The organism is Acidimicrobiales bacterium, from assembly GCA_036270875.1.
Lineage (GTDB): Bacteria > Actinomycetota > Acidimicrobiia > Acidimicrobiales > AC-9 > AC-9.
This window is the reverse complement of record DATBBR010000075.1, coordinates 1-46,177: the sequence shown is the minus strand read 5'-3', so window position 1 is coordinate 46,177 and position 46,177 is coordinate 1. Positions and strand designations below refer to the sequence as shown.

At 71.9% G+C, this 46,177-nt stretch carries 45 protein-coding genes and 1 pseudogene; 6 read left to right on the top strand and 40 right to left on the bottom strand.

Translation table 11 applies throughout. From position 1 onward, the window contains the following. The 19 genes from VH112_09065 to VH112_08975 all read right to left on the bottom strand — a co-directional run. On the bottom strand, nt 1–393 hold a 393-nt coding region (locus tag VH112_09065), incomplete at its 3' end, for a hypothetical protein (GenBank protein ID HEX4540384.1). Continuing rightward, on the bottom strand, nt 381–1,055 hold the full coding sequence (locus VH112_09060) for a polyphenol oxidase family protein (protein HEX4540383.1): 675 nt from the start codon (nt 1,053–1,055) through the stop codon (nt 381–383). The genes VH112_09065 and VH112_09060, both read right to left, overlap by 13 nt. A gap of 25 nt (nt 1,056–1,080) precedes the next feature. Further along, nucleotides 1,081–2,181, bottom strand: coding sequence for a cell division protein FtsZ (gene ftsZ, locus VH112_09055; GenBank protein HEX4540382.1), 1,101 nt, complete (start codon nt 2,179–2,181; stop codon nt 1,081–1,083). A gap of 373 nt (nt 2,182–2,554) precedes the next feature. Next, on the bottom strand, nt 2,555–3,328 hold the full coding sequence (locus tag VH112_09050; GenBank protein ID HEX4540381.1) for an FtsQ-type POTRA domain-containing protein: 774 nt from the start codon (nt 3,326–3,328) through the stop codon (nt 2,555–2,557). Between the two features lie 211 nt (nt 3,329–3,539). Further along, nucleotides 3,540–4,484, bottom strand: coding sequence for a UDP-N-acetylmuramate dehydrogenase (gene murB / locus VH112_09045; GenBank protein ID HEX4540380.1), 945 nt, complete (start codon nt 4,482–4,484; stop codon nt 3,540–3,542). Further along, nucleotides 4,478–5,860, bottom strand: a complete 1,383-nt coding sequence (gene murC / locus VH112_09040; GenBank protein HEX4540379.1) for a UDP-N-acetylmuramate--L-alanine ligase — start codon at nt 5,858–5,860, stop codon at nt 4,478–4,480. Before murC ends, murB begins: the two co-directional genes overlap by 7 nt. Next, nucleotides 5,857–7,047, bottom strand: coding sequence for an undecaprenyldiphospho-muramoylpentapeptide beta-N-acetylglucosaminyltransferase (gene murG / locus VH112_09035; protein HEX4540378.1), 1,191 nt, complete (start codon nt 7,045–7,047; stop codon nt 5,857–5,859). The genes murC and murG overlap by 4 nt, the downstream gene beginning before the upstream one ends. Beyond that, a complete protein-coding gene (gene ftsW / locus VH112_09030) occupies nt 7,044–8,297 on the bottom strand; it encodes a putative lipid II flippase FtsW (protein ID HEX4540377.1) in 1,254 nt (417 codons plus the stop codon). The genes murG and ftsW overlap by 4 nt, the downstream gene beginning before the upstream one ends. Nucleotides 8,298–8,410: 113 nt before the next feature. Beyond that, nucleotides 8,411–9,760, bottom strand: coding sequence for a UDP-N-acetylmuramoyl-L-alanine--D-glutamate ligase (murD, locus tag VH112_09025; GenBank protein ID HEX4540376.1), 1,350 nt, complete (start codon nt 9,758–9,760; stop codon nt 8,411–8,413). Then, nucleotides 9,760–10,794 carry a phospho-N-acetylmuramoyl-pentapeptide-transferase gene (gene mraY / locus VH112_09020; protein ID HEX4540375.1) on the bottom strand — a complete coding sequence of 345 codons (1,035 nt, stop codon included), beginning with the start codon at nt 10,792–10,794 and terminating at the stop codon, nt 9,760–9,762. The genes murD and mraY overlap by 1 nt, the downstream gene beginning before the upstream one ends. Further along, a complete protein-coding gene (locus tag VH112_09015) occupies nt 10,791–12,209 on the bottom strand; it encodes a UDP-N-acetylmuramoyl-L-alanyl-D-glutamate--2,6-diaminopimelate ligase (GenBank protein ID HEX4540374.1) in 1,419 nt (472 codons plus the stop codon). The genes mraY and VH112_09015 overlap by 4 nt, the downstream gene beginning before the upstream one ends. Before the next feature lie 22 nt (nt 12,210–12,231). After that, entirely contained in the window at nt 12,232–13,977 is a 1,746-nt protein-coding gene (locus VH112_09010) for a penicillin-binding protein 2 (protein HEX4540373.1), read from the bottom strand. A 209-nt stretch (nt 13,978–14,186) separates the two neighbouring features. Further along, the gene (locus VH112_09005; protein HEX4540372.1) at nt 14,187–14,801 is read right to left on the bottom strand and encodes a hypothetical protein; all 615 of its coding nucleotides are present in this window, start codon (nt 14,799–14,801) and stop codon (nt 14,187–14,189) included. Then, a complete protein-coding gene (gene rsmH, locus VH112_09000; GenBank protein ID HEX4540371.1) occupies nt 14,798–15,748 on the bottom strand; it encodes a 16S rRNA (cytosine(1402)-N(4))-methyltransferase RsmH in 951 nt (316 codons plus the stop codon). The genes VH112_09005 and rsmH overlap by 4 nt, the downstream gene beginning before the upstream one ends. A gap of 191 nt (nt 15,749–15,939) precedes the next feature. Beyond that, nucleotides 15,940–16,371 (bottom strand): division/cell wall cluster transcriptional repressor MraZ, encoded by a 432-nt coding sequence (locus tag VH112_08995; protein HEX4540370.1) that lies wholly within the window; start codon nt 16,369–16,371, stop codon nt 15,940–15,942. A gap of 396 nt (nt 16,372–16,767) precedes the next feature. Further along, nucleotides 16,768–17,457, bottom strand: a complete 690-nt coding sequence (locus VH112_08990; protein ID HEX4540369.1) for a hypothetical protein — start codon at nt 17,455–17,457, stop codon at nt 16,768–16,770. Between the two features lie 16 nt (nt 17,458–17,473). Then, nucleotides 17,474–17,986, bottom strand: coding sequence for an HNH endonuclease (locus tag VH112_08985; GenBank protein ID HEX4540368.1), 513 nt, complete (start codon nt 17,984–17,986; stop codon nt 17,474–17,476). Between the two features lie 108 nt (nt 17,987–18,094). Continuing rightward, nucleotides 18,095–18,343, bottom strand: a complete 249-nt coding sequence (locus VH112_08980) for a hypothetical protein (GenBank protein HEX4540367.1) — start codon at nt 18,341–18,343, stop codon at nt 18,095–18,097. Further along, nucleotides 18,340–19,233 carry an ROK family protein gene (locus tag VH112_08975; GenBank protein HEX4540366.1) on the bottom strand — a complete coding sequence of 298 codons (894 nt, stop codon included), beginning with the start codon at nt 19,231–19,233 and terminating at the stop codon, nt 18,340–18,342. The genes VH112_08980 and VH112_08975 overlap by 4 nt, the downstream gene beginning before the upstream one ends. A gap of 92 nt (nt 19,234–19,325) precedes the next feature. Here VH112_08975 and VH112_08970 point away from each other — a divergent pair, with 92 nt between their 5' ends. The 3 genes from VH112_08970 to VH112_08960 all read left to right on the top strand — a co-directional run bounded on the left by VH112_08970 (nt 19,326) and on the right by VH112_08960 (nt 23,989). Next, nucleotides 19,326–20,309: a MoxR family ATPase gene (locus VH112_08970; protein ID HEX4540365.1), complete on the top strand. Its 984-nt coding sequence runs from the start codon at nt 19,326–19,328 to the stop codon at nt 20,307–20,309. Nucleotides 20,310–20,327: 18 nt separating this feature from the next. Then, entirely contained in the window at nt 20,328–21,551 is a 1,224-nt protein-coding gene (locus VH112_08965; protein HEX4540364.1) for a DUF58 domain-containing protein, read from the top strand. 77 nt (nt 21,552–21,628) lie between these two features. Then, the gene (locus tag VH112_08960; protein HEX4540363.1) at nt 21,629–23,989 is read left to right on the top strand and encodes a DUF3488 and transglutaminase-like domain-containing protein; all 2,361 of its coding nucleotides are present in this window, start codon (nt 21,629–21,631) and stop codon (nt 23,987–23,989) included. 58 nt (nt 23,990–24,047) lie between these two features. Here VH112_08960 and VH112_08955 read toward each other — a convergent pair whose 3' ends face one another. The 5 genes from VH112_08955 to VH112_08935 form a co-directional block, all read right to left on the bottom strand. Further along, complete coding sequence (locus VH112_08955; GenBank protein ID HEX4540362.1) at nt 24,048–24,422, bottom strand: DUF3040 domain-containing protein; 375 nt, start codon at nt 24,420–24,422, stop codon at nt 24,048–24,050. Between the two features lie 156 nt (nt 24,423–24,578). Continuing rightward, nucleotides 24,579–25,886 carry a DNA polymerase IV gene (gene dinB / locus VH112_08950; protein ID HEX4540361.1) on the bottom strand — a complete coding sequence of 436 codons (1,308 nt, stop codon included), beginning with the start codon at nt 25,884–25,886 and terminating at the stop codon, nt 24,579–24,581. Next, nucleotides 25,883–26,404: an NUDIX hydrolase gene (locus VH112_08945; GenBank protein ID HEX4540360.1), complete on the bottom strand. Its 522-nt coding sequence runs from the start codon at nt 26,402–26,404 to the stop codon at nt 25,883–25,885. Before VH112_08945 ends, dinB begins: the two co-directional genes overlap by 4 nt. Nucleotides 26,405–26,481: 77 nt before the next feature. Next, entirely contained in the window at nt 26,482–27,192 is a 711-nt protein-coding gene (locus VH112_08940; protein HEX4540359.1) for a PIG-L deacetylase family protein, read from the bottom strand. A gap of 86 nt (nt 27,193–27,278) precedes the next feature. Beyond that, on the bottom strand, nt 27,279–28,298 hold the full coding sequence (locus tag VH112_08935; GenBank protein ID HEX4540358.1) for a GntG family PLP-dependent aldolase: 1,020 nt from the start codon (nt 28,296–28,298) through the stop codon (nt 27,279–27,281). 96 nt (nt 28,299–28,394) lie between these two features. Between VH112_08935 and VH112_08930 the strand changes: the two genes are divergently transcribed. After that, on the top strand, nt 28,395–29,270 hold the full coding sequence (locus VH112_08930) for an inositol monophosphatase family protein (GenBank protein HEX4540357.1): 876 nt from the start codon (nt 28,395–28,397) through the stop codon (nt 29,268–29,270). Between the two features lie 14 nt (nt 29,271–29,284). On the opposite strand, the gene VH112_08925 is transcribed toward VH112_08930, so the two are convergent. The 3 genes from VH112_08925 to VH112_08915 form a co-directional block, all read right to left on the bottom strand. Then, complete coding sequence (locus VH112_08925) at nt 29,285–30,316, bottom strand: 6-phosphofructokinase (protein ID HEX4540356.1); 1,032 nt, start codon at nt 30,314–30,316, stop codon at nt 29,285–29,287. A 12-nt stretch (nt 30,317–30,328) separates the two neighbouring features. Then, nucleotides 30,329–30,787 carry a transcriptional regulator NrdR gene (gene nrdR / locus VH112_08920; GenBank protein ID HEX4540355.1) on the bottom strand — a complete coding sequence of 153 codons (459 nt, stop codon included), beginning with the start codon at nt 30,785–30,787 and terminating at the stop codon, nt 30,329–30,331. Nucleotides 30,788–30,890: 103 nt separating this feature from the next. Further along, nucleotides 30,891–31,322: a LysM domain-containing protein gene (locus tag VH112_08915; GenBank protein ID HEX4540354.1), complete on the bottom strand. Its 432-nt coding sequence runs from the start codon at nt 31,320–31,322 to the stop codon at nt 30,891–30,893. Between the two features lie 291 nt (nt 31,323–31,613). On the opposite strand from VH112_08915, the gene lexA reads away from it, so the two are divergent. Next, a complete protein-coding gene (gene lexA / locus VH112_08910) occupies nt 31,614–32,246 on the top strand; it encodes a transcriptional repressor LexA (GenBank protein ID HEX4540353.1) in 633 nt (210 codons plus the stop codon). A gap of 53 nt (nt 32,247–32,299) precedes the next feature. Here lexA and VH112_08905 read toward each other — a convergent pair whose 3' ends face one another. Genes VH112_08905 through miaA form a run of 7 tightly spaced genes read right to left on the bottom strand, consistent with a single transcriptional unit; the run spans nt 32,300 to nt 38,957 of the window. Next, nucleotides 32,300–32,761, bottom strand: a complete 462-nt coding sequence (locus VH112_08905; protein ID HEX4540352.1) for a peroxiredoxin — start codon at nt 32,759–32,761, stop codon at nt 32,300–32,302. Between the two features lie 35 nt (nt 32,762–32,796). Next, nucleotides 32,797–33,867: a succinyl-diaminopimelate desuccinylase gene (dapE, locus tag VH112_08900; protein HEX4540351.1), complete on the bottom strand. Its 1,071-nt coding sequence runs from the start codon at nt 33,865–33,867 to the stop codon at nt 32,797–32,799. 40 nt (nt 33,868–33,907) lie between these two features. Next, the gene (locus tag VH112_08895; protein HEX4540350.1) at nt 33,908–34,732 is read right to left on the bottom strand and encodes a 2,3,4,5-tetrahydropyridine-2,6-dicarboxylate N-succinyltransferase; all 825 of its coding nucleotides are present in this window, start codon (nt 34,730–34,732) and stop codon (nt 33,908–33,910) included. A 43-nt stretch (nt 34,733–34,775) separates the two neighbouring features. Beyond that, entirely contained in the window at nt 34,776–35,903 is a 1,128-nt protein-coding gene (gene dapC, locus VH112_08890) for a succinyldiaminopimelate transaminase (protein ID HEX4540349.1), read from the bottom strand. Beyond that, nucleotides 35,900–37,183 (bottom strand): GTPase HflX, encoded by a 1,284-nt coding sequence (gene hflX, locus VH112_08885; protein ID HEX4540348.1) that lies wholly within the window; start codon nt 37,181–37,183, stop codon nt 35,900–35,902. Before hflX ends, dapC begins: the two co-directional genes overlap by 4 nt. Beyond that, a complete protein-coding gene (gene dapF, locus VH112_08880; GenBank protein HEX4540347.1) occupies nt 37,180–38,007 on the bottom strand; it encodes a diaminopimelate epimerase in 828 nt (275 codons plus the stop codon). Before dapF ends, hflX begins: the two co-directional genes overlap by 4 nt. After that, a complete protein-coding gene (miaA, locus tag VH112_08875) occupies nt 37,989–38,957 on the bottom strand; it encodes a tRNA (adenosine(37)-N6)-dimethylallyltransferase MiaA (protein ID HEX4540346.1) in 969 nt (322 codons plus the stop codon). Before miaA ends, dapF begins: the two co-directional genes overlap by 19 nt. A gap of 74 nt (nt 38,958–39,031) precedes the next feature. Between miaA and VH112_08870 the strand changes: the two genes are divergently transcribed. Next, nucleotides 39,032–40,585 carry an aldehyde dehydrogenase family protein gene (locus VH112_08870; protein ID HEX4540345.1) on the top strand — a complete coding sequence of 518 codons (1,554 nt, stop codon included), beginning with the start codon at nt 39,032–39,034 and terminating at the stop codon, nt 40,583–40,585. A 21-nt stretch (nt 40,586–40,606) separates the two neighbouring features. On the opposite strand, the gene VH112_08865 is transcribed toward VH112_08870, so the two are convergent. The 6 genes and pseudogenes from VH112_08865 to VH112_08840 form a co-directional block, all read right to left on the bottom strand. Continuing rightward, nucleotides 40,607–42,127 carry a radical SAM protein gene (locus tag VH112_08865; GenBank protein ID HEX4540344.1) on the bottom strand — a complete coding sequence of 507 codons (1,521 nt, stop codon included), beginning with the start codon at nt 42,125–42,127 and terminating at the stop codon, nt 40,607–40,609. A gap of 111 nt (nt 42,128–42,238) precedes the next feature. Further along, nucleotides 42,239–42,496 (bottom strand): annotated as a pseudogene (locus VH112_08860) (stage V sporulation protein S). Nucleotides 42,497–42,691: 195 nt separating this feature from the next. Beyond that, entirely contained in the window at nt 42,692–43,741 is a 1,050-nt protein-coding gene (gene recA, locus VH112_08855) for a recombinase RecA (GenBank protein HEX4540343.1), read from the bottom strand. Between the two features lie 131 nt (nt 43,742–43,872). Further along, nucleotides 43,873–44,388 (bottom strand): RNA 2',3'-cyclic phosphodiesterase, encoded by a 516-nt coding sequence (gene thpR / locus VH112_08850; protein HEX4540342.1) that lies wholly within the window; start codon nt 44,386–44,388, stop codon nt 43,873–43,875. Between the two features lie 3 nt (nt 44,389–44,391). Then, nucleotides 44,392–45,276 (bottom strand): hypothetical protein, encoded by an 885-nt coding sequence (locus VH112_08845; GenBank protein HEX4540341.1) that lies wholly within the window; start codon nt 45,274–45,276, stop codon nt 44,392–44,394. A 14-nt stretch (nt 45,277–45,290) separates the two neighbouring features. Beyond that, nucleotides 45,291–46,177 (bottom strand): nicotinamide-nucleotide amidohydrolase family protein (locus VH112_08840; protein HEX4540340.1); only part of this gene is annotated, 887 nt, incomplete at its 5' end.

Sequence of the window (46,177 nt, the reverse complement as noted above, 5' to 3'; positions counted from 1 at the left end):
CACCGCCGCGCCAGGAGACCAGCGTGCGATCTCTGCGCCCTCGCTGGCGCGCGCGACCCCGTGCCAGAGGTGCACAAGCGGCGCTAGCGACCGAACCTTGTTGCGCTGGATGGCCCCGATGAAGTGCCAGCGGGGGGCGAGACCCTCCGCCGCGGCGGCGGCCGCCTTGCCCAGAAGCTCCCCCGCGTAGCTCTCACCGAGGTCGCGCAGGCCGGCTGCCACCGCCGCTCGCACCACCTCCGGGCCGAACGTCTTCGTCACCCCGACGATCGTCACCCCGGTCGGATCCCCGCCCGCCTCGGAGATGCGGCGGCGGAGCGCGTCCAGGCGATCCTTCACCTGCGCGGCGACACCGGCCGTGCGGTCGGGACTGCCCTCGGCTAAGCCGGCCATACCACGAGCGCCATGCGCTGGCGCTCCCCTCGGGCCCGGTAGGAGAAGTGCGCCGGAGAGCAGGCCGTGCAGACGTCCTCGTCGGTTACCAGCTCGACGCCGGCCGCCCGCAGGGATGCCCGGACAGCTTCGGGAAGGTCGAGCGCGGGCCGACCCGTGGCCGTGCGGGCCTGCACCGCGGGGCCGAGCTGGGCAGCCACCAGGTCCAGGTCGCCGGGCGAGAACTCGTAGCACTCCGCGTGGATGCACGGCCCGAGGGCGGCCTCGATCCGGGTGGCGCCGAGGGCGCGCATGGCCCCAGCGGCGCTGCCGACGACCCCGGCCGTCAGGCCCCGCCAGCCGCCGTGAACAGCGCCGACCACGCCTTCCGGGCTGGCCAGGGCGATCGGGGCGCAGTCGGCGGTGAACACGGCCAGGCAGGCCCCGGGGTGATCGCTCACGAGGGCATCGCCCTGGGCGCCTCCCCGGTGATCGGGATCGCGCACCACCACGACATCGGCGCCGTGCACCTGGGTGACCCAGCTCCACGGCCGGTCGACCAGTGCCCGGCGGCGCCGCTCGAGCGCGGTCCCACCCGCCCTGTCGCCAGCGGGGACCGGTCCGAGATCGCCGTCGGGCCGCCCCGTCCATCGAGCTATGACCGGGGCGGCGGTGAACCTCACCGCGTCGCTCAGGGCCGTGTCTTGCTCACTTGAGGAAGGACGGCACGTCGAAGTCGTCGTCCTCCAGTCTCAGCCCCTCGTCGGATTCGCCGAGCTCGCCCACGGCCAGCCCGTCCTCCCCGCTGCGGTCGAGCCCGAGCCCGCGGGCAGGCTCCTCGCGGATAGGAGCGCCCTCGTCCCATCGCTCGAAGCCGGCGGCGATCACGGTCACCCGCACTTCTTCGCCCATGGCGTCGTCGACGACGCTGCCGAAGATGATGTTGGCGTCGGGGTGGGCCACACCGTGGATGATCTCGGCCGCCTCGTTGACCTCGAACAGACCGAGATCGGGGCCGCCGGCGATCTGGAGCAGGATGCCACGGGCGCCTTCGATCGACGCCTCCAGCAGGGGGCTGGTGATGGCGCCGCGCGCCGCGTTCACGGCGCGCCCGTCTCCGGTGGCGTTGCCGATGCCCATGATCGCGGTGCCGGCGTTGCGCATGATCATCTTCACATCGGCGAAGTCGGTGTTGATCAGGCCTGGCGTGGTGATCAGGTCGGTGATCCCTTGCACCCCTTGAAGGAGCACCTCGTCCGCCATCTTGAAGGCGTTGACCATCGACGTCTTGTCATTCGAGACCGTGAGCAGGCGGTCGTTGGGGATGATGATCAGCGTGTCGACCTTCTCCTTCAACCGCTGGATGCCCTGCTCGGCCTGGACCGCCCGCCGCCGCCCCTCGAACGAGAAGGGTCGCGTGACAACCCCTATCGTCAACGCGCCGACACCCTTGGCGATCTCGGCCACGACCGGGGCACCGCCGGTCCCGGTGCCCCCGCCCTTGCCGGCCGTGATGAACACCATGTCGGCGCCCTTGAGCACCTCCTCGATCTCCTCGGCGTGCTCCTCGGCGGCCTCGTGGCCGATCTCGGGATCGCTGCCTGCGCCCAGGCCCCTCGTCAGCTGCCGTCCGATGTCCAGCTTGACGTCGGCGTCGCTCATGAGGAGCGCCTGGGCGTCGGTGTTGACGGCGATGAACTCGACACCCTTCAGACCGGCGTCGATCATGCGGTTCACCGCGTTCACGCCGCCGCCGCCGATGCCGACAACCTTGATCACGGCAATGTAGTTCTGCGCTGGCCCCGCCATAGGCTGTTCGCCTCCCGTGAGTGTGCACTGCGCGGAATGCGCCGTGTCGTCGCTGTTCACTATCCAGCCTCCCCCGACGGGGATGGGGCTGGGGTCGACTGACGCCTCACTCGTGCACAGCACGCCCGCCCACCAGGGCTCGAGCGCATGTTCCCGACCGTGCGATTGCCGCCCGCCTCGACCTCATCCTCTACCTCGACGGCAGCTCGAGACTCCCGTGTGAAATCCCAAGCCGGCAGAGACGATACGGCCGGCATCAGTGCGCGGTCAAGACATCTTTTGGGTAATCGTCAGGCGCGGCGCGCGCATCCGTCAGGGTGAGGATGAGGCACAGGGCGACACCGTCGGCGCGGCTCCCATCCGTCGACGCCGGTCATCCATGCGTGAGGGCCGGTGCCTCGGGCACGCGCACGTCGATCGTTCGCAGGCTCGCCGGCCTCACCTGGGACAACAGGGCCAGGGTCGCCATCAGCTTCTGCTGAAGCTGCTCGGCATCGCCCAGCTGCACGACGACGCCGGGCATCAAGGTGAGGGCGACCTCTCCGTCAGGAAGGACGTCGACAGAGCTGACCTGGCCCACCAGCGGACGCTGGAGGGCGGTCAACACCCTGAGCGCTGGGTCCGCCGGCGCGGGCAGCGTGGCTCCCAGCGCCGGAAGCTGCGCGACCCCGTGCAGCGTTGGCAGCGCGGTGCCGAGCGCCGGAGGGGGAGACGGCGCCGCCCCGGTCGCGCGGGCGAGGACCCGGCCGGCGCCGTCGGTGACCGCCCAGTCGCCGTTCGCCGCGGTCACCAGGGCAGCCGGGACGCGCTCGTGCAACGAGATGCCGACCGTGGAAGGCCAGTTGCGGGCCACAGTCGCCCGCGCCACCCAGGGCAGCGCGTCCAGGCGCCGGGCCAGCCGGCCCGTGTCGACGTCGACCATCAGCCGATGGCGATCGAGCCCGGTGGCGCGCAGCACCGCTTGACGGCTGGTGTGACGATCGCCGGACACGCTCACGTGACCCACGCTCAACAGGGGCGAGTGCAGGACGCCGAGGGCCGCGCCCGTCACCGCCGTGCAGACGAGCACGGCGAGCACGATCCGCAGCCGGCGCTGGCCCTCCAGCCGCCTTACGGCGGACCGGCGCTGGCGGATGCGGGGATCCATGCGGGGCCTCGGCAGGGAGCTGACAGGCCTGGAGCGCAGCCCGGTCACGCCCGCCACCCTCTCACGCCGCCCGACCGCTGGCCGGGATCCCATCCGCGTGGTTCCCATCCGCTCAGGGTCGAGCCTGCCGAGGGCCCGACCTTCGACGTCACCGTCAGGTGGAGGTCGACGGCGGACGGTTCGGGCTGGGAGCTCTGGCTCTGGCTCAAGCTCAGGTTGACGTTGAGGTTGAGGGTCGGAAGCCGATCAACCTGAGCTCGGTCTCCAGCCGCACGCCGAGGCGTTCGGCGACGACACGACGAACCTCGTCGACCAGGGCCCTTACGTCATCGGCGGAGCCGCCGGGATCGGCTTGGAAGAAGTTGGCGTGCTTGGTCGACACGCATGCCGAGCCGATGCGGTGACCCTTCAGCCCGGCGGCGTCGATGAGACGACCGGCGGAGTCGCCAGGCGGGTTGGTGAAGACCGAGCCCGCGTTCTGACCGCCCGGCTGGTGCTGTCGCCGCCACCGGACGATCTCGGCGATCTCCGCCTCCGATGACGACGCGTCACCGGTCGCTACGGCGAACTCGGCCCACAGGACCACGTGGTGCGGAGCCACGCTCGAGTGGCGGTAGGAATAGTCGAGCCGATCGACGTCCGCGACCCCGTCCTCCCCGCCGTGGAGATCGGCGAAGCAGATGCGCTCGAGGCGCTCGCTCGTCTCCGAGCCATGTCCGCCCGCGTTCATGCGCACCGCTCCTCCGACCGATCCGGGCACGCCCACGGCCCATTCGAGGCCGGTCAGGCCGGCCCGAGCCGATCGGCGGGCCAGCACGGGCAGTCCGACGCCGGCACCGGCTCGGACCCGGTTCCCCTCCATCTCGATCGTCGAGAAGGACTCGCCCAGGGTCACCACCAGCCCGGGGAACCCGGCGTCGGCGACCAGGAGGTTGGAGCCCTTGCCCACGACCAGCACCGGCACCCCGGTTGAGCTCACCGCCTCGCGGGCCAGCCGCAGATCGTCGGCGTCCTCGATCTCGAGCGCCAGCGCCGCTCGTCCTCCGACCCGGTACGTGGTCATTGGCCCGATCGGTCGATCGCGCTCTCCCCGGGCGCCGAGAACAGCGGCAGCCCGCTCGACGGCAGCGCGCCAGCGGGCGCCGCTGTCTACCACGCGGCGTCGACGAGCAGCTCGTCGGGAAGAGATGTGAGGTCACCCGCACCCAGCGTGAGGCACAGGTCCCCCGGTTCGAGGATCCGGCGCAGCTCGGCCAGCACGGCGGCCCGAGTGGGCACGTAGACGACCTGCTGAGCGGGGTGGGCGTCCCGCACTGCCTGCACCACGAGCAGACCCGACACGCCAGGACGAGGCCGCTCCCCTGCCGGGTACACGTCAGTGACGATCAGGATGTCGGCCCCGTCGAACGCGTCTGCGAAGTCGCGCCACAGGCTCGCCGTGCGCGAGTACCGGTGGGGCTGGAATACGCACACGATCCGCCGCCACCCCCCGCTCCGGGCCGCCGCCAGCGTCGCCACCACCTCACCGGGCAGGTGGGCATAGTCGTCGACGAACGTCACCCCTCCCTGGTCGCCGCGGAACTGAAAGCGGCGGGCGACGCCGGTGAAGCGAGCCAGCGCTCGCTGCGCAGCGTCCATGTCTGCGCCCATGGCGAGGGCGGTCACGACCGCCCCGGCGGCGTTGGTGGCGTTGTGCAGCCCGGGCACCGGCAGCTCGAGCCGGCCCAGGCGCCGCCCCTCGTGCTCCAGGGAGAAGCTGATGCTGCTCCGGCGACCCTCCATGTCGACCATTCGATACGTTGCCGTCGGCGCCGTGCCATAGCTGATCGCTCCCACCTGGGCGCCGAGGCGGGCCGCGACCGGGTCGTCGGCGCACACGACCCTGGCGCCGGGCGCCTCGGTCAGAAATGTCTCGAACGCCCTCACCAGGGCCTCGAACGACCCGTAGTGCTCGATGTGATCAGGCTCGACGTTGGTGACGAGCGCAACGTCGGGTGTGATCTGCAGGAAGGTGCCGTCGCTCTCGTCGGCTTCCACGGCCAGCCACTCGCCCTCGTCCCAGACAGCTCCCGTGCCGATCTCGTTGAGCTCGCCGCCGACGATGAACGATGGGCGCAGGCCCGCCTCGACCAGCACCAGAGCGAGCATCGAGCAGCAGGTCGTCTTTCCGTGTGTCCCCGCCACCGCGACCGTTCGCCTGGTGTCGACGACCGCGGCCAGGATCTGAGCCCTGCTCAGCACCGGTATGCCGCGCTCGCGGGCCGCGGCCACCTCGGGGTTCGAGCTGGGCACCGCGCTCGAGACCGCGACCACGTCGGGGCTTCCCAGGTTCTCGGCCCGATGACCGACCGACACCTGTGCCCCGGCGGCGGCAAGACGCTCGAGGGCGAGCGACGTCCTGAGGTCGCTGCCGGTGACCGTATGACCCATCGCCGCAAGTACCGTGGCGATCGCGCTCATGCCGGCGCCACCGATGCCGACCAGATGGATGCGTCGCCGCGCGCGCAGGTCGAAGGCCGTGCCGTCGGTCACCGACGGCCGCTTCCCGGGGCCGGGCGGGCGTGCATCTCGACGAGGGTGGCGACCTCCTCGGCCGCACGGGGGCGTCCGACCTGGCGGGCCCGCCGGCTCACCTCCACCAGGCGGTCCCGGTCGCTCAGAAGGCCGTCGATCTCTGCCGCCAGCCGCACCGCGTTGCAGTCGCCGTCGGCCACGCTCACGGCGGCTCCCGCCTCAGCGACCCGACGGGCATTGGCCGTCTGGTGATCACCCGGCGCGCCCGGCAGCGGCACCAGGATCGCCGGCAGGCCCACCACCGTCAGCTCGGCGACCGATGTGGCCCCCGCCCGACACACCGCGAGGTCGGCGGCGGCGTAGAGCGTCGGCATGCGGTCCTCGTACTCCACCGGGCGATAGAGCGCCGGGTCGAGCCCGAGCGCCGCCGCTCTCGCCGACAGCTCAGGCCAGTCCCGACGCCCGACGATGTGGTAGACGGTCACGTCCTGACGGGCGGCCCACGCCCCGACCAGCTGCAGGGTGGCCTCGTTGATCCGCAGCGCACCGAGCGATCCGCCGAAGACGGCGACGACCTGCCGGTCGGTCGGTAGGCCCAGCTCGTCCCGGGCAGCCTGGCGACCCGTCGGCGAGCGGTCGACAGCGAGCACCTCGGGCCGCACCGGGTTGCCCGTCACCACCGCTCGCGGCAGGGCCGTGCCCTCGAAGGCGACGGCCGAGGCGACCGCGAACCTGCCCGCCAGGCGATTGGCGGCGCCCGGCACGGCGTTCGACTCGGCCACGATCAGCGGTATGCGCAGCGCCACCGCAGCCAGCGCCGCGGGCAAACCGGCGTAGCCACCGACCGAGAGGACGATGGCAGGCCGGCGTCTGGCCACCAGGCGGACCGATCGGGCAACGGCTGCAGCGAGGCCGGGAACGGCCTCCAGGTTGGCGCGGCTGAGACGTCGCTGGATGCCGCGGCCGGGCAACAGGGTGACCTCGAACCCCGCAGCGGGGACGAGACGAGCCTCGATGCCTCGCCGGGAGCCGACATAGTGGATGGTTCCCGCGGGATGCCCGCGGTCCACCAGGGCCCGGCCGACGGCGAGTGCAGGCAGGACGTGCCCCGCAGTCCCGCCGCCGGCCACCATGGCGAACGTCGACGTGGCGACCTCCGACACGGGACGCGGGGACGAGTCGGTGCCCACGGGATCAAGGGTCACGGCGCGACGCGCGTGGGCGTGGCCCGCCGGGCGCGCGCCCGCCGGGCGCGCAGCACGCCGGGGCCGGCGAGACGGTCCGGTCCGTCGCCCCCCGACCCCACCGTGGTCTCGATCAGACCGGCGGCGCTCGGCACGGGCCGCTCTCGCGCCGCCACGCTCAACAGGAGGCCTGTCGCGGCCATGACGATCACCAGCGACGATCCGCCGAAGGAGACGAACGGCAACGGTAGGCCGGTCACCGGCAGTAAACCGATCACGGCACCGATATTGATGAACGCCTGGCTCACGATCCAACACGTGATGCCAATGGCGAGGAAGCGGCCGAACCGGTCTGGTGCCCGGGCCGCGGTGCGGACCCCGAGAAAGGCCAGCGCCCCGAAGAGGCCGACGACGAGGAGGCTTCCGATCAGGCCTAGCTCCTCGCCGATGATGGCGAAGATGAAGTCGGTGTGGGCGTTGGGAAGAAAGCCCCACTTCGCCCGGCTGGCACCGAGGCCCACCCCCCAGAGGTGGCCGGAGCCCAAGCCGACGAGCGACTGGACGACCTGGTAGCCCTGGTCGGACCGGTGGGCCCACGGGTCGAGAAAGGACAGCAGCCGGGCGCGCCGGTAGGGCTCGGCGATGCTGAGGAGGAACGCGCCCGCGGCGCTGACCGTGAACAGGGCTGCGAGCGTTCGCATGCGCGTGCCGGCCGCGAACAGCAGCCCGAAGGCAATGCTGGCCAGCACCAACGTGGTCCCCATGTCGGGTTGCTTCATCACCAGCAGGCCGGCGAGGAAGAACACGATGATCAGGGGCCGCACTGCCATCGCCCACTGCCTGGTCCGTCCTGCCCGACGTGCGAGCAGGTCGGCTCCGAACAACACCAGGGCCAGCTTCATGAGCTCCGACGGCTGGATCCGGAACGACCCTGTCCCGACCCAGCGACTCGATCCGTCGACGAGCACGCCCACTCCTGGGATGAGCACCAGGACGAGGAGCACCAGGGCGAGGCCCACCAGGGGGCCGCTGAACCGTTTCCAGAACCGGTAGTCGACCTTGGCGCACACGACCAGCACCGCGCTGCCCACGGCGACCCACAGGACCTGGCGCTCGAAGTACACCCAGGGCGACCCGTACTGGCGTATCGCCTGTACCGACGATGACGACAGCACCATCACGAGGCCCATCACGGTGAGCACGCTGACGACGGCCACAAGGCCGACGAACGTACCCGACCGTCTCAGCCCGCCCTGAGCAGACTGGGGCACGCCGGTCCCCCGACCCTCGTCTGCATCGACCACGGCGACGCGGGCCCCACGAGCCGTCGCTGCCGAGGAAGCCCGGGGCGACGAGAAGCGGGCGATGGTCCTCGAGGGCCGGCTCACCGGGCGCCTTCGGTGCGGGCCCGCACCGCTCGGGCGAAATCGGCACCGCGCTCGCTGTAGGACCGGTACCAGTCGAAGGAGGCACAACCGGGCGAGAGCACCACCGAGTCTCCCGGGCGGGCGAGATCGCCGGCGAGACCCACCGCCTCGTCCATCGACGTCGCTGTCACGACCGGCGACGCTCCCGCGAAGGCCGCCTCGACCTGGGGGATCGCCTCGCCGATGGCGACGACGGCGCGCACCCGGTCGGCGCCATCCCGCAATGAGTCCAGTCGCAGACCCTTGTTCCGCCCACCGGCGATCAGCACCACCGAGTCGAGCCCGGACAGGGCGGCGAGGACGGCAGCGGGGGTCGTCGCCTTCGAGTCGTCGAGGTAGCGCACCCCACCAGACTCCCCCACCAGCTCGAGCCGGTGGGGGAGCCCCGCGAACGTCCGCAGCGCGGCACGGCAGCCGTCGAGGCTCGCGCCCGCCGCCAGCGCCCCCGCCGAGGCGGCGAGGGCATTGACCAGATCGTGCGGAAACGACCTGGGCAGCTCCTCGGTCCCGACGATTCTCTCGCCGGTCGGCGTGACCAGGGCTCCGCCCTCGAGGTGGTAGCTCCCCTCGGCCCGGCCGAACGTGATGACCGGAACCGGTGCGGACGCGGCCGCAGCCATCACCACAGGGTCCTCGGCGTTGGCCACGGCGACGTCGCCGCTCCGCTGGTTGGCCCAGACTCGAGCCTTCGAGTCCACGTAGTGAGCAAGCGTCGGGTGCCAGTCGAGGTGGTTCTCGGCCACGTTCAGCCACACGGCCACGCTCGGGCGGAACCGCTCGGTGAAGGCGAGCTGGAACGAAGACACCTCGACCACGAGCACCTCGGCGTCACCGTCCACGGCGTCGGCGAGCGGGACACCGATGTTCCCCGCGACCAACGCCCGCACCCCCGACTCGACCAGCATGCGGCTCACCAGCGTGGTCACCGTCGTCTTGCCGTTGGTCCCCGTCACCGCCACGATGGGAGCTTTCGCCCAACGGGCCGCCATCTCCACCTCGCTCACCACGTGGGCCCGGCCGCCGAGACCGAACACCGGGTGATGAGCCGGGACACCGGGGCTGACGACCACGAGCGCAGCACTGGCAGCCAGCTCGGAGAGGGTCTCGGTCGACGGCGCCTCGACGAGCTCGATCTCGAGGTTGGCCGCCCGCTTGCGCACCGCCTCGTCGGGGTGATCGTCGACGGCGATGACGCGCCTGCCGTCTCTCGTGAGTCGCCGGGCCACGGCCTCGCCGGTGACGGCGAATCCCACCACCAGCGCGCTGGCGCGGGGCTCAGGGTCCGCTGACCCCTCCGGTCCCGTCATCAGCTGACCAAGCCGAGCGACAGGAAGTCGGCATAGAAGAGCCCGAGGGCCAAGGCGGTGCACACCCCGGCGAGGATCCAGAACCGCACGATGACTGTCGTCTCTGGCCAACCCAACAGCTCGAAGTGGTGGTGCAGCGGCGCCATGCGGAAGACGCGGCGATGGAACAGCCGGTAGCTCGCCACCTGGATGATCACCGACAGCGTCACCATCACGAACAGGCCCGCGATGACCGGGAGGAGCAGCACCAGGTTCATCTGGAGGCACAGGCCCGCCAGGCCGGCGCCGATCGCAAGCGATCCCGTGTCGCCCATGAAGATGCGCGCCGGGGCGGCGTTCCACCACAAGAAGCCGGCACATGCTCCCGTCAACGCCATCGCCGCCAGGGCCAGGTCGAGGCCCTGGGGCACGTGATAGATGAACGTGTGGCGGAACTGCCAGTAGCCGATCACGGCGAGCGTCGCGAAGGCAAAGACCGCCGAGCCGGCGGCCAGCCCGTCCAGCCCGTCGGTGAGGTTGACCGCGTTGGCCGAACCGATCAGCAACAACACAGCCAGCACGGCCCAGCCCACGCTTCCAAGGGCCAGCCCCGGCGAGCTCGAGCGGGTGAAGGAGAGGTTGGTGCTGACGCCGCTCCAGCGCAGGGCCACGACGGCGAAGGCCACGGCCACAGCCAGCTGGCCGGCGAGCTTGGTCCGCTTGTTGAGCCCGAGGCTGCGATGGCGGCTCACCTTGATCCAGTCGTCGGCGAGCCCAACCGCCGCGCCTCCCCCAAGGGCGAGCATCACCACCAACCCCGACACCGAGAACACGGTCCCGATGCGGGCGTGGCCCACGACGTAACCGGCGAAGACGGCCGCGACGATGGCCAGTCCCCCCATGGTCGGAGTGCCCGCCTTGGTGACGTGGCCGAGGGGACCGTCGTCGCGGATCTGCTGGCCGATGCCCCTGCTTGCCAGCCACCGGATCAAGAGCGGCGTCCCCAGGCCGGCGACGAGCAGGGCGGTGGCCCCGGCGACGAGGAGCGAGATCACCGCCGAGCCCCGGCCGTGTCCTCGATGGCGGATCTCGTGACCACGCGATCGTCGAAATCGATCGTGCGCTCGCCGATCCGCTGCCCGGTCTCGTGTCCCTTGCCGGCGACCACCACGACGTCCCCGGGCCGGGCCGAGGAGACGGCCAGTGCGATTGCCGCCGCCCGGTCGGGCTCGACGACCAGCCGATCACGACGGTCGACCCCGCCCCGCACCTCGGCGATGATCGCCATCGGGTCCTCGCTGCGAGGGTTGTCCGAGGTGAGCACGGCCAGGTCCGCCAGCGTCGTTGCGATCCGCCCCATGTCGGGCCGCTTGTGGCGGTCGCGATCCCCGCCGCAACCGAACACCACGAGCACCCGCCCCTCAGGCTGGGCGGCGTGGCGGGCGGCCGTCAGCGCCTGCTCGAGTGCGCTCGGGGTGTGGGCGTAGTCGACCACGGCCTTGAAGGACTGCCCCGCCTCCACCATCTCGAAACGACCGGGAACACCCCGTACCGCCGACAACCCCTCGGCCACCACGCCAGGATCGATCCCCATCTGGCGGGCCGCGGTGGCAGCAGCGAGAGCATTGGCAACGTTGAACCTTCCGCTGAGGTTGAGGGTTACAGGTCTCCCCTCCCAGCGGAAGGTGCTTCCGACCGCCCCCACCTCGAGCTCATCGGCGTCGGCCAGGGAGAAGGACCGAAGGCCGATCGGCGCCGACTCGAGCAGCCGACGACCCCAGGGGTCGTCGGCATTGACGACTCCCGTGTCCGTACGCGCCGGTGTGAACAGCAGAGACTTGGCCGAGAAGTACGCGTCCATGGTGCGGTGGTAGTCGAGGTGGTCCTGACTCAGGTTGGTGAAGACGGCCACGACGAAACGGATGGCATCGACCCGGCGCTGGATCAACGCATGCGACGAGACCTCCATGGCCACGGCCACCTGCCCCGCGTCCCGGTAGGACGCGAGGCTACGTTGCACCGACGGTGCGTCGGGCGTCGTGAGCCCGCCGTCGAGAGTTCCCACCACCGCGGTCGGCCAACCATTCGCCTCGCAGACCGCCTTGAGTAGATGGGTGACCGTGGTCTTGCCGTTCGTGCCGGTAACACCAACGACGCGAAGGCTGTCAGCCGGATGGCCATGAAAGGCCGCCGCGACCTGGGCCATTGCCGCCCGCGCCTGGCCAGCGCCCACACAGACCTGCACGACATCGAGCGGGAGCAGGCGCTCGCACAGCAGCGCCGGCGCGCCCGCAGCCACGGCCTCCGGCGCGAAGTCGTGGCCGTCGAACCGGTCGCCGGGGAGGCAACAGTACAGCGCCCCGGGAACCACCTCGGCCGTGTTGAAGACGATGTCGCGCACATCGACGCGAGCTGGATCCCCTCGGGTCTCCACCACGTCGACCTGCCCGAGTAGTCGATCGAGTCGCACGGGCCCGACGATCCTTATCTGACTACTGCGTGTGTCTGGTCGTACTTGACCCGGCGAGCGTAGTGGGCGGGCTCGTCGGCGGCCTGTTGGCGTTCCCTGCTGACGGCACCGGGGGGGCCGGCTGCGCGGGCGCCGGGAGTGCCTGGGGCGCCGCGGGCGGGACCCCGAGCCGGCGCAGGTCGTACTGGGCGATCTGGGCGAAGACGGGGGCGGCGACCACCCCGCCGAAGATCGGCGTCGGCTGGTCCAGCACCACGATGGCCGTGAGGGCGGGGCGCTGGGCCGGCACGAACCCGACGAATGTGGCCATGTAGGCACCTGGCTGATAGCCCCGCCCGTTCTCGAGGGGCTTCTGGGCGGTGCCCGTCTTGCCGGCCACCGAGTAGCCCGTAAGGGCAGCCGTCGTCCCTGTCCCCGACTGCACGACCTGTTGCAGCATGGTTGTCAGCTGCTGGGCGGTGCCCGAAGAGATGATGCGGTGCGGCTGCTGCATCGACGCGGCGTGCTGGGTCCCATCCGGGCCGATGGTCGCCTGTACCAAGCGGGGCGGCACGAAGTTCCCTCCGTTGGCCACCGCGTTGTAGGCATCGAGCATCTGCACCGCGGTCACCGCCTCGCCCTGGCCGATCGGCACGGTCGCGATATCGGTACCAGACTCGTGCGCCGGGTCCAGCAGCAGGCCCGCCGACTCGCCGGGAAAGCCGAGCCCGGTCCGCTTGCCCAGGCCGAAGGCCCTGAGGTAGGAGGCGAGCTGGTCCTTGCCGAGCTGCTGGGCGATCCCGATGGTGCCCACGTTCGACGACTGAGCCAGGATGTCGGAGACCGACATCGACTGCGTCGAATGGCCCTCAGCGTCGTGGAACGTCGAGCCCGCCACCCGCACCGTGTCGGGCACCGAGAAGCGCTGGTCCGGAGTCACGACGTGGTTCTGGAGGGCCCCACCGATGGTGACGACCTTGGTGACCGAGCCTGGCTCGTAGACGTTCGTCAGCGCGCTGTTGTTGGGCGCCTGCCCCGGAGGCGCGCCGTTGGCGCCGGCCACCATGTTGGCCATGGCGAGGATCTCGCCGCTGTGCGAGTCCATGACGACGGCGATGCCGCCCCGTGCGTTGGACGTCACGATCTCGTTGCTGAGGGCCTGCTCGGCGTCGAACTGCAGTGAGCGGTCGATGGTCAGCACCAACCCCTGGCCGGGCTGGGCCGACTGCACGACGCGCCCCCCGGGGAGCTGCCTGCCGTTGGGGTCCCGTTCGACCACGGTGCTGCCGGCGTGGCCCGCCAGCTGCCGGTCCTTCTGGTACTCGACGCCCCCCAGGCCGTGCCCGTCGGTCCCGACCTGGCCGATGACCGACCCGGCCAGGTTGCCCTGGGGCAGAAAGCGCTTGGGCTCTGGGAGGAAGGTGAGCCCGGGGAGGCGCAACGCCTTGACCTTGGAGGCGATGTCGTCAGGTACTGCTCGGGCCAGGTAGACGAAGCCCGCGTTCTGGCTCAGCTGCTGCTGGAGGTTGGCGGGGTCCGCGCCGAGGATGGGCGCCAGGGCCGCGGCCTCGGCTCTCGGGTCCGAGACCTGATGGGGATCGGCGACGATGGTCGTCTGGATGACGGACATGGCCAGCGGCTCGCCGTTGCGGTCGACGACCGGGCCCCGCAGGGCCGGGACGGTCACGGTGTGGAGGAGCTGGGCCTGGCCGACGGCCGCGTACCGCCCAGCCGAGATGCCCTGGACGTACATCAGGCGGGCCACGACAGCCACGACCAGAAGGGCCATCACCAGAAACATCACCGCCAGGCGCCGGCCATGCGTCGCCGTCCGCTTCGGTGGGCGGGTGCGCTGAATCGACCGGATCGCAGGGCCGACGCCGTCCGCGCCGGCGGACCTACCGGGTTGGCCCCTCGACTGGGTCGGTCTGCCGGTCCTGCCGTTCCTGGCGGCCGGTCGCTCCCGTGGACCAGCCTCTCGCACCGTGGGACCCGGGCTCACCGGTGCGAGGAGCCCGAGACCGTGGAGGGAGTGGTGGACGGGGGCGAAGCTGGCCCGGCGCGGGCTGGGCCGGGAGGTGGGGACGGTCCCGCCGGTGCCGGCGCGCCGGCGGCCGGGGAAGTGGGGCTGGCGGCTGGAGGCGAGGGGGCCGGCAGCGGCGGCGGGACCGCACCGCTGCCAGTGGTCTGCACGGGCGCCCCGCTGCCCGAGAGGTAGGTCAACCTCGAGGGCACCACCATGCCGAGGCGCTGCTCAGCCTGGGCGACGATCCGCGCCGGCGACTGGAGTTGAGCCAACTGAAGCTGGAGCTGGCCGCGCTGGGCCAGAGCGGCGTTCCGCTGCGCATCCAGCCGATCGAGCCGCAGCTGGTCCTGGGCGATCATGACGTTGATGGCGACCACGCCGAGCAATGAGCCCGCCACCAAGGACGCCGCGACCGTCAGGGTGAGCCGAGCTCGACGACGACGGGCCTTCCGCCCGAGGTGCTCGGTCGGAAGGATCCGCAGAGGTGCCCGCCCCGGTCGTGGGTCCGGGGCCGGGGCTCCTCCCAGGCCGGCCTCCCGGGCCGGGCGTGGGAACGTGATCACACTGTCGCCCTGGCTGACCGTCACGAGCCCGACTCGCTGTCGTCGAGACGCTCGAGGGCCCGGAGGCGGGCGCTGCCAGCCCGGGGGTTGGCCTCCACCTCCGCCACAGCCGGCCGTCGCGCCCCTCGCCCCACCAGGCGACCGCGAGGGCGAGCACCGCAGACGCAGGGAAGCCCCGGCGGGCACGTGCAACCGCCGGTGACCGCCTCGGCGAAGCGGCCCTTGACGAGGCGGTCCTCTCCCGAGTGGTAGGAGAGCACGAGACAGCGTCCGCCGGGAACGAGCAGATCGATGGCCGCGTCGAGGGCCCGGTCCAGCGCGTCGAGCTCGGCATTGACCTCGATGCGAACGGCCTGGAAGACCCGCTTGGCGGGGTGACCGCCGCGGCGGCGGGCCGGAGCGGGAATCGCGTCTCTCGCCACGTCGGCCAGCTGCCCCGTCGTCTCGACGGGGCGAGCAGCCACGATGGCGGCAGCGATGCGACGAGCAAACCGTCCTTCGCCGTTGGCCGCGAGCAGCCGGGCCAGCTCGGCCTCGGGAAGCCCGTTCACGACGTCGGCCGCGGTGCGGACCTCGCCGGGGTCCATGCGCATGTCGAGTGGAGCGTCGTGACGGTAGGAGAACCCTCGAGCCCCGTCGTCGAGCTGAGCCGAGCTCACACCCAGGTCGAAGAGCACGCCCGATATCGGCGCCAGCCCGACCTCGTCGACGACCTCACTGAGTCGATCGAACCGAGCCTGACGAACGAGGGCGCGTTCCCCGTACGGGGCGAGGGCGTCCGACGCCGCGGCAACGGCCACTGGATCTCGATCGATCCCCAGCACGGTGAGTCGGGGGTGGGCGTCCAGGATCGCCTGGGCGTGACCACCCCCACCCACCGTGGCGTCGACGATGACGCCGGAGGGCACCGGGGCGAGCAGTGACACCACCTCGCCGGTCATGGCCGGTCGATGCTCGAACGCCCGGCTCATCTGCAGCCCCTCGACCGGCAAGACGCCGTCGGGTTGTCTCCCCAATCGACCGGGATGGAAGTGGGCGGAGTAGGGGTCTTCCACCTCGCCAATCGAGGGGCTGCGCATGAGCCAGGAACTGGTGTCGGGTGCTGTGTCGTGTGGTGTGATCTCCGTTTCCTCTCGTTGCGAGCCGTACCGTGCCGCCGGTGTCAGCCGGAGACTGGCTCGCTGTCTCCCTCCGTGAGCCGCCGTTCCATCGGCTTCACTCGCTGGTCCCACGCACCTGGGTTCCAGAGCTCCACCCGGTCGATGGCGCCGTGCACCAGCACGTCGCCGTCGAGACCGGCGAAGTCCCGGAGATGCGCCGGTATGGCCATCCGACCCTGCCGGTCGATCTCCACCTCGTGCGAGCCGGAGGCCCACACGCGGGCCAGGTTGCGCTGACCGGGACCCTCGCTGGCGCTCTGTTGCATGCCGATCATCTGCTTCTCGAACTCGTCTGGGGTCCACAGGGCCAGGCATCCGTCGTGGTATTGGCTCAGGTAGCCACCGTGCTCGAAGTGCACCCGAAATTTGGCCGGAAGGATCACCCGCCCCTTGGCGTCGAGGCCGTGCTCGAACCTGCCGAAGAATCTGGCCATTGGTGATCGCTCCCACGACACTCCCCAAAACCCTGAGGACCCTCCCTTTCACTCCACTACCCGCCACCGTACGCCCCCTCCCTCCCTTCGTCAACACCATGGGGCACCACTCGCTCTGGATCCCTCCGGCCGGCCTCCCTGGCCGGCGCCAAAGCGAATCCACCCTGACGCGCGAGGCCCGAGGATTGGTGGATGCAGGGGCTCGGCGGTCACCGCCGAGCAACACGAGGCGCCAGCGGGGCGGCTCGGCATCTACACCGCGCGTTCCACCTTTGGTCGAAAGAGGGCGCAGCACGCACCGGCGCTACGGCCCATTTCGACAAAAGGTGGAACGCGACCAAACCCCGGACGCGCCATGGCGCGGTGGCGCGAAGTGGAGGGATCACGCCCGGCCGATCAGGACGGGAGGTGCTCGATGAGGCTCCGCTCGATGTCGACGACGCGCCGCGCCGGGCCGAGGCCGGCCGCGGCGGTGCCGAGTGTCACGGCGCCCTCGGCCCGCTCCGTCTCAGAGAGGTCGAGCACCTCGAGGAGCCGGGCCGCGTCCCACCGGAGCAGGGCCGCGCATTGGAAGGCAGCGCCAGCCCGCGTCCGGCGCTGGGCCATCCCGACGACCTTGCGACCCTGCACCGTGACCTCGCCTGCGCCGGTCCCGGCGAAGCACACCTTCGCCGACCAGGCGGTCGTGACCGCCGGGCCGCGATGCACGTCCGCTCCGTCCACGCCGAGCGCGGTGAGGGCGTCGGCCCATGCCTGTCCCAGCCACCAGAAGGCCCGCCCAACGTCGCCCACCCAGAGTGGGTCATCGCTGGAGACGGAGACCTCGACCCAGGCGAGGGCGCCGGGTTCGACGAGCACCGCTCCTCCCCCACTCCGGCGCCGGACGACCTCCAGCCCGGACGAGGCGGCGCGGGAGTGGTCGACATCGCCGTCGGGTTGGGTGCTGCCGAGCACGAGGGCGGGGCGGCTCACGCGACAGAGCGTCACCGTGCGCGGCGCGTTCACCCGGTCCCGGTGGTGCAGCTCGCCGGCGCTGCCGGCGAGCTCGACGACGCTCCACGGCGGCGTGGCCGCGCCAGCGGGCACGGACCGGTCGGCGAGGCTACGCCGACGCCGACAGGGAGGCCGACCCGAGGTACGGCTCCCAGTCGGGACGCAGCCCCCCTGTCGCCACGAGGAACCACACCCGCTCGCGTGGCTGCGCTGGCGCCCGACGGAGGGTCAGACCGACCTCGTGGACGAGGCGGTCCTCCTTGCGGGTGTTGCAGCGCCGGCAGGCGGCGACGACATTGTCCCAGGTGTGGGTGCCACCCCGGCTACGGGGAACGACGTGATCGATGTTCTCCGCCGCCGCACCGCAGTACTGGCATCGGTGGCCGTCGCGCGCGAACACAGCCCGGCGGTTGAGGGCGACCCGGCTCTGGTACGGCACCCGCACGTAGCGGGCCAACCGCACGACCGAGGGCTCGGGGAACGCCACGCGCGCCGCCCGAAAGTGACGCTCGGTGGAGTGGATCAGCTCGGCCTTCTCGTCGAGGAGCAGCATCAGCGCACGGCGCGACGGGACGATGGACAGCGGCTCGAAGGTGGCATTCAGCACCAGAGCACGCGTCACCGCCACCATCCCCGCCGGCTAGGCCACCGCGCCCCGACCCTGGCGACCGTCGCCGGCGCGCCGGGCAGGGGCCCATGGTGGTGGTGGCAAGGGCATCGCCGCGAGAGGCTAGCGCGCTGCGACCCTCGCTTCGCGGCACCAGGCCAGGTACTCGACGACATCGTCGGCCTCGATCTTTGCCTCGGGGTCGCCGTAGGCCGTCTCGAGCCGGAACCGGAGGTAGCCCGGGTCCGGGAGCGGGATCGGAGGCCACCGCTTCCACCAGCCCGGGCGGGCGAGCACGGCCACCTGGATCACCACTGTCCACCAGAGCGCCGGCCTCACCAGGACAGCAGCCGTCGCATGCCGGGGGATCACGGCGCCACGACCCCGCCGAAGGCCGGTAGGCGTTCCAGGCCACGCCACCCGACGGCGCCTGCGCCTACGAGCGGTCCGGCCGCTCCGAGGCCGGCGGGAACGATCCGCGTCCCGACCGAGAAGTCGAGCCGCGCCAACGAGTCGAGCTCGGCCTGGGCCGCGGCAAAGAACGGAGCCCCGAACCCCAGCGCGACCGAACCGGCCACGACGACGAGCTCGAGGTCGAGGAGATTGACGACCGAGGCCACCGCCTGGCCCACCAGGGTGCCGGCACGGACCGCCACGTGGGACCCGGCTAGGCGCGCGGATCGACCGGTCATGGCCTCGATGGCGGTGCCCGAAGCCTCGGCCTCCAGACAGCCGCGTCCCCCGCAGACGCACGGCCGGCCTCCCGGCGTCACGATCACATGACCAATGTGACCGGCGTTGCCGTCGGCGCCGTCGAGCAGGCGTCCGTCGAGCACGATCCCACCGCCGACCCCGGTCGAGACCACCATGGCGAGGAAGTTGGACCGCCCCGCAGCGGCCCCCGCCCACCCTTCACCGAGGGCCAGGGCTTTGGCGTCATTGTCGACGAAGGTGGGCAGAGCACAGGTCTCGGCCAGGCGGCGGCGCAACGGGAACCGGCGCCAGGCGGGGATGTTGAGCGGCGACACCTCTTCGCCGCCGCGGCGCATCGGACCCCCGCACCCGACACCACAGACGACCGGCCGGCGCCCGCCGGTCGCCGCGACCCGGCCGACGAGGCCCGCCGTGGCCGCGAACAGCTCTTCGGGGTCGTGGACCGTCGGCGTGGGGATGATCTCCTCGGTCAGGACCCGTGCGTCGGTCCCGATCAGCCCGGCCGCCAGCTTGGTGCCGCCGATGTCGACGGCCAGGCAGAGCTCCACCGGCCCACGCTAACCGTCGACCCCGCTGACGAGGGGGCCTCGCCCGTTAGTAGGCTCGTTTCTCGATGACGCGGCGCGGGAGGACCTAGAGCGTGGCGACCGAACGGACCGCCACGCGCCGAGCCTTCGACTTCATCGGTTGCTTCGAGGGCATCGTCGACAACGTCGAGCGGGTCATCCAGGGCAAGGACGAGGCCGTCCGCCTGGCCCTTGTCTGCCTCGTCGCCGAGGGCCATCTCCTCATCGAGGACGTGCCCGGCGTCGGCAAGACCAGCCTGGCCAAGGCCCTCGCCACCTCGCTCGACCTCCAGTGGCAGCGGATCCAGTTCACCCCCGACCTCCTGCCCTCCGACGTCACGGGGGTCAACGTCTACAACCGGGCCAACGGCAGCTTCGACTTCCGCCCCGGCGGGGTGTTCGCCAACATCGTGCTGGGTGACGAGATCAACCGGGCCTCCCCGAAAACCCAGTCGGCCCTGCTCGAGGCCATGGAGGAGCACCAGGTCACCGTCGATGCCAATACCTACCGGCTGCCCGCGCCGTTCATGGTGATCGCCACCCAGAACCCGATCGAGCACGAGGGCACCTATCCCCTGCCCGAGAGCCAGGTCGACCGCTTCCTGATGCGGGCCCACATGGGCTACCCGGGGCGGCACGCCGAGATCACCATGCTCGACGCCCACGGCTCCGGGAACGTCATCAGCCACCTCCATCCGGTGGCCGACGAGACCGACGTGGCCGACATGGTCGCCCAGGCCCACGCCGTCTTCGTCGCTCCCGCCCTCAAGGGCTACATCGTCGACCTCGCCGCCGCCACCCGCGCCCACCCGAGCCTCGCCCTCGGGATGTCGCCGCGCGCCGCCCTGGCCCTGCAGCGGGCGGCGCGGGCGTGGGCGGCCGCCCAAGGGAGGGACTACGTCACTCCCGACGACGTGAAGTCGCTGGCCAGGCCGGTGCTGAGCCACCGTCTGGCCCTGGCTCCGGACGCCTCGGTCGGCGGTCTCGGTCCCGAGGACGCCCTCGAGGAGATCCTGGCGTCGGTGCCCGTGCCCACCGGCCGGGCGGCCCAGGGATAGGGCACAGGGCCCGACGGGGTGCCGACTCGCCGCGGCTGGCTGATCGCAGTCGGCTCCCTCGTCTCGATGCTGGCCGGCCGGTTGGTCGGCATGGTCGAGCTCTACGTGCTGGGGGCTGCGGGCCTCACCCTGGTGATCGGCGCCGTGATCTACGTCCACGTCCTGCGCTGCCAGCTCGAGGTGGCCCGCACGCTCCACCCGTCGCACATCCACGCTGGAGGGACCAGCCTCGTCCAGCTCGCCGTGCGCAACGTGGCCTGGCGGCGCTCACCCACCCTCGTCGCCTCGGATCCCTTCGACGGCGGCAAGCGGGTCGCCCGCTTCCTCGTGCCGCCGCTCGGCGCGGGTGACTCGGGGAGGGCCGCCTACCGGGTCCCAACCGAGCAGCGGGGGGTCTTCGGGCTCGGCCCCTTGGCGCTACAGCTGGGCGACCCGTTCCGCCTGGCCTCACTGTGGTTGAAGGGGGCGCCCGCGACCCGTCTTGTCGTGTACCCGAGGATCGACAAGATCCCGCCGCCCCCGCACACCCAGGGTGACGACCCGCGCGCCGGCGCCGACCACCGCTCCTTCCTCAGCCGACGGGGCGAGGACTTCTACGCACTGCGGGCCTACCAGGTCGGCGACGACCTGCGCCGGGTCCACTGGCCGTCGACCGCCCGACTCGACGACCTCATGATCCGCCAGGAGGAGATGCCTTGGCAGGGGCGGGCAAGCGTCCTGCTCGACCTGCGCAAGGCGGTGCATGCACCGGAGTCGCTCGAGCTGGCCGTGTCGGCCGCGGCCAGCGTGGTGAGCTCGGTGTCGCCCGGTCACGCCCTCGTCCGGCTGTTGGCCACCGACGGCACCGATTCCGGGTTCGCCGCCGGCCGGGCCCACGTGGAAGCGGTGCTCGAACGGTTGGCCGAGGTCCGCATGACATCATCGGGGAGCCTGCTGAACGAGCTAGGGGTCCTCAGCCGCGCTCCCGGAGGAGGGGCGCTCGTGGTGGTGACGACGTCGCTTGCCACCGATACCGATCTGGAGCGCATCGCCAGGCTCCGCAGCAGCTTCCCGACGGTGATGGTGGTCGTGATCGACGACGCCGCGCCGGACGGGGCGATGACCCGCGGGGGGACCCGGCGGCCCATGCCCGGACCCGTCATGCCCATCCGGGTGACCGCGGGGCGGCCTTTCGCCACGGCCTGGTCCGAGGCGCTCGGACGCAACCGGCCCCTGGCCGGGACCTACGGGGGGCGGCGGTGACCGCGTCGCGTCCGACTGCGCCGCGCCAACCGCGGCGCACCGCCCCGCCAGGGGCGGAGACGGTCCGCTCGTCGGCGATGGCGTCCATTCCGACCACGGTGGCCCTCGCCATTCTCACCGTGGTCACCGGCGCGGGTATGGGCCGGCTGTTCAACAGCACCTCCTACCTCGGTCCGGTGGTGGGCGCCGCCATCGCCGCCCACGCCTTGGCCTGGCTCTGGCGCCGGCTCGGCCTCGGCACCGTGGCCGCCCTCCTCCTTTCCGCCGCCGGCATCCTCGTCGTGACCACATGGGTCGCGCTTCCCCACACCACCGTGGCCGGACTGCCCTCGGCCACCACCTTCCACGAGTTCAGCTCCCAGCTCGCCCAGGCCCACCAACAGCTGCAGGAGCTCACCACCCCCGCGCCAGTGACGGCCGGCTTCCTCCTGGGCTCGGTGCTGATCGTTGGCATCCTGGCCGTGCTGGCGGACTGGGCGGCCTTTCGCCACCGCTCGACCTTCGAGGCCGTGGTGCCCTCCCTCGCTCTGTTCATCTACACCGCCGCCCTGGGCACCTCACGGGGACGGACACTGGCCGTCTCCATCTACCTGGCCGCCCTGATCGGCTTCGTGCTCGTCGCCGAGAGCAGCCGGCAGGCGTCCACCATGCCCTGGCTGACGAGCCGGGCCGGCCGGGGCCTGACCCCGCTGCTCCGCGGGGGCGCCACGCTCGGCGTCGTCGCCGTGGCCGCGGCCCTCATCGTGGGTCCAAATCTGCCCGGCGCCCGCGCTGCGGCGGCCCTGGATCTCCGCCACCTGACCCAACCGGGACCCAGCCAGCGCACCACCATCAGTCCGCTGGTCGACATCCGGTCCCAGCTCGTGAAGCCAGCCGACGTCGAGCTGTTCACCGTCGCCTCGACGACCCGGACCTACTGGCGACTCACCTCTCTCGACAGCTTCGACGGCGCCATCTGGTCGGCCAACCAGTCCTACCGGTCAGCCAGCACCGAGCTGCCGTCGTCGGCCGCCGCCGCACCTCCCGGCGTGGCGCCCGGAGTGAAGCAGGCCTTCAGCATCTCGAACCTGGCCAGCGTCTGGGCGCCGGCCGCCTATCGGCCGAGTCGCCTGATCGGTCTCCCGGGCGCCAGCTACAACCCCGAGTCGGGCAGCATCATCACTCCATCGGCCACCCCCGACGGGCTGACCTATCAGGTGACCTCGGACATTCCGCGTCTCGACGGGGCCGAGCTGGCCCAGGACGGAGCGGCTCCGGCCGGCACCGACGTCGCCCACTACTTGACCCTTCCGAATGGCATTCCGGACTCCATCCGCCAGACGGCGGCGCAGATCGTGCGGGACCAGGGATCCGACTACGGGAAGTCGCTCGCCCTGCAGAACTGGTTCCGTGACAACTTCCGGTACAGCTTGAGCGTCCCGCCCGGTCACGACGACAACGCCATGCTGCGCTTCCTCTCGGCCCGACAGGGCTACTGCGAGCAGTTCGCCGGCACGTTCGCGGTGATGGCCCGGTCGGTCGGGCTGCCGACTCGGGTCGCCGTCGGCTTCACCCCTGGGCAGCTGGAGTCCGACGGCCAGTACCACGTCCGAGCCCTGAACGCCCACGCCTGGCCCGAGGTTCTCCTGGGCCGGTACGGGTGGGTCAGCTTCGAGCCCACACCCGGACGGGGCGAGCCGGGCGCGGAGGCCTACACCGGCGTGGCTGCCGCCCAGGCCGGCCCCGTCGACACCCCGGCGCAGACCACCCCCGGCGCCGCGGCCGCGCCCCCGTCTCCCGCGCCGGCCCCACCCGTCGCGCCGAAGCCCTCCCCCAACCTCGTGCACGCCGGACCGACAGCCCACCATGGCGGCGGCTTCCCGGTCGCCGGCGTCACGGCGGCGGTGATCGTCGTCGCCCTGGCTCTGGCGTGGGTTGTCGGCATCCCCCTGATCGCCCGGCGACGACGACTGCGCCGTCGCGCTGCGGCGCGCGGCGCCGAGCGCGTCATGGTGGCGTGGTCCGAAGCTGCCGACTCCCTGGCCCTCATGGGAGCCGGGCGACGGCCGTCGGAGACCCTCCAGGAGCACGCCCGGCGCGCCGCCCGATCCCCCGTCGCACCCACGGAGGTGCCTCCCGCGCTCTCGGCGCTAGCCGGAGACGCGAGCGTGGCCAGCTACGCCGAGGGCACGCCGGACACAGAGATGGTCACGCGGTCTGTCGTCGCCGCCGCGGTGATCGAGGGCGCCGTCTGGAAGCGGGCGACCCGGTGGCAACGACTGCGCTGGCGCCTCGATCCTCGCCAGCTGCTCCCCCTCGGCAGGCGGGACGGCGAGTGGAAGAGCCGTGACCCCGATCGTCAACCGGGTTGGCGCCCGCGTCAACGGCGGGGCGGCAACGGTGGGGCCGGGACGGGTGACGGCTCGCGGAGCCGTCGGTCAACAGCATCCGTCTCCTAGCCCGGGCCTTCCCGGTCGGACCCAGTTGAGTGCGGGGCGGCTGGGGCGCGGCGCTTTGTCAGTCGCTTCGCTTGAACCGCTCGCGGAGACGGCGCTGGGTGTCTCCCAGCGTCTCCGACAGCCCCTGGGCCCGCACCGACTTCGTCACCTGCTGCCAGCCCGCCCGACCCATGTTGCGGAGATTGCGCTCGAAGTAGATGGCCGAGAACAGCATGATGAAAAAGCCCAGGAGCCCGAGCAGCAACGACGTCGAGAACCAGACCACGAGGATGGCGAGGCCGCCGAGGAAGGCGAGAGCCGACCACTTGCAGTTGCGGCCGGCGTGGCGGTACACGGTCTCCCGCCGAACCCGAGCCGCGAAATCCGGATCGTGCTCGTAGAAGTTGCGCTCGATCTCGTGAAGGATCCGCTGCTCTTCCTCGGAAAGCGGCACTACCGCCCCCTTGCCACCCCTGGACGTCGGTGTCTTCTCGTCCTCAATCTTCGCGCAGCGGCTGCGTTACAACAACGCGATGTGGCCGCACCGGACCCTGGACCCCCCCAGCCAAGCCGGTGGGGCCCAGGTGCGCTGAAGCCACGGCGCCGTGATCTAGCCGGAGCCGGGCTGTCCGGACCGGGGGCCCCACTGGGTGTCTCCCTTCCGCTTGATGTCGACCCCATCTGGACCGGCGAGCGAGGCGGGGCCCAGGGCCTCGCTCCCGAACCGCGCTCGGACGGCGTCGAGGGCTCCTGACGCGGCGCTGTCCCGACCGCGGGACCCCTCGCCGAGGTCACCGAAGGTGAGCTGCTGGGCTCCCCGGTCTGACGCTCCGGTCAGCCCCGAGACGCTCACCCCCAGCAGGCGAACCCCGGGCCGCACGTCCACGGCGCTGAGCAGGTCGGACGCCACCCTGGCGATGACCGGGCCCTGATCCACCGGGTCGACGAGGCTGTGCGAGCGGGTGATCGTGGACATGTCGCCGAAGCGCACCTTCAGCGTCACCGTACGGCCCGCCTTGTCACCGCCCCGCAATCGGGCTGCCACCGCGTCCGACATCCGGACCACCTGACGGCGCAGGCTGACCGCGTCGTGGTCGTCGTGGGCGTAGGTCTCCTCGTGCCCGACCGACTTCACGTCGCGGTCCGGCTCGACCGATCGGGGGTCACGGGCCCAAGCCAGCTCGTGCAGCTGGCGACCCACCGCCTGACCCACGGTGATGACGAGGGTCTCCACGGGGACGGACGCCAGATCGCCCACGGTCGACACGCCCAGCCGGGTGAGCCGGGCGGCGGTCACGGGACCGACACCCCACAACGCGGACACCGGCAGCGGGTGGAGAAAGCCGAGCTCGGCGTCGGGCTCGACAGCCACGACGCCCGCGCCAGATCGGGGCCCGGCGGGGGTCGGGGCCGGCTTGGCCGCCCTGGACGCCAGCTTGGCCAGCAGCTTCGATCGGGCCACCCCGACCGACGACCAGAGGCCGACCTCGTCATGGACCCGCCCGCGGACGGCGTGCGCGATGTCGGTCCCCGATCCGAACAGCCGGCGGGCGCCCCGCACGTCGAGGAAGGCCTCGTCGAGCCCGATTCCCTCGACCAGCGGCGTGAACGAGGTCAGCACCTCGTGCAGCCGATGGCTGACGGCGGCGTAGACGTCGAACCTCCCGGGCAGGAACACCGCCTGCGGGCACAGGCGGCTGGCCTGGACCGACGGCATGGCCGAACGGACACCGTAGGCCCGGGCCTCGTAGGAGCAGGAGGCGACCACACCGCGCGTCCCCGACCCGCCGACGATGACCGGGCGGCCTGCGAGGTCGGGGTCATCGAGGATCTCGACCGCAGCGTAGAAGGCGTCCATGTCGAGGTGCAGGATGTCGAGGTGGGGCGCGTCGAGCTGCTCGGCCACCGGACGGGTCACAGCCGGACCACCTCGAGACAACGGGCGTCGTCGCCTTCGAGGCGGTAGCGGTAGGAACGGTCCCCCCTCCCGGGACCGGGGCCGGCCTCGCCGGCCGGCTGTCGCTCGGCGAGCCAGGCGACCAGCGGCTCGGCCACCCAGGGCCGACACCCCTCGAGATGGAGCTCGGCGGCGGCCCAAGGCACGAAGCGGGCATCGACCACGATCCCGTCGGGATCGTTGACGACCAGCTCCCCCGAGTACGACACGGCCAGGTGCACCTCGACGCGCAACAGCCACCCCAGGCGTTCGGCCCTCGCCTCGACCTGGTACACGGGTCCGGCCCACTCGTCGACAACGAGCCCCGTCTCCTCGTCCACCTCCCGGGTGAGGCCGCCTCGGACCGACTCCCCCTCGCCCACGTCGACCACGCCGCCGGGGGGGGACCAGTCAAGTGATCCGTCACGCCGACGGTTCTGGACCAGCAGGAGGCCGTCCTGGTTCTCGACCAGTCCACCGGCCACCAACCACTCACGCACAGAAGCATTCTGCCCTCCCGAGCCGGGCCGCCGCCGGCCGCCCTGCCGCAGCGGCTCTGCGGCCCGTGGCTCGGTTGTCAGCCGGTCAGGCGCAGCCGGCGGAATCCCTCGGCGTAGCGCACCCCGGCCTGACGACCGCTCTCCTCGGCCCGCTCCCGGATGACCGTGCGCAGCCACTCCCCGGTCTCGGTCAGCTGGCTGCGGTGGCACAGCACCGCCTCGAGCTTGACGTCCAACGTGGCCGAGACGTCGACCCACACGTCCGGCTCGAGCGTGCCCGAGAGATAGACCACCTCGACCTGGTGCGGGGGTCCGGTCTCGGGGAAGTACAACGGCAGGGCAGCGGCGGGAGCCACGGCATCGAGGGTGGCCCAGCCGACGACGCGGTGGTCCAGATGGTTGTAGTAGTCCTGCCCGAACATGACCGCCTGGGGGTCCGGGCACACGACGACCTGGGGGCGCACCTCCCGAACCATTGCCACCAGCTCGCGCCGCAGGTCGGGCCCGTTCTCGAGCTCGCCGTCGGGGTGACCGAGCAGATGGTGACCGGTGAGGCCGACGAGGCTGGCCGCGGCCGCCACCTCTTCCGCCCGGCGGGACACCAGCTCGGCCGGATCGGTCGCCGGGTCCGACGAGCCCTTGTCGCCGCTGGTGCACACGACCGTGTGCACCTCGGACCCGGCGGCGCTCCAACGAGCCAGGGTGCCGCCGCACGAGACCTCGGGATCGTCGGGATGCGCATAGCAGGCAAGCACGCTCGACGGTGCCTCACGGACCATCTCGGCCATCCCAGGCGAGCGTAGCCAGGAGGCGGGCTCGTCACGGCGATGAGGCCGGCCCGCCTCGGGCTCAGACGACGGTCCGGCGCCGCGCCCTACGGCGCGCTCGACAGCGCCTTGGCGGCGCGCTCGATCCCGTCGTCGTCGACATCGTGGTGGGTCATCAGGCGCACCGTCCGGGGGGCGACGGTACCGGCGAGCACGCCCTCCGATCGGAGGTGGTCCAGCAGGAGCTCGGGTCGATCGTGACGGAAGATCACGATGTTGGTCGGCGCCTGGGACGCGTCGCACCCGGCGTCAGGCCAACGCTCGGCCACGGCCCCGGCCAGGCGCGCCGCCCGCCGGTGGTCGTCGGCCAACCGCTCGACCATGCGCTCCAGCGCCACCAGGCCGGCAGCCGCGATGACACCGGCCTGGCGCATCCCCCCGCCGAGGCGGGCCCGTTCGGCCCGTGCCGCGCCAATCACGTCCTCGCTACCGGCGAGCATCGAGCCGACCGGCGCACAGAGGCCCTTCGACAGGCACGACATCACCGTCGTCACATGCCGCGCGAACGCGCCCGCCGGGATGCCCGTCGCCACCTCCGCGTTGAACAGGCGGGCCCCGTCCATGTGCAGGGGGAGTCCCCGGGCGGCGAGCGCCACCGACTCGAGCGCCTCCAGCGACCAGGGGCGTCCGCCGGCGTGCATGTGGGTGTTCTCCACCGCGACCATGCCGACCCGGGGCTGGTGATGCTCGGCGGCCTCGAGCGCCCAGGCCACGTCGTCTTCTGACAGCAGGCCACGGTCGTCGTCCACGGTGTGGAACTGGATGCCGGCGTTGCGCGCACCGCCCCCGTGCTCGTGCACGACCACGTGCTGGCGGCGGCCGGCGACGACGATGGTCGCCGGCTCGGCGAGCACCCGCAGCGCCACCTGGTTGCCCATGGTCCCCGAGGGGACGAACAAGGCGGCCTCCTTGCCGACGCGCGCCGCGAACGCCGCCTCCAGGGCGTTGACCGTCGGGTCCTCCCGGTAGACGTCGTCGCCCACCTCGGCCCCGGCCATGGCACGGCGCATCTCGGGCGTGGGACGGGTCACCGTGTCGGAGCGGAGATCGACCAGCCCGTCGCGCATCGGAGCCAGGGTATCGCCGGCGGCGCAGCCCCCGGGCCGGCGCCGGGTGGTGCGCGCCCCGTCACGGACCGCGCCCGCCCGCGCTAGACCGTGGACATGGCGGACCTCGACGAGCTCCTCCAGATGGCCGTGGCCGTGGCCCGATCGGCCGGCGATCTGCTCCTCGACGGCCTTCACCGGAGCCGGACGAGCGTCCGCACGAAATCCTCCCGCACCGACATGGTCACCGAGATGGACCTCGCCAGCGAGTCCCTCATCGCCGCGTCGCTCCACCGCCAACGGCCGAGGGACGCCATCCTCGCCGAAGAGGGCGCCCGACAGGAGGGCAGCACAGGAGTCCGCTGGATCGTCGACCCCCTCGACGGGACGACCAACTACCTCTACGCGTGGCCCGCCTTCGCCGTGTCGATCGCCGCCGAGATCGACGGTCGCGTCGCCGCGGGCGTCGTCCACGATCCGTCGCATGACGAGACCTTCGTCGCCATGCGAGGTGTTGGGGCCTGGATCTCGAGTCCCGGCGCTGATGGCGGGCCTGACCCGCAGGGGGGAAGGTCGCCGGCCGCGGAAGACGGCCGGAGGCCATTGCAGCTCGACGCATCGCCGCCGCTGGGGGACGCGTTGGTCGGGACCGGCTTCAACTACGACGCCACTCTGCGCGCCCGCCAGGCCGAGGTCCTCACCCGCGTCCTCCCGGTCGTTCGCGACATCCGCCGAGCGGGCGCCGCCGCCCTGGATCTGTGCTGGGTCGCGGCCGGGCGCCTCGACGCCTTCTTCGAAGCCGGGCTCCAACCCTGGGACTGGGCCGCGGGTGCCCTCGTCGCCGGGGAGTCGGGCGCGTGGGTTGGCGACCTCGAGGGTGGACCGCCGTCGGGATCGATGACGCTGGCCGCCGCCCCCGAGCTGGCGGCTCGCCTACGAGCGCTGCTCGTCGAGGCCGGCGCCCGGAGCGCTCCCCTGGACACTCCGGGCTGAGCGCGCGGCCCGCCTCACTCGAAGAAGACCTCGGCGACGTCCCGGACGAGCTGCTCGTCGACCGTCTTGAGCTCGGCCAGCGCCTCGGCCAACGGGACTCGGACGATGGCGTCCGCTCGGAGGGCCACCATGGTGTCGAACGCCCCGGCATGGACGGCATCGATGGCCGCCACACCAAAGCGGGTCGCCAGGACCCGGTCGTAGGCCGTGGGCGTGCCGCCGCGCTGCACGTGGCCGAGGATCGTCACTCTGGACTCGAAGCCCGTGCGCCGTTCGATCTCCTCGGCGAGCAGGTTGCCGATGCCCCCCAGGCGCTCGTGGCCGAACTGGTCGACCGACGACGACGCCAGCTGCAGCGTGCCCTCCTCGGGCTTCGCCCCCTCGGCGACGACCACTATGGAGGCGAACCGACCCTTCTGATGGCGCCGCTTGAGGCTCTCGCACACGGCGTCGATGTCGAACGGTTCCTCGGGGACCAGGATCTCGGCGGCGCCGCCGGCGATGCCGGCGTAGGTCGCGATCCATCCCGCATGTCGGCCCATCACCTCGCAGACGATGACCCGGTCGTGCGATTCCGCCGTGGTGTGGAGGCGGTCGATGGCGTCGGTCGCGATCTGCACGGCGGTGTGAAAGCCGAAGGTCACCTCCGTCGCAGACAGATCGTTGTCGATCGTCTTGGGCACCCCGACGATCGACAGACCCTCACCTGAGAGGCGATGGGCGACCCCGAGGGTGTCCTCGCCCCCGATGGCAACCACGGCGTCCAGGGCGTGGTCCGCCACGGTCTCGCGCACGCCGGCCACGCCGCCGTCGACCTTGAAGGGGTTGGTGCGCGAGGTGCCGAGGATGGTCCCCCCTCGGGGAAGGATCCCTCGGCACCGCTCCACGTCCAGCTGCAGCGTGCGGCCCTCGATCGCGCCTCGCCAGCCGTCGGCGATGCCGACGAACCCGTCTCTGTAGGCCACCTCGCCCTTGCGAACCACGGCCCGGATCACCGCGTTCAGGCCCGGGCAGTCGCCCCCACCCGTCAGCACGCCGACTCGCATCGGCCTACCTCCTCACACTCGCCGCTTGGGCTCGGTCGCCTTGCTCAGCAAGCCGACCTCCCGCTCGAAATCACCCACGTCCTCGAAGCCCTTGTACACGCTGGCAAAGCGCAGGTACGCCACCTCGTCCAGACGGCGAAGCCGGTCGAGGACAGCGACGCCGATCTGCTGGCTGGTCAGCTCCGGACCGAGCAGTCGCATGGCCTCCTCGACCTCGCCGGCCAGGGCGTCCATGGCTTCGCCGCTCACGGGCCGGTTCTTGGTGGCCGCCCGCACGCCGGCGACCACCTTGGAGCGCTCGAACGGCTCCCGGTCGCCCGATCGCTTGACGACCATCGGCGCCGCCTCCTCGATGCGCTCGAAGGTCGTGAACCGGCGCCCGCAGCTCGCACACTCGCGCCGGCGGCGGATGGCCGTGCCGTCGTCGGCCAAGCGCGAGTCCACCACCCGGTCCTCGAGGCTCGAGCACATCGGACAGCGCATAGGCGCGGACGCTATCGCTCCAACTTCGCCGGCGCGTCGTGTCTCTGGTGCGTCCCAGCGACACTGGCCGCCGTCGCGGCCGACGGCGAGATCAGGGCAGCACGACGCGCTGACCGGCCTGGAGGGAGCCCCCCGGGACCTGTGTGGACAGCTGATCCACCAGGGGCCGCGGGTCTTGGTCGGGGTGCAGGTGACGGGCGATGCTCCACAGCGTGTCGCCCGGCTGGACAATGTAGGTCCGGGTGCCGGCGGCGGCCGCGGCTGGCGTCGCCCGCCCGGGGACGACGAGGGGATCGCCCCCGGGCAGGACGAGGGGCCGGATGACCAGCACCAGCCCCACGACGAACGCGATGGCCGTCAGCCGACGCCGGATCGTGGCCCTTCGCCGCGCCGCCGGACTGGGGGGGCGGCGGCGTCGGCGATCGATGGGCTCGGCGCCGGCCAGCCGGCGCGGCTCGGGCGGCCGCACGGGCTGGCGAGCGCCGGCACGGTCCCGTGGGAGGGGGTAGGCAATGGCGGCCATGCTCGCTCGCTTCTGCTCGATCGGTTCACGTCGCCCGGGTCTCGTCGCCCGGGTCTCGGCGCCCGGGTCTCGTCGCCTGCCGTGACTCGAACACCTGTTCTCCTGCCATCCAGCAGATCACGAACGTCTGTTCGTTGTCAAGCGGCGGTCGAACAGATGTTTCCCCCCGCACGACGGCCCTGGTACCCTGGGAACGCACGTTCGACGCCGGGTCCGATGCGGGCCCGGTCGCAGGGAGATTCCACGGGAACGGTGCCCGCTGGACGGGCCGACGGGGAGGAGAGCGAGACAATGCCCGAGGCGATGCTCAGCGGCAAGCGGCGGGAGATCCTCGACTTCATCGCCGAGCGGCTCCAGGAGCGCGGCTATCCACCGTCGGTGCGCGAGATCGGCGAGGCCGTGGGCCTCAACTCGTCGTCGACTGTCCACGCCCACCTGGCCACGCTCCAGCGCCAGGGCTTCCTGCAGCGCGACCCGACCAAGCCCCGCGCCATCACGGTCAGCTACGACCCCTCCTCGGGGGCGGCGCTGGCCAGCCGGCCGGTGCGGCACGTGCCCCTGGTCGGAGAGGTGGCCGCCGGAACCGACGTGCTCGCCCAGGAGAACGTCGAGGACCTCATGCCCCTCCCCCAGGACTTCACCGGGACCGGCACCCTGTTCATGCTCAAGGTGCGCGGCGACTCGATGGTGGGCGCCGGGATCCTCGACGGCGACTACGTCGTGGTGCGCCAGCAGCCCGAGGTCGAGCGGGGCGACATCGTCGCCGCCGGCCTCCCCGATGGCGACGCCACCGTGAAGTTCTACAGCCGCCGGGGGCGCAAGGTGGTGCTCCGGCCCGCCAACCCTGACTACGAGCCGCTCGAGCACGACGCGGCCGAGGTGACCGTCTACGGCAAGGTGGTGACCGTCCTCCGCCGGCTCTAACCGGCCCCCAATCAGGAGAGCCGGGTCAGGAGACCCGGGTCAGGAGGGCCGGATCACGACAGCTTGGCCAGGGCCGCCTCGTAGTCGGCGCGGTTGCGCGGCGTGAGCATCTCCGGGGACGCGAAGGTGGCCACGACGGTGCCGGTCTTGTCGATCACGAACGTCGCCCGGTCCGCGCAGCCCAGGGCCTCGTTGAACACTCCGTAGGCCCGGGCCACGGCACCGTGGGGCCAGAAGTCGCCCAGCACCGGGAACCCGAAGCCCTGCTCCTCGGCCCACCGAGCCTGGGCGAAGGGGCTGTCACAGGAGACGGCGAGGAGCTGCGCGTTCGCGGTCTGGAATGACGAAAGGTCATCGCGCAGCTCGCACAGCTCGCCTTGGCAGACGCCGGTGAAGGTGAACGGGTAGAAGACGAGCACCACGTTCTCCTTGCCGCGGAAATCCGACAGCTTCACCTTGTTGCGGCCCTCGCTGAGCTCGAAATCCGGGGCCTCCTGGCCGACCTCGATTGCCACGAACGATCCTCCATTCCATGGGCGGACCCGTCAGTCTACGGGGCTCCCCGCACGACCGACCGCAGCGCGCCGTAGACGGACTCGAGGTCCTCGCGGGCCACCCGCTCGGTCGCGGTATGGGCCAGGGCCGAATCGCCCGGCCCGAAGTTCGTCGCCGGCACGCCCACGGCGCTGAAGAAGGCGACGTCGGTCCAGCCCAGCTTCGCCCGCGGTGGCAGGCCCGACCGCTCGACCAGCCCAGCCAGAAGCGGATGGCCGAGGGCAGGAGGCGCCGGGTTGGAGACGGACTCCACCTCGATGGTGTCGCCGGCGGCGGAGTCGAGAGCGGGGGCCAGCAGATCGCGCAGCGACGCGAGCGCCTCCTCGACGTCGCGGTCGGGCGCGAAGCGGTGATTGAGCACCAGCCGGGCCCGATCCGGGACCACGTTGGGGGCGACCGATCCCTCGACGCCCACGGCCTGGAGCGACTCGCGGAACTCACACCCGTCGATGACGGGTCGGCGCTCCTGGTACCCGGCGACCAGGGCCAGCACCGGCGCCAGGCGGTGGACCGCGTTCTCGCCCATCCAGGGTCGAGCGGTGTGGGCGCGCTCCCCCACCAGTGTCAGGGCGACCCGCATCGTGCCTTGGCAGCCCGCCTCGACCCGGCCGCCCGTCGGTTCAGCGAGGACGGCGGCGTCGGCAGCCAGCAGGTCCGGACGATCGGCGCGCAGCAGGCTGAGGCCGTTGTGGCGCTGATCGACCTCCTCGCACTCGTAGAGCACGTAGGTCACATCCACGGAAGGATCGGCCTCGGTCACCGCCAGCTCGCACAGCACGGCCAGCCCGCCCTTCATGTCGGTGGCGCCGAGCCCCCACAAGGTCTCGCCCTCGACCCGCGCGCCCTGGTTGCCGTTGGGCGGCACGGTGTCGAGATGACCAGCGAGGAGCAGCCGCTGCGCTCGACCCAGCTGGGTCCGAGCCACCACCGTGTTGGCGATCCGATCGACCTGGAGCCAGGGCGCCTCCTTCAGCAAAGCCTCGACACGCTCGGCGATGACGGCCTCGTCGTGGCTGACAGAGGGGATGTCGACCAGCTCGGCGCTGCGGGCGAGGAGGTCCCTCACCGCGGCGCCGACGGCCGGGCTGCCAACCGGACGGGCACGCTCATACCGAGACGCCGTGGTCGCGGAGCACGTCGTTGAGCCGGGACTTGTCGTGCCGCTCGCCCTCGGTGAGCCGCTTGATCACCAGCACGCACGGGATGAAGAACTCCCCACCGGGATACCGGCGAGGTCGAGAGGCGCTGATGGCCACGCTCCACGGCGGCACGACGCCCCGCCCGACCTCGGCGCCCGTCTCGGCGTCGATCACCGGGATCGAGGGATTGAGGATCACGCCCTCCCCAAGCACCGCGCCGCGCCCGATGCGGGCCCCCTGGGTCACCATGCAGCGGCTGCCCACCATCGCCTCGTCCTCCACCACAACCGGTGCCGCCTGGGCCGGCTCGAGCACGCCGCCGATGCCGACACCTCCAGAGAGGTGCACGTTGGTGCCGATCTGGGCGCACGAGCCCACCGTCGCCCAGGTGTCGACCATGGTCCCGGCTCCCACCCGGGCGCCGATGTTCACGTAGCTGGGCATGAGGACCACGCCCCGATCGAGGAAGGAGCCCCACCGCGCCGAGGCGCCGGGGACGACGCGGACACCGGCGGCTGCGAAACGCCGCTTCAGGGGGATCCGGTCCGCGTACTCGAAGGGCCCGAGCTCGACGGTCTCCATGGCCGAGAGCCGGAAGAGAAGCAGGATGGCCCGCTTCAGCCACTGATGGACGACCACGTCGCCGTCACCGGCGACTTCGGCGACGCGAGCTTCCCCGGTGTCGAGCAGGTCGATCGCCTGGCGCACCGTCGCCAGTGCGTCGCGGTCATCCGGGCCCAGCGCGTCCCGGCGCTCCCACAGCTCGTCGATGTTGGCTTGGAGGTCCGCCATTGGCCGCGACCCTACTCAGCGCTGCTGCCCGCGCCCGGCGTGGTCACCCGGCGCCGAGGCGACGGGCCACAAGGTCGAGGCGCTCGGTGGGCTGCACCAGGGCGACCCGCACGTGACCCGCTCCCTGCGACCCGTAGAGGTCTCCCGGGCTGACCAGGGCACCGCCGTCGGCGGCCAGTCGCTCGGTGAACGCCCACGACCTGGTCGCGGGCTGGCCGTCTCCCGGGGCCGGCGCCCACAGATACAGCCCGCCAGCCGGAGGTGACACCGCGACCCCGATGGCGGCGAGGATGTACCGAAAGCGCTCCAACCGCTCCCGATACCGCTCGCGCTGCTCCGAGGCGTGGTCGTCGTCGTCGAGCGCGAGCGCGGCGGCCGCCTGGACGGGGCCGGCCACGATCATCCCGGCGTGCTTGCGCACTTCCGACAGGTAGTGCACGAGGGCCGGGTCCCCGGCGTAGAAGCCGGCCCGCAAGCCGGCCAGGTTCGAGCGCTTCGACAGGGAATGGACGGCGATGACGCCGTCGAGGCCATCCTCGAGGATTGTCCGTGGCCGGCCCTCCCAGGTGAGCTCGGCGTAGCACTCGTCGCTGAGCACCGGCACACCCCGCGCCCGTCCCCAGGCCGCCGCCGCCACCAGGTCGTGCACCGCCCCGGTCGGGTTGGCCGGGCTGTTGACCCAGAGGCCCAGGGCCCGATCGGCGTCGGCCTCGTCGATGGCGCTCAGGTCGAGGCGCCAGTCGTCGTCGACGGGGACCGCAACGGACCGGCAGCCGGCCAGGACGGCGCCCATCTCGTAGGTGGGGTAGGCCACGCCCGGGTGCAGCACCGTGTCGCGATCCGGGGTCCGCAGCCGCAGCCACTGGGGCAGGGTGGCGACCAGCTCCTTGGTCCCGACACAGGCGGCGACCGCCTCGACGGGAACCTCGACACCGAACCGCCTGGCCATCCAGTCCCTGGCCGCCCCCCGGTACCGCGGGCTGCCCACCGACATCGGGTATCCCCGCTCGGTCCCCGACGAGGACAGGGCGGCCACCGCGGCCGGCGGCGGTGGATCGCCGGGCGTGCCGACTGACAGGTCGACGACCCCGCCCTCGTGGGCGTCAGCCTTCGCCCGGGCGCTGGCGAGGCGCTCGTAGGGGTACACCGGAGGCTGGAAGCCCGCCGTCACGAGAGGTCGTCCTCCCGGTCGGCATCGACCAGGAACTCGCCGAAGCGGCCCGCCTCGGCGGGATCGAGGCGGGCCCGCAGCCGGGTGGCCGACTCCTCATGCGACTCGACGAGGACCTCGGCCTCGCGATGGATGGCGGCGACCACGTCGCCCCGGCTGTAAGGCACGACCAGCTCGATCGGCCGCGACAGCGACCGCAGCCGATCACGCACGGCCGTCAGCAGATCGTCGACGCCGGCGCCGGTGAGCGAGGAGATGGCCACCGATCCCTGGTGCGTCCCCGCCAGCTTGTCCGCGGCCGGCGCCACGTCCACCTTGTTGAAGGCAAGGAGCTCGGGCACCTCCCCGGCACCGATCTCGGCCAGCACCGTCCGCACGGCATCGATCTGCGCCTCGGGATCTGGCGCGTCCCCGTCGACGACGTGCACCAGGAGGTCCGACTCGGACACCACCTCCAGGGTGGAGCGAAAGGCCTCCACCAGCTGGTGCGGCAGCTTGCGCACGAAACCCACCGTGTCGGAGCACAGGACCTGCTCGCCCCCCGGCAGGTCCAGCCGGCGGGTGCGGGGATCGAGGGTGGCGAACAGGCGGTCCTCGACCAACACGCCCGCGTCGGTGAGCCGGTTGAGCAAGGTGGACTTGCCGGCGTTGGTGTAACCCACCAGCGAGATCGAGCGCCGCCGCGACCGCTGACGGGACCGACGCTGCGTGCGGCGGGTCCGCGACAGCTGCCTGAGGTCGGCCTCGAGGCGGGTCATCCTGCGCACGAGACGACGGCGGTCCACCTCCAGCTGCGTCTCGCCGGGGCCGCGGGTGCCGATCCCACCCGCCTGCTGGCTGAGCGCCTTTCCCTTGCCTCGCAGCCTCGGCAGCCGGTAGCGCAGCAGCGCCAGCTCGACCTGGGCCTTGCCCTCCTGGGTGTGGGCGTTCTGGGCGAAGATGTCGAGGATCACGGCGGTGCGGTCGATGGCGGTGCGCCCGAGGATGCGCTCGAGGTTGCGCTGCTGTGCCGGGGTCAGCTCGTCGTCGAACACCACCGTGTCAGCGTCGACGGTCTCCGACAGTCGGTGCAGCTCCTCCGCCTTGCCCTTGCCGACATAGGTCGCAGGATCGGGGGCGTCGCGCCGCTGGAGGACGCGAGCCGCCTCGTCGGCGCCGGCCGTGTCGACGAGCAGTGCCAGCTCGTCCAGGCTGGCCTCGGCCTCGGCCACGCCGGTAGGTGGCAGCGCCACGCCGACCATCACGATCCGCTCCCTGAAGCTGCGCTCGATGAGGCTCAAGGAACCTCCACCTCGACGGTGCAGATGCGCCGCACGAGGCCTGCAAGCATGACCCCGCGACCGTTCAGACCGACCTCGAGCGTGCCGCCCGGGTTGTGCACCAGCACCCGGTCGCCGACGACCCCCCACGCCCGAGCTGCCGCCGCGGCCGCGCAGCTGCCGGTGCCGCACGCCAGCGTCTCGCCCACTCCCCGCTCCCAGACCCGCAGGACCAGCTCTCCAGGTGCCGGACCGGGGGCGACGAGCTCGACGTTGATGCCGTCGGCGTAGGCGTCCTGGGCCGCGGATCCCGTGCGGGCCACGTCGACGCCGTCGAGATTGGGGCCGAGCAGCACCAGGTGGGGGTTGCCGACGCTCACCGTGCGGGCCCGCCAGTCCCCGTCGGGAAGCAGCTTCTCGACGGCCTGATCGTCGTCCTCGGCACCCAGCTCGGCCCCACCCATGTCGACGCTCACCTGCATCGTGCCCATCCCCTGGCCAGGGCCGACCGTCAGCGTTCGGGGACCGGCAAGCGTGCGGATGACGAACACGGGTCCCTTGGCCAGGTGTGCGTCGACCGCCGCCTGGGCCAGGCAGCGGACACCGTTGCCACTCATCTCGGCGACGCCGCCGTCGGCGTTGCGCAGCTCCATGCGCAGCACGGCGCCGTCATTGCCGGGCTCGGCCCGCGTGGCGCGAATCAGCCCGTCCGCCCCCACGCCCCCGTGGCGATCGCACACGAAGCGCGCCAGCGCGGCGTCGAGCGGCTGGCGGCCGTCCGGGTCCAGCAGCACGAGGAAGTCGTTCCCCTGGCCATGGTGCTTGGTCAGGCGGAGGACGGGCATCGGATCCAGTGTCCCAGCAGGGTGGGGATCACGGCGAGCGGATTGGCGTCGCCGCCGGGATCGACGGGGTCGATCCACGCGATGCGCGGATCGCGCCGGAACCACGCCCGCTGCCGCCGGGCGAACGACCGCGTCCGGCGGATGCCGTCGGCTGTCGCCTCGTCCAGCGGCACGCCCCGTTCAACATGGCCGAGCAGCTCGCGGTAGCCGAGGGCCTGGCGGGCGGTCCGCGACAGCCCCTCTGGTCTGTCGGCGAGGATTCGCACCTCCTGGAGAAAGCCGTCACCCAACTGAGCCAGGAACCGCTCCTCGATGCGTCTGGCCACCACGGGTGCCGGCAGCCGCAGCCCGACGAGGGTGAACCGCGAAGAGGGATAGGCGGCCAGTCCCGGTCCGAACGAGGAGAACCTCCGTCCGCTGCCGAGGGTCACCTCCAGCGCCCGGACGACCCGCCGGCGGTTCGACGGCCCCATCCGATGCGCCGCCACGGGATCGAGGTCGGCCAGGCGGGCATGCAGGGTACCGACGCCACCCGGGCGGTCCGCCTCGGCCTCCAGCTCGGCGGCGACCTCGGGCCACTGGCCCGGCAGCTCGAGATCGTCGACCACGGCCTGGAGGTAGAGGCCGGTGCCGCCGACGAGCAGGGCGCGATGACCTCGCGCCTCGATGCCGTCCAGGACGTCGCGCGCCGCGGCCTGGAACCGGCTCACCGAGTAGTCCTCCGACGGGTCGGCCAGGTCGAGCAGATGATGAGGAACCTCGGCCCGCTGGGCTGGCGTGGGCTTGGCCGTCCCGACGTCCATGCCGCGGTACACGCACATGGAGTCGACGGACACCAGCTCGATGTCGGGCCGGCGCCGGGCGATCTCGAACGCCACCGCTGACTTGCCGGAGGCGGTCGTGCCCACAAGGGCCAGGTGCCGGCCACTCGGCTCGGGCGCCGCTGTCATGTCGGATCCCAAGGTAGTCGGGCGCCGTCGGATCGGGTGCGACCGAGGCCTGTCTCGCGTGTCACCATGACGCGGTGCAGTCCGATCAGACCCTTCAGATCAAGCCCGGCACCAGGTGGTCCGAGGTCTATGACCGCTGTCGGGCCATCGCCCCTGAGGCGTTCGGTCCCGACGGAGTCCGCAACCTCTGGGGGGGCGAGTGGCGTGAGAGCGGCACCGCCCTCCGCTCGGTGTCGTCCATCGACGGCACCGCCATCGCCGGGCCGCCGATGCTCGAGCCCGAGGAGGCCGAGGAGGCCCTGCGGGCGGCCGTGGCCGACCACCGGGCGTGGGCCGTCGTCCCCCTCGACGAGCGACGACAACGGGTCAGGGACGCCGTCGAGGCTCTCGAGGCCCACCGCGAGCTCCTCGCCCTGCTCCTCGTGTGGGAGGTCGGCAAGCCCTTCCGGCAGTCCATCGTCGAGGTGGATCGCACGATCTCCGGGGTGACCTGGTACGTCGACAACATCACGCCGATGCTCGAGGGGCGCCGGCCGCTCTACGGTCCGGTGTCCAACATCGCCTCGTGGAACTATCCGCTGTCGGTGCTGGTGCACGCCATGTTCGTCCAGGCCCTGGCGGGCAACGCCTGCATCGCCAAGGCGCCGACCGACGGCGGCGTCTCCACCCTCACCCTGGCCCTGGCCCTGGCCCGGCGGGCGGGGCTGCCCGTGACCCTGGTGAGCGGGTCCGGCGGCCTTCTGTCCCCGGTGCTGGTGCGGTCGCCGGAGATCGGGTGCCTCGCCTTCGTCGGTGGCCGGGAGGCGGGCGGACAGATCGTCTCCGAGCTCGTGCGCACCGACAAGCGCCACATGCTGGAGCAGGAAGGGCTCAACGCCTGGGGCATCTGGCAGTTCTCCGACTGGGAGGGCCTCGCCGTCCACCTGCGCAAGGGCTTCGAGTACGCCAAGCAGCGGTGCACCGCCTACCCCCGCTACGTCGTGCAGCGGTCGCTCTTCGACGAGTTCCTCGCCACTCTCCTGCCGGTGCTGGACTCCCTGGAGTTCGGCAATCCGCTGGCCGTGGGCGATCCCGGCGACCCGCTTCCCGACCTCGACTTCGGCCCGCTCATCACCGCCGGGAAGGCGACAGAGCTGGCCGCCGACGTGGAGGAGGCCATCGACCGCGGCGGCGTCCCCCTGTACCGGGGACCGACCACCCGGGGCCACTTCGTGGCCGATCAGGACACGTCGGCCTACGTGCCGCCGGTCGCCATCTTCGACCCGCCCCGGAGCTCGGCCTTGTACCACGCCGAGCCCTTCGGGCCCATCGACACCCTGGTCGTTGTGGACACGCCGGCAGAGCTGCTGGCGGCGATGAACGTCTCCAACGGGGCCCTGGTGGCGTCGATCGCCTGCGACGACGCCGAGGTCGCCAACAAGCTGGCCGCCGAGCTCCAGTCGTTCAAGGTCGGCGTGAACAAGCCCCGATCCCGCGGCGACCGCGACGAGCCGTTCGGCGGCCGAGGGGCGTCGTGGAAGGGTGCCTTCGTGGGCGGCGAGTACCTGGTGCAAGCGGTCACCGAGGGGCCACCGGGGGAGCGCCTCTTCGGGCACTTCCCGGACTACCAGCGCTACCCACCGACCTGAGGGCCGGGGGCGGTCAGCCCGTCAGCCGGCCCTGACCGGGATGCGCGCCCGGCGCGCTCGACCGGTCACCGCGACCAGCTCGCCGCCGAGGTGGTGGGGTGCCGCCGTGGTGACCCGCACCCGGGCCAGGGTGCCCGCCGCCAGCGGCGCCTCCGATCGGCTGCCGGGCGTGGGGAAGTGGACGAGCTTGTTCTGCCTGGTGCGACCCGAGATGACGTCGGGATCGCGCTTGCTCGGCCCTTCGATGAGCACCTCCTCGGTCCGACCGATTCGGCCGCGGTGCTTCGCCAGCGCCGAGCGCTCGACGACCACCCGCAGCTGGGCGAAGCGCTCGGCCGCGACCTCGGCCGGCACCGCCTCGTCGGTCATGGCCGCCGCCCGCGTGCCCGGTCGGGGTGAGAACAGGAATGTGTACGCGCTGTCGTACTCGGCCTCGGCGACCACCTCGAGGGTGCGGTCGAAGTCGCGGTCGGTCTCACCGGGGAAGCCGACGATGATGTCGGTCGTCACGGCGAGGTCCGGGATGGCCGCCCGGGCGGCGGCCAGGCGGTCGAGGTACCGACCCGCGGTGTAGCCCCGACGCATGGCGGCCAGTACGCGATCGCTTCCCGACTGCAGCGGGAGGTGCAGGTGCTCGCACACCGCGCCCACCTCGGCCATGGCGGCGATGGTCTCGGGCCGCAGGTCCTTGGGATGGGGGCTCGTATAGCGGACGCGCCTGATCCCGGGGACGGCGCCCACCGCCCGCAGCAGGTCGGCGAACAGCGGACGGGCCCGCGGCGCGCCGGCCTCTGCCCAGGCCCGCCCCGCCTGCCATGTCGTCGAGCCGGCCTCTGGGGCCGGCTCTGCCCCATCACCGCCGCCCGAGCCTGCGACGTGGTCGTCCGAGCGCAGGGCCATGGTGATGTCCCGCCCGTAGGAGTTGACGTTCTGGCCCAGGAGGGTGACCTCCACCGTGCCCGCCCGGGCGAGGTGCTCCACCTCGGCCACCACGTCGCCGAACGGGCGGCTGACCTCCCGGCCCCGCACGGCAGGCACGATGCAGAAGGCACAGCTGTTGTCGCAGCCGATCTGGATTGTGACCCACGCGGCGTGGGCCAGCTGTCGACGGACCGGGAGCGCCGAGGGGAACAAGGAACTGTCGTCGGCTGGCGCCTCGTCGAGTATCTCCATGACCGGGCCCTCGCGCCGGGCCTGGCGCAGCAGATCGGCCAGCCGGCCCACGTTGTGGGTCCCGAACACCACGTCGACCTGGTCGGCCCGCTGCTGGACCAGGCCCCGGTCCTTCTGGGCCAGACAGCCACCCACGGCGATCTGCATGCCCGGCCGGCGGGCGCGGACGGCCTTCAGCTGGCCCAGGTGCCCGTAGAGCCGGTTGTCGGCGTTCTCCCTGATGCAGCACGTGTTGAGGACCACGACATCGGCGGCGGCGACGTCGTCGGTGGCCTCCATGCCCTCCGTCTCGAGCAACCCCGCCAGCCGCTCCGAGTCGTGCTCGTTCATCTGGCACCCGAAGGTGCGCACGTGGAACTTCCGCGTCACCGGGCCAGGATAGGCCCACTGGATTTCCGCGGCTTCGCCCTACTCCGTCTCCTGCCCGACGGCGAGGGCCTCGCCGTCCTCGCCAGCGGGCGGCAACTGGTCGGCCCCGCCGCGGTGCTCGACCAGGAGCCGCAGGGCGGTGCGGCTCTGCCCGTCGATCTCGATGTCGGCGAAGTTCGGCACGCAGATGAGGTCGATGCCCGACGAGATCACGAAGCCTCGGGCGATGGCCATGGCCTTTATGGCCTGGTTGAGCGCGCCGGCGCCAACGACCTGCACCTCGACCGCGCCTGACTGCCGGAGCACGCTTGCCATCGCCCCTGCGACAGCATTTGGACTCGATTTGCTCGAGACCTTCAGCACTTCCATGTTGCCCCCAGCCAGGACCGTCGGCGGACATCGTGGTTCGGCCACGCGCCACCGTCTGATTCGACGTCCTCGACAACTCTCCCTTCTGTCGCTACTGCCAGAAGGGGAGGGGGCCGGCCGCCGCCGGGGGGAAAGCGGCGGCCGGCCCTGGGAGATCCCTAGCCCGACCCTCGACCAGCGTCACCCTGTCGCCGGTCATTCCTTCAGTGAGATGGGCTCGTCGTCTTCGGTCTGCGCCCCCAATGGAACGTCCTGAGACCCCGAACCCATTCCCACCTGTTGCCGGACACGCTCGTTGAGCTCGACCATCAACTCGGCGTTCTCCAACAGGAACTGCTTGGCGTTCTCCCGCCCCTGGCCGAGCTGCTCGCCTTCGTAGGTGTACCAGGCTCCGGACTTCTTCACGATGCCCAGGTCGACGGCGACGTCGATGACCGACCCCTCCCGGCTGATGCCCCGGCCGTACATGATGTCGAACTCTGCGGATTTGAAAGGCGGCGAGCACTTGTTCTTCACGACCTTGACCCGCGTGCGGTTGCCGATGACCTCGCCGCCGTCCTTGATGGACTCGATCCTGCGGATGTCGAGGCGGACCGAGGAGTAGAACTTCAGCGCCCGCCCGCCAGGGGTCACCTCAGGTGAGCCGTAGACGACCCCGATCTTCTCTCGCAGCTGATTGATGAATATGGCGATGGTGTTCGAGCGGCTAAGGGTCCCGGTGAGCTTGCGCAGCGCCTGGGACATGAGACGGGCCTGGAGGCCGACGTGGGCGTCGCCCATCTCTCCCTCGATCTCCGCTCGGGGGGTGAGGGCCGCCACCGAGTCGACGACCAGCACGTCGAGGGCTCCCGACCGGATGAGCATGTCGGCGATCTCGAGCGCCTGCTCCCCGGTGTCGGGCTGGGAGATCAGCAGCTCGTCGATGTCGACGCCGATGGCCTTGGCGTAGACCGGGTCCATGGCGTGCTCGGCGTCGATGTAGGCGCAGATGCCCCCGTTGCGCTGCCCCTCGGCCACCACGTGCATGGCCAAGGTCGACTTCCCCGAGGACTCGGGTCCGTAGAGCTCGACGATCCGGCCCCGGGGCAATCCACCCACGCCGAGGGCCAGGTCGAGGGCCATGGCGCCGGTGGGAACGGACTCGATGGCCATGTCCGCCCGCTCGCCCATGCGCATGATCGAGCCCTTGCCGAACTGCTTCTCGACGTGCCCGATCGCCATGTCGAGCGCCTTGTCACGTTCCACCGGATCCCCTCTCGTCGTGGCGGCTTGATTCGGGCCTCACCCTATGGATGGGGTGTGACGATCACACTGTTGGAACTCCAGAAGTGTAGTTCCGAACGCGTGTTCGGGTAGGGATTTCGGGCGCCCGCTTCTCAACCCAGGGGAAGGGAAGCCACGACGTCGTACCGGGCCCCTTCCCGGTGGGGGGTACTGGCGACGAGGGTCAGCTCGGCGACCTTCCAGCGAGCGACCAGGGGCGTCCCCCGCAACTGGCGCAGGTCCCCCCTGCGCCCACGGGCGCGGGCCAGCGTCAGGTGCCCGTGGAAGGGTCGGTCCTCCGGAGGCTGGCCCACGCCGGCGGTGGCCTCCACGGTGGCCCGGGCCAGCTCGTCGAGGCCCTGGACCGGGACCTGGAGGATGCCCCGCCCCAGGCAGGCCGTCGCCGGCCCCATCTCGGCCGACACCGGCTTGGCCGAACCCACGTCGATCCGGCCGAAGGTATCGGTCACCTCGGCGAGCTCGACGGCCGCCACCTGGCCCAGGAACCGCAGCGTGACGTGCCATTGCCCCGACGTCGTCCACCGCACCCCCGGCGTCTCGGGTCGGGGCAGGTCGCCCAGCACGTCGAGGACGTCCGGCGACGGCCACACGGCGACGAACAGGCGCACGACTCACCCCGTCGGTGGCGAGAACCAGCGATCGCGGAGCACGAAGAGGTGGCGGTCGGTGACGAGGTTGAGCACCCGGCGAGCCTGCCGAAAGCGCTCCGCCACCTCCCCCACCACCCGCATGGCTCCGGTCGGCGACGGCGCCGTGTCGTACGCCAGCCGGTACCACCGGCGACCGAGGTGCTCCAGCAGGGCCACCGGCCCCGCCGGCTCCACCGACTCGGCGTGTCCGCCGGGTGGTCCGTCCGCCCCGGCAGCCAGGCGCGCCGCCCGGAGCAGCCGCGCTGTGTCGATGGGCGCCAAGGCCCGCATTGCCGTGTGATCGGGGAACACGCCGGTCAGGAAAAGGGCCAGATCACCGAGGCGGCGGTAGATGCCGACTCGCTCGGCCTCGGGCACGACCTCCAACAGCGACGCCAGGCGCACCGGGTCGAGCTCGCTGAAGCGGCGACGTCGCCAGCCCCGACGGGTCTGCACCCAGAAGCTGCCGCTGGCCACGTGCGTGTACGACGCCAGCAGCTCGACCAGGAAGAACCGCCGTGTCGGGTCGGCGAGGAAGTCGCGGAGCGCCTCGACGTCGAACACCGCCACCCGCTGGCGCGGCCCCAGCCACTCGGGCACGAACACCGCCTGCCGGAGGTCCTCCACACAGCGATGGACGGCGACGGCGAAGACGAGGAACGGCGAGCCCCGCATGAAGGGATCGGCCCCCTTCTCGACGCCGAAGACCGCCTCGAACACCTCCGGTCGGGAGAGCAGACCCTCGACCGCCGTCGGGCGGCCCCGGAGCCCGGCGACCCCGAGCATCTCGCCGGTCGCCGAGCGGTGAGCGCTCGACAACAGCCCCAGGTCGTCGTCCGTCAGGTGCTCGAGGTACGTCGTCTCCATCAGATGACAGCCCCTCAGGCGGGCGCCGGCTCGAGCATCCGCCGGCGCAGCACGTCGAGCACGGAGATGGCGGCGAACTGCCGGACGCGCTCCCGATCGCCGGGAAGCTGCATCCGCACGGCCTCGAGGGACGGACCGGGACCGGCCAGCCCGCACCACACGGTGCCGACGGCCACGCCGTCCTGCGGCGTCGGGCCGGCGACACCCGTGACGGCCAGGCCGACGTCGCTTCCCAGGACCCGGCGCGCCCCGGCGGCCATCTCCCGCGCCGTCTGCTCGCTCACCGCCGGTCCGTCGCCCACACCCAACAGGTCGCGCTTGACGGCCGTGTCGTAGACGACGACCGAGCCCCGCAGCCAGGCGCTCGCACCGGGGACGTTCACCAGCCTCGACGCCACCAGCCCGCCGGTGACGGACTCTGCCAGTCCGAGGGTGAGCCCGCGCTCCTCGAGCAGCGCCCCCACGGCGTGCTCCATCGACATCTCGTCGACCCCGAACACCGTCTCGCCCAGCAGCGTCCGAATCTCGGCCTCCTCGGCGTCCAGCAGTGCCCGGGCATCCGCCTCGTTCGCCGCCTTGGCCGTGATGCGGACCTTGATCCCCTCGATCCCGCTGGCCAGGAAGGCGATGGTCGGGTTCCCGCCCGCCTCGTCGAGGGCGGTCAGGCGGGGCCCCACCATCTCGGCCAGCATGGATTCGGACAGGCCCCAGGAACGCAGGGTGCGGCTGAGGATGACCGCTGCCGCACCGGCTCGGGCCTGCAGGTCGGGGATGACGGCCCGCTCGGCCATCTCCATCATCTCGTGCGGCACTCCCGGCACGGCGTAGATGACCTTGTGGCCCACGGGGCAGACGAGCCCGGGTGCCGTTCCCCGGACGTGGGGGATCACGGTGGCGCCCT

Excerpts from the sequence above, each read along its gene's own strand:
- ftsZ (HEX4540382.1), bottom strand. The coding sequence starts at position 2,181 with ATGGCGGGGCCAGCGCAGAACTACATTGCCGTGATCAAGGTTGTCGGC.
- VH112_09050 (HEX4540381.1), bottom strand. The coding sequence starts at position 3,328 with ATGGATCCCCGCATCCGCCAGCGCCGGTCCGCCGTAAGGCGGCTGGAG.
- murD (HEX4540376.1), bottom strand. The coding sequence starts at position 9,760 with ATGACGGGACCGGAGGGGTCAGCGGACCCTGAGCCCCGCGCCAGCGCG.
- VH112_09010 (HEX4540373.1), bottom strand. The coding sequence starts at position 13,977 with ATGGCCCTTCTGGTCGTGGCTGTCGTGGCCCGCCTGATGTACGTCCAG.
- rsmH (HEX4540371.1), bottom strand. The coding sequence starts at position 15,748 with ATGAGCCGGGCGTTCGAGCATCGACCGGCCATGACCGGCGAGGTGGTG.
- VH112_08995 (HEX4540370.1), bottom strand. The coding sequence starts at position 16,371 with ATGGCCAGATTCTTCGGCAGGTTCGAGCACGGCCTCGACGCCAAGGGG.
- VH112_08960 (HEX4540363.1), top strand. The coding sequence starts at position 21,629 with ATGGCGTCCATTCCGACCACGGTGGCCCTCGCCATTCTCACCGTGGTC.
- VH112_08940 (HEX4540359.1), bottom strand. The coding sequence starts at position 27,192 with ATGGCCGAGATGGTCCGTGAGGCACCGTCGAGCGTGCTTGCCTGCTAT.
- VH112_08935 (HEX4540358.1), bottom strand. The coding sequence starts at position 28,298 with ATGCGCGACGGGCTGGTCGATCTCCGCTCCGACACGGTGACCCGTCCC.
- VH112_08930 (HEX4540357.1), top strand. The coding sequence starts at position 28,395 with ATGGCGGACCTCGACGAGCTCCTCCAGATGGCCGTGGCCGTGGCCCGA.
- VH112_08925 (HEX4540356.1), bottom strand. The coding sequence starts at position 30,316 with ATGCGAGTCGGCGTGCTGACGGGTGGGGGCGACTGCCCGGGCCTGAAC.
- nrdR (HEX4540355.1), bottom strand. The coding sequence starts at position 30,787 with ATGTGCTCGAGCCTCGAGGACCGGGTGGTGGACTCGCGCTTGGCCGAC.
- VH112_08915 (HEX4540354.1), bottom strand. The coding sequence starts at position 31,322 with ATGGCCGCCATTGCCTACCCCCTCCCACGGGACCGTGCCGGCGCTCGC.
- lexA (HEX4540353.1), top strand. The coding sequence starts at position 31,614 with ATGCCCGAGGCGATGCTCAGCGGCAAGCGGCGGGAGATCCTCGACTTC.
- VH112_08895 (HEX4540350.1), bottom strand. The coding sequence starts at position 34,732 with ATGGCGGACCTCCAAGCCAACATCGACGAGCTGTGGGAGCGCCGGGAC.
- dapF (HEX4540347.1), bottom strand. The coding sequence starts at position 38,007 with ATGCCCGTCCTCCGCCTGACCAAGCACCATGGCCAGGGGAACGACTTC.
- miaA (HEX4540346.1), bottom strand. The coding sequence starts at position 38,957 with ATGACAGCGGCGCCCGAGCCGAGTGGCCGGCACCTGGCCCTTGTGGGC.
- VH112_08845 (HEX4540341.1), bottom strand. The coding sequence starts at position 45,276 with ATGGAGACGACGTACCTCGAGCACCTGACGGACGACGACCTGGGGCTG.